This is a genomic window from Roseateles oligotrophus, assembly GCF_014204525.1.
Classification (GTDB): domain Bacteria; phylum Pseudomonadota; class Gammaproteobacteria; order Burkholderiales; family Burkholderiaceae_C; genus Paucibacter_A; species Paucibacter_A oligotrophus_A.
The window spans coordinates 151,997-209,667 of record NZ_JACHLP010000005.1 but is presented as its reverse complement, the minus strand read 5'-3'; the positions used below and the strand labels follow the sequence as shown (position 1 = coordinate 209,667).

Here is a 57,671-nt window from a genome sequence, read left to right as displayed (position 1 = left end):
GTGGTTGAGCCCGCCATCGGTCACCAGATAGACCTGGCCGCGCGAGAGCTTGCGGTCCACCACCCGGGTGACGTAGACCCCGGCCTCGCCGACCAGATAACGGCCCAGTTCGATGACCAGGGACGCATGCGGCAGCTCGCGCGCCGCGCGGTCGGCCAGCTGCAAAAGATTGGCCGCGATGGGAGCCAGATCCAGCAAGCCCTCGCCCGGGAAGTAAGGGATGCCGAAGCCGCCGCCCAGGTTCAGGAATTTGACCGGTGCCGGCGCATGGGCGGCCAGGCTCAGGGCCAGCTCGTAAGACTTTTGCTGGGCCTCGCAGATGGATTCGGCGCGCAGATTCTGCGAGCCGGCGAAGAGATGAAAGCCCTCGAAGGCCAGGCCCAGGCGGCCGATCTCGCGCAGCAGCTCAGGCACCGCCTCGGCGTCCACGCCAAACTGCTTGGGGCCGCCGCCCATACGCATGCCCGAGCCCTTGAGCTCGAAGTCCGGATTGACCCGCACGGCCACCCGCGCGGGCAGGCCCAGCCGGGCGCTGGCCGCGGCCAGCGGGGCCAGCTCGCGGGCCGATTCCACATTGATCAGCACGCCCGCGGCGACCGCCTGGGCCAGCTCGATATCGCGCTTGCCCGGCCCGGCAAAGCTCACTTCGGCCGGATCGGCACCGGCGTCCAGCGCCACCTTCAGCTCGCCGGCCGAGGCCACATCGATGCCGTCCACCAGGCCCGCCATCCAGGCCACCACGGCCGGCATGGGGTTGGCCTTCATCGCGTAATGCAGCTTGACGCTGGCCGGCAAGGCCGCGCGCAGCTGCGCCACCCTGGCCTTCAGCAGCTGACGGTCGTAGGCGTAAAACGGGGTCTGGCCGACCCGGGCCGCCAGGCGGGTCAGGGGCTGGCCGCCGATCAGCAGCTCGCCATCCTGCTGGGCGAACTGGCTCATCGGCACATGCTGGGGCGGACGCTTGAGGGCGGGCGGCGAGGGCAAATCGGACATGGCTGAATCGTTCAGAAAAAGGTTCAAAGCTGGGCCTGGCGTTCCAGCCAGGCGCTGGACAGCAGCTTGCGGTCGATCTTGCCGTTAGGGTTGCGCGGCAGCGGCCCGGCCTGGACCTCAAACCCGGCCGGCACCATATAGGCCGGCATGCGCTGGCGGCACTGGGCTTGCAGGGCCGCCAGATCAAGCTCATGAGCACCGGCCGGCGGCGTGGCGATGATCTGGATCGCCTGGCCCAGCGTGGCGTGCTCGACGCCAAAGGCCACGCATTCGCCGACCAGCTGGGTGGCGTAGAGAATCTCCTCGACCTCGGTCGGGCTGACGCGGTAGCCCGAGGTCTTCATCATCTCGTCGCGCCGGCCGATGAAGTACAAAAAGCCCTCGGCATCGCGGCGCACATTGTCGCCGGAGAACACCGCGTACTCGGGCAGCTGCAAGCCGCCCTCGCGGCCGGGCGCGCCGGCCGGCAAGAGCTTGTAGCGCTCGGCCGTTTTCTCGGCATCGTTCCAGTAGCCCAGGCCGACCAGGGCGCCGCGATGCACCAGCTCGCCGGGCTCATCGGGCTCGCAAGCGCTGCCATCCTCGCGCAACACCAGAATTTCGGCGTTAGGAATCGCCTTGCCGATGGAGTCGGGCCGGCGGTCCACCTCCTCGGGCGGCAGATAGGTGGAGCGGAAGGCCTCGGTGAGGCCGTACATCAGAAAAGGCTTGGCCGCCGGCACCCGCTGGCGCAACAGCCCCAAGGTCTCGCGCGGCATGCGGCCGCCGGTATTGGCGAAGTAGCGCAGCGTTTGCTGAATGGTGGCGGGCCATTCCAGCTGGCTGAGCTGGATGTAGAGCGGCGGCACGGCGGTCAGGCCGGTGACGCCCTCCTTCTCGATGGCGCGCAGAACGTCGCGCGGCAGCAGATAGTTCAGCAGCACCACCCGCGCGCCCACATGGAAGGCGGTCGTCAGCTGGCTGAAACCGGCGTCGAAAGACAGGGGCAAGGCCGCCAGCAAGACATCTTGCGCCGTGTTCTCCAGATAGCTGGCCACGCTCTTGGCGCCGGCCACCATATTGCGGTGGGACAGCACCACCCCCTTGGGCCGGCCGGTGCTGCCCGAGGTGTAGAGGATGGCCACCATATCGCTGTCGATCAGCCGGTGGCCGGGCCGGGCCGGCGTGGCGACAAAAGCATCCCAGCGCTGCAGACTCAGGGGCGCGGGCGGCGCAGCGGGCGCTTGATCGCCGGTGATCAGCAGATGGCGCAGGGCCGGGCTTTGCGGCAGGCTGTCCAGCAGCGCGCTGAGGCGCTCCGGCGAGGTCAGCAAGAGCTGCACATCGCAGTCGCGCAGGATGAAGCCGACCTGCTCGGGCTTGAGCAAGGGGTTGATGGGCACGAAGACGCAGCCCGCCGCTGGCGCGCCAAAGCTGGCGATGACGGTCTCGAAGCGCTTTTCCAGATAGATGCCGACCCGCGCGCCGCGCGGCAGGCCCAGAGCCATCAGGCCGGCCGCAAAGCCCTCGATGGCCGCCCCCAGTTGGCGATAACTCATGCCTTCAGCGCCATGAGTCAAGGCCAGGGCCTCGGGGCGCAAGCGCGCCTGGCGCAGAGGCAGCTCGTGCAGAAGGACGGAGTCGCTGGGGGTTTGCGTCAAGGTGGCTGGCATGCGTAAGAGTTTCTATCGGCTTGTTTCTTAGGATTTTGGGCGCGGAGGCGCTCGCGGCGAGCCCCATCGAAAAGCGCGAAAAAGTATCGCATAGGGCGCCAGCAAAGCCGCCGCTTTGCGGCCGGCGGCGGAGCCCTTGGCAACGGGGGCCATTTGAGCGTTAAAAAATCACCCCGGCAGGCCCCGGATCGGGGGGCTTGCCAGAGGAGAAATGAAAAATGTCGCATGTAAGATGCGGCGTCTCTCAACAAGCCCTATTCAGCCCATGTCCACGGGCCTCTTTGCATCCATGACTACCGAAAAGCACGTTCTGCGCATTCTTGAAGAAGTTCTCAGCCTGGGTGGACGCAGCGCGACTTTCGACCGTGACACCCAATTGCTGGGCGCCCTGCCCGAGTTGGATTCGATGGCCGTGGTCAGCCTGCTGACCGCTCTGGAAGAGCAGCTGGGCATCGTCGTGGCCGACGATGAGATCGAGGGCGCCACCTTCGCCACCGTGGGCTCGCTGAGCGATTTTGTTGCGGCCAAACTGGGCTAACAAACCACCCGCCCGGCATGCGCGAACCCCAGGTTTTCTTTCTCGACGCCAGCCAGGGCCAACGCTTCTGCATTTATCACCCGGCCGATCTGCGCGCCGGGCCCGAGCGTGGCCGGGTGCTGCACATCCATGCCTTCGCCGAAGAGATGAACAAGTCCCGCCGCATGGCGGCCCTGCAAGCGCGCCAACTGGCCGCGGCGGGCTTTGCCGTGCTGCAGATGGACTTGTTTGGCTGCGGCGACAGCGCCGGCGATTTTGGCGAGGCCGGCTGGCAGGATTGGCTGGCCGATCTGCGGCAGGCCAAGGCCTGGCTGGACAGCGAATGCGGCCCGGCCGCCCCGCTATGGCTGTGGGGTCAGCGTGCCGGCTGCCTGCTGGCCTGCGAGCTGGCGGCGCAGATCGACGGCAGCGATTGCAACTTCCTGTTCTGGCAGCCCCCCGCCAATGGCCGCCTGCTGCTGCAGCAATTCCTGCGCCTCAAGCTGGCGGGCAGCCTGCTGGAAGGCAATGCCGCCGCCGCCATGGAGGCTTTGAAGGCCCAGATGGCGGCCGGCGAGGTGGTGGAGATTGCGGGTTATGGCCTGTCGCCCGCCTTGGCCGCCGGCCTTGAAAAAACCGTGCTGACGCCGCCCGCGGGCGGCAGCGGCCGGGCCTTGTTCTTCGAGCTGGCCAGCCAGCAGGGCGAGGAAGTCTCGCCCGCCTTGGCGAGCAGCGCCCAGCGCTGGCAGGCCGCCGGCCTGCGGGTGCAGGCGCGCAGAATCCAGGGCCCTTCCTTCTGGCAGACCAGCGAGATCGAGGACGCGCCGGCCCTGCTGAGCGCCAGCCTGCAAGCCCTGCTGGAAGGCGCACCGGCATGAACCAGACCAGCAGCTACCGCGACCGAGCCCTGCTGATCCCTTGCCAGGGCGAGCGCATGCTGGCCCTGTTGAGCGAGCCGGCGCAAGCGCCTGCCGGCAAGACCGGTGTGCTGGTGATCGTGGGCGGCCCGCAGTACCGCGCGGGCAGCCACCGCCAGTTCACGCTGCTGGGTCGGGCCCTGGCCAGCGAAGGCGTGCCGACGCTGCGCCTGGACTACCGCGGCATGGGCGATGCCGAGGGCGATTTGCGCAATTTCGAGACGGTGGGCGAGGATGTGGGCGCGGCCATCGACGCCTTCGTCCAGGCCGCCGGGCTGGAGAGCGTGCTGCTGTGGGGGCTGTGCGACGGCGCCTCCGCCGCCCTGCTTTATTGCGAGGCCCAGCAAGACCCGCGGGTGCGCGGCCTCGTGCTGCTCAACCCCTGGGCGCGCTCCGACAACAGCCTGGCCAAGACCCAGCTCAAGCATTACTACTGGCAACGCCTGAGCCAGCCCGAGTTCTGGAAGAAACTGCTGGGCGGCGGCGTCGGCCGCAAGGCCATGCAGGATCTGCTGGCCAATGCCCGCGCGGCCCTCGGCCACAGCAAGCCCGGACAGGTGCCAGCAGCGCCCTCGACCGGGCAGCAGACAGACAGCCGCCCCTACCTGCAGCGCATGGCCAAGGCCTGGCGCGAGTTCGGCGGGGCGATCCAGCTGATCATCAGCGGCAATGACCTGACGGCCAAGGAATTCCTGGATCACGCCGCCGCCGACCCACATTGGCGTGGCCTGCTGAGCCAGGGCAAGGTACAAAGAGTGGACCTGGCCATGGCCGACCACACGTTTTCAAATCGGGCGGACAGCCTGGCGGTGCAGCAGCACACCCTGGCCTTTGCCCGTCAGACCCATCTTTAGCGCGAGGCAAGTGAATTGAAAAACATACGAACTTTGCCCTCGGCCCTGGCTTTGCTGCTGGGTCTGTGTGCTGCCCTGCCCGCTTTCGCGCAGCTAAGCCTCAGCATCTGCGGCCCGCTCAAAGGCAGCCATTACGGCCCTTACGACTATCGCCCCGACCACCAGAAGCAGTCCTCCGACCCCATGTCGCATGCGGAGAAGCGCGAGCTGGTCGAGCACGCCCACTTCACGCCGCGGGTCGAAAACCTGATCGGCGCGCAGTCGGGCGGCATGATAGGTTCGCCGGGGCCGGACCTGTCCTATACCTTGCGCGCCTTCCCCAACAACCACCGCGCCCTGGTCTCGGTCATCCGTTACGGCGAGAAGTTCAAGACCGAGACGCCGCCCGGTCTGCAATACCCGGTGGAATGCTATTTCGAGCGCGCCATCCGCTTTGCGCCGGACGATGTGATCGTGCGCATCATCTACTCGACCTATCTGACGAAGAAGAGCCGCAGCGCCGATGCCATCAAGCAGTTGCAGATTTCCAGTGATCTGGCGGGCGATCAGCCCTTCACCCATTTCAATATCGGCCTGGCCTACTTTGACCTGAAAGAGTTTGCCGCCGCCCTGCAAAGCGCCCACCGCGCCCAAGCCCTGGGCTTTGAGCGCCCCGATCTGCAGGAAAAACTCCGCGGCGTCGGCCAATGGCAGGAGCCCGCGCCGGTGGAGGCGGCGGCTTCGGCAGCATCCTCAGCTTCAGCGGCTTCAGCCCCGAGTCAGGACAAGCCTTGAGTCGTCCCGCCACCGCCTCCATTCCGCGCCTGCCGGTGCTGGACTGGCACACCTTCTCGGGCTCCAAGCATTCCAGCACGCCCTGCCTGCTGGACCTGCCGCAGGCGCAGCTGACCCATAGCGGCCGCGCCAGCATCCTGCTGGCCCTGGAGATGCTGGGCCTGGGCCGCGGCGACCGGGTGCTGGTGCCCACCTATCACTGCCCCACGATGATCGCGCCGGTGATCCAGCGCCAGGCGCAAGCCCTGTTCTACCCCTTGCGCGCCGACGGCTCCCCCGATCTGGACTGGATCGCGCGCCAGGACCTCGGCGGCGTGCGAGCCATCCTGGCGGCGCATTTCTTCGGCATCCCCCAGCATCTGGCGCCGCTGCGCGCCTGGTGCGACGAGCGCGGCATCCGCCTGATCGAAGACTGCGCCCACGCCTTGTTCGGCGTCTCGGACGGCCAGGCCGTGGGCAGCTGGGGCGACCTGGCCATCGCCAGCCTGACCAAGTTCCTGCCCGTGCCCGAGGGCGGCTGCCTGATCAATAACCGCCTGCTCGGCCAGGCCTTCCCCAGCCTCGCCAGCCCCGGCGCCAAAAGCCAGCTGAAGGCGGCTTTTGACATCGTCCACGTCGGCGTCAACCATGGCCGGCTGAAGGGCCTGAACCGTCCCTTCAGCGGCCTGCTCAGCCTGCTGCAGCGCTTCAAGCGTCGCGGTGAAGCGCTGGCCCCGGCGCAGGCGGCAGCGGACGATTACGCCGAGAGCTTTGACATCGATCTGGGCCAGTCCCACCGCGCCCTCACCGCCGCCAGCCGCTGCATGGCGCAGTACGCGCCGCGCGAGCGCATCGTCGAAGGCCGGCGCCAGCAATACCGGTTTTTTGCCCAGGCATTTGCCGGCAGCCAGGCCTTCAGGCCGCTGATGCCGCAGCTGCCCGAGCATTGCGCACCCTATGTCTTCCCGCTCTGGGTGGACGACCCCGACCCGGGTTATTTTGAGTTGCGCCGCCTGGGCCTGCCCGTCTCCCGCTGGGACAGGCTGTGGCCCGAGGTTGGCGAGATCGCCGGCGACCACGGCCAGCAATGGTCGCACCACATCCTGCAACTGGCCTGCCATCAAGACCTGAGCCAGCAGGAGTTGCAACGCATGCTGGCCCTGGTCCAGGACATTTATTCCCCCACCACAAAAACGACAAGCAAGGGCGAAGCATGAGTTGGTCCATTCACCCCATCAAGGCATTTGCGGAGCACAGCCAGGCCTGGGACGCGCTGGCCCGGGGCCGCGTCGGCGCGCCCTTTTTGCAAGCGGCTTTTCTGCAACCGGCGCTAACTGCTTTCGCCCGCGGCGACGAACTGCTCTGCCTCTACAGCAGCCAGGGCCAGCTGCGCATGGCGATGATTGTGGGCAGGCAGGCCAAGGGCATGTGGCAGACCTTCCAGCCCTCGCAGCTTCCGCTGGGCGCCTTCGTCAGCGATGGCAGGGTCGACATCGCCGAGGCCGCGGCCAGCCTTTGGTCACAGCTGCCCGGCCTGACCCTGGGCCTGGGCCTGACCCAGCTGGATCCCAATTTCGACGGCCGCCCGGCCGACTCCGGCCTGCTGCAGAGCAAGGACTACATCCAGACCGCCTGGGTCGATATCGCCGGCCCCTTCGATGCCTACTGGGAGGCGCGCGGCAAGAACCTCAAGCAGAACACCCGCAAGCAACGCAACAAGCTGCAAAGCGAGGACATAGCACCGCGGCTGGAATGCCTGCAGGCCGTCGCCGACATGGGCCCGGCCATCGCGCAATACGGCCGGCTGGAAAGCGCCGGCTGGAAGACCGCCGACGGCACGGCCATCCACCCCGACAACGAGCAGGGGCGCTTTTACCGCCAGATGCTGGAAAACTTCGCGGCCCAGGGCCGGGCGCGGGTCTATCAATACTGGTTTGGCGACAAGGTCGTGGCCATGGACCTGTGCATCGAGGACGACAGCGTCATCGTCATCCTCAAGACCACCTACGATGAGTCCTACAAGGCGGTGTCGCCCTCCACCCTGATGCGGCAGACCGAGTTCCAGCAATTGTTCGACGAACAGAAGTTCAAGCGCATCGAGTTCTACGGCAAGGTGATGGAATGGCACACCCGCTGGACCGACACGCAGCGCGGGCTCTACCACGCCAATCTCTTCCGCTTCGGTCTCATCCCCAAGCTCTTGGCGCTTAGGGCAAGGCTGAATAAGTCCCCGTGATGCGGCGCGCCTCGATTCGGGATGGCCAACAAGGCGCAAACCGCAGCCATAGCCCTAGCTATGGTGAGGATTTGCAACGCCGTTGGACGCCCGAAGCGAGGATGCGCAGCGCACGAGGGGCTTGTTCAGCCTTGCCTTGAGGCCCAACTCAACAAGAAAAGTTGATCCCAGTCCATGAACACAAGTCCAAAGATCGCCGTCATCATCCCCTTCTTCCAAAGGGAGTCGGGCATTCTCGAGCGCTCGCTGAACTCCATCCTGGCTCAGGGCTACCCCGCCGACGCGATCTACGTGCTGGTGGTCGATGACGGCTCGCCCATCCCGGCCGAGCAGGAACTGGCCAACAATCCCATCGCCCAGCAGCTGCGAGTGCGGGTCATCAAGCAGGCCAATGCCGGCCCCAACGAGGCCCGCAACACCGGCCTGGCCCATCTGGAGCCCGGCACCGATCTGGTCGCCTACTTGGACTCCGACGACGAATGGATTGGCCAGCATCTGCAGCGCGCCGTGCTGGCCCTGGGCGCGGGCGCAGGCAATGCCTACTTCGCCAATCTCTTCCATCTGGGCGACACCACCAACGAGTTCGACAAAGCCAAACGCGTCAATCACGCGGATCACCCACCGCTGAACGGCGACGCCAGCCTGCGCGTCTACCAGGGCGATATGGTCCACCAGATCGCCACGGCCAATATCATCTTCATGCCCTCGCTGGTGATCTCGGTCGCCGACCTGGGCCGGGCGCGCTTCCCGCAAGCCCACCGGCATGGCGGCGGCGACTACCTCTACTGGATGGACCTGATCAGCCACGGCGCCCGCTTCGTCTACTCCACCGAGGCCGAGGTCCGCTGCGGCCGCGGCATCAATATGTGGTACGGCAGCGGCTGGGGCACCGACGGCCTGGCCATGCGCATCGTGGACGAGGCGCGCTTCCGCCGCAAGGTGCTGCAGAACTACGCCCGCGCCGAGCGCACCAAGACCAGCCTGCGCGCCCGCCTGGCCGAGTTGCAGGCCAGCATGGTGCAGGACGTGCTGCACCGCCTGCGCGCCCGCAAGCCGGTGAACTGGCAGACGGTCAAGCTGTTCTTCCGCGAAAACCCGCCGGGCGGCGCCATGCTCGGCCACTTGTTCGGGGCCCTGAAGGCCAAGTTCGGCGGGGCTCGATGAGCGTCCGCAAGGCCTTGCTCTGGTCTTTTGCCGAGCGCTATTTCAGCCTCGGCATCACGGTGATCAGCACCATGGTGCTGGCCCGCCTGCTGACGCCGGCCGAGGTGGGCGTGTTCTCGGTCTGCGCGGCCTTTGCCGCCGTGGCCGGCATCCTGCGCGATTTCGGCGTCAGCGAATTCCTGATCCAGGAAAAAGAGCTGACGCAGGACAAGATCAAAGCCGCCTTCGGCATCGCCATCGTCGTGGCCTGGACCATAGGCCTGCTGGTGTTTTGCTCCCGCTACTTTGTGGCCGGCTATTTCGCCGAGCCCGGCGTGGCCAAGGTGCTGGCGGTGATGAGCCTGAACTTCTTCATCCTGCCCTTTGCCTCGCCGGCCTTCGCCCTGCTCAATCGCGAGATGGCCTTCCGCAAGATCTTCATCGTGCAGACGGTGGCCAACGCCATCCAGACCGTCTCGGCCATCACCCTGGCCCTGAACGGCTTCAGCTATATGAGCCTGGCCTGGGCGCCGGTGATCAGCATCGCCTGCCAGACCTTGCTGCTGGGCTATCTGCGGCCGCGCGACTCCTTTTTGTGGCCCAGTCTGAAGAATGCCCGCAGCGTGCTGGGCTTTGGCTCCATGTTCGTCAGCTCGCGTGTCATCGAGACCCTGACCAATAACACCCACGAGTTCTTCATCGCCAAGCAGTTCGGCTTTGCCTCGGTAGGCATCTTCAGCAAGGCCGCCGGCCTGATGGATTTGTTCCACAACAATGTGGCCTCGGCCATCATGCGGGTGGCCACCCCGGCCTTTGCCAAGGACCACCGCGCCGGCAATTCCCTGGTCGAGTCCTATGCCCGCGGCACGGCGGTGCTGACTTCGCTGTCCTGGCCATTCTTCGGCTTTGTGGCGATTGCCTCCGGCCCCATCATCCGCGTCCTGTTCGGTCCCAAATGGGATGCGGCCGCGGCGGTGGCGACGATTCTTGCCATCACCATCATGCCCAACGCGATGATGAATCTGGCCCCCAATCTGCTGGCGGCCACCGGCAATATCAAGCGCCGGCTCAAGATCACCCTGGTCTACGCGCCCATCCACATCGTGCTGATCGCCCTGGCCTCCACCATCAGCCTCAAGGCCATGGCGGCGGTGTTCGGGCTCAGCAATGCCATCATGGTCTTCCTCTATCTGCGCCAGGTCAGCATCATCCTGAACACCCGCATCCGCGACATCCTGCGCCCCTCGCTGGCCAGCCTGTGGGTGGCGCTGGCCTCGATCGCTCTGCAGGCCCTGGCTTTCGAAACCTGCCTGCTGCTGGAGCTGCCCGGCCTGATCAGCCTGATCGCCACCGGCCTGGCCGCGGTGCTGGGCTGGGTGCTCTGTGCCCGCCTGATCAATCATCCGGCCTATGCCGAAGTCAGCCGTCTGGTGCTGGATGCCTGGAACAAGAGACAAGCCCGCAAAAAAGCAATGCCATGAAGATAGGAATCGTCACCACCTGGTTTGAACGCGGCGCCGCCTACGTCTCGCGCCAGTACCGCGATGTGCTGGCCAAGGAACACGAGGTCTTCATCTACGCCCGCGGCGGCGAGTCCTATGCCCAGGGCGACCCGGTGTGGGACACGCCCGACGTCAGCTGGGGTCGCCAACTGCCATCCAAAGTGCCGACCGAGATGTGCTTGAAGGATTTCGAGCAGTGGATTCGCGTCCATCGGATCGAGCTCGTGATCTTCAACGAACAGTGGTGGTGGCCGGCCGTGGCCCATGCCAATGCCCTGGGCGTGATCAGCTGCGCCTATATCGACTACTACACCGAGACCACGCTGCCCTTCTTCGGCCTCTACGACCGGCTGATCTGCAATACCCAGCGCCATCTGAGCGCGTTTGACTGGCATCCCGGCGCCGTCTTCGTGCCCTGGGGCACGGACATCTCGGTCTTCAAGCCGCAAGCCCGGCCGGCCGCGCAGAACAAGCAGGAGATCGTCTTCTTCCACTCGGCCGGCATCAGCCCCGGCCGCAAGGGCACGGATCTGCTGCTGAGCGCTTTCGAGCAGGTCAAGGGCCCGGCCAAGCTCTTGATCCACATCCAGCGTGACCTGAAAAAAGCCTTGCCCGAGCAGGCCGCGCTGATCGACAAGCTGCGCGCCGAGGGCCGCTTGCTGACCGAGGAACGCACCGTCAGCGCCCCCGGCCTCTTCCATCTGGGCGATGTCTACGTCTACCCCACCCGGCTGGAGGGCATAGGCCTGACCATCATGGAGGCGGCGGCCTGCGGCCTGCCCGTCATCGTGAGCGATGCGCCACCCATGAACGAGTTCATCCAGCACGAGCAGAACGGCCGTCTGGTCCGGGTGGCGCGCCAGATCGCGCGAGCCGATGGCTATCTCTGGCCGCAGGCCATTGTGGACATCGCCAGTCTGCGCGAGGCCCTGCAGTGGTATGTCGACCACCCGGAGCAACTCGGCGCATGCAAGGCCCGCGCCCGCGCCCATGCCGAACAGCACTTCGACTGGCAAGGCGCCGGCGCGAGCCTGCTGCAAGCCCTGGCCACGGCCCGCAAGCGCCCGGCCGCCGACACCGCCGGGCTGCAAACCCGCATCGCCGAATACACCGAACAACAGCGCCTGCAACACCGCATCAGCCGCAATCTGTGGCTGCGCATGTGGCTGAGCTATCGCGCGCCGGGCCTGCTGGCGCTGCTGAAGAGCGCAAGGAATTTGTTGACGGGCAAACCGTCCAAGAAAGCAGTTGCACCATGAGCAAACTCAAAGTCCTGGCCATCTTCGGCACCCGCCCCGAGGCCATCAAGATGGCGCCGGTGGTGCTGGAACTGCAGCGCCGCACGGAGCAGTTCGAGGTGCAGACCTGCGTCACCGCCCAGCACCGCCAGATGCTGGACCAGGCCTTGCTGCATTTCAATCTGGGGCCCGATTTCGATCTGGACATCATGCAGGCCGGCCAGGACCTCTTCGACCTGACGGCCCGCTGCCTGCTGGGCTTGCGCACCGTGCTGCGCCAGGCCAGGCCCGATATCTGCCTGGTGCATGGCGACACGACGACCAGCTTCGCCGCCGCCCTGGCGGCTTTCTACGAGCAGATTCCGGTCGGCCATGTGGAGGCGGGCCTGCGCACGAACGAGCGCTACTCGCCCTTCCCCGAGGAACTCAATCGCAGCCTGAGCGGCCGCCTGGCCAGCCTGCACTTCGCCCCCACGGCCAGCAGCCGGGACAATCTGCTGCGTGAAGGCATTCCCGCGGCCGATATTTTTGTCACCGGCAACACGGTCATCGATGCTCTGCTGTGGACGGTGGCGCGTTTCCAGGACCAGCCCGAGGTGCGCGAACGCCTGCATCAGCAGGTGGTTCAAAACGGCTACACGGTGGGCGAGCGGCCTTTTGTGCTGATCACCGGCCACCGCCGCGAGAACTTTGGCGAGGGCTTCAAAAACGTCTGCCAGGCCTTGTTGCGGATCGCCCAAGAGCGCCCCGATATCGATCTGGTCTACCCCCTGCACCTCAACCCCAATGTCAAGCTGGTGGTGGAGGAGATGACAGCCGGCCAGGCCAATATCCACCTGATCCCGCCGCTGGAGTACGAGAGCTTTGCCTATCTGATGCTGCAGTCCACCCTGATCCTGACCGATAGCGGCGGCATCCAGGAAGAAGGCCCCAGCCTGGGCAAGCCGGTGCTGGTCATGCGCGATGTGACCGAAAGGCCCGAGGCCGTGCTCGCGGGCTCGGTGCGCCTGGTGGGCACCTCGGCCGAGAAAATCGTCGCCAATGTGCTGGAGCTGCTGAACCAGCCCCAGGCCTACCAGGCCATGAGCCAGGCCAAGAATCCCTACGGCGACGGCACGGCCGCCCGCCAGATTGCCGCGATCCTGAGCCGTTTCAAGCCCTGAGCGCACGGCCTCTGCCGAGGCCCAGCCGCTACACTTGAGCCCATTCCGAGCAGGCCCGGCCTGCCGACAAGAACTCAAGGACTTCGCGCTCATGCAGATCACCATCGCCCCCCAAATCACCGTCGCCAACGACAAACCCTTCGTCCTGTTCGGCGGCATCAATGTGCTGGAATCCAAGGAGCTGGCCCTGCGCGCCGCTGCCGAATATGTGCGCGTGACGCAGAAGTTAGGCATTCCCTATGTCTTCAAGGCCAGCTTCGACAAGGCCAACCGCTCCTCCATCCACTCCTACCGCGGCCCCGGCCTGGAAGAAGGGCTGAAGATCTTCGAGGCGGTCAAGACCGAGTTCGGCGTGCCCCTGATCACCGATGTGCACGAACCCTGGCAGGCCAAACCCGTGGCCGAGGTGGTGGATGTCTTGCAACTGCCCGCCTTTCTGGCCCGCCAGACCGATCTGGTCGTGGCCCTGGCCCAGACCGGCCGCGTCATCAATATCAAGAAGCCGCAGTTCCTCAGCCCCTCCCAGATGCAGAACATCGTCGAGAAGTTCAAGGAAGCCGGCAACGAGCAACTGATCCTCTGCGACCGCGGCAGCTGCTTCGGCTACGACAATCTGGTGGTGGACATGCTGGGCTTTGGCGTGATGAAAAAGAGCTGCCAGAACCTGCCGCTGATCTTCGACGTCACCCACGCCTTGCAGCAGCGCGACCCGGGCGGCGCCGCCTCCGGTGGCCGCCGCCAGCAGGTGGCCGAGCTGGCCCGCGCCGGCCTGGCCGTCGGCCTGGCCGGCCTGTTCCTGGAGGCTCACCCCGAGCCCGACCAGGCCAAATGCGACGGCCCCAGCGCCCTGCCCCTGGACCAGCTGGAGCCCTTCCTGAGCCAGCTCAAGGCCCTGGACGATCTGGTCAAGAGCTTGCCGGCGCTGGAGATTCGCTGAGTTCCTTGGTGACTCAGAACTGCCCAAGCCGGCAAACCGATGTATTCTTACCAAAGTCCGATCGATGACCGAGGGTAAGTTCATGAACAGTACTGCCACGCTGTCGAGCAAGTTCCAGATCTCCATCCCCAAAGCCGTGCGCGAGAAGCAGCGTTGGGAGGCTGGGCAGGAGTTCGTCTTCATCCCCAAGGGCCAGGGTGTGCTGGTGATGCCTGTGCCCGAACTGAGCCAACTGGCCGGCATCGCCAAGGGCGCGCGCAGCGAGGGCTATCGCGACCGCAAAGACCGCTACTGATGGCCGGCCCTTGCGTGGTCGATACCTCGGCCTGGATCGAATGGCTATGCGCCACCGCTCTGGGCCACAAGCTTGGCAAACAGTTCCCGGACAAAGACCTATGCATCGTGCCCACCATCGTGCAACTTGAGCTGTCGAAATGGCTGCTGCGCGAAGCGGGCGAGGATCAGGCCGACCAGATGATTGCCTACACGCAGAAATGCGTCGTCGTGCCGCTGGACACGAGCATCGCCCTGCTGGCGGCCGATCTGCACCGTGAGCACAAGCTGGCTACCGCAGATGCCATCGTCTATGCGACCGCCCGGCACATGGGAGCGAAACTGCTGACCTGTGATGCGCACTTCGAGGGCCTGCCGGACGTGGCCCTGTTTCCGAAGCCGGCCTAAACCAAGCCCTCCAACAAGCCCGCCAACGCCGCCGAGCGCCTGGCTCTGGACGCGGCGGCCACCACCTCGGCCGCGGGCAGCGAGGCCGTACCGACCCGCAGCCGGGCCAGCCAGGCCGGCACAGCCGCGGCGATGGCCGGCGCAGAGTCCAGGGGCAGGATGTCGCCCAGCCCGGCCGCCCGCAAGGTGGCGGCGGTATCACCGGCCGCGTCGGTCAAGGCCAGAATCGGCCGGCCGGCGCGCAGATACTCGTAGAGCTTGGCCGGCACCTGGGTATTGCAATTGGCCGCCTGCAGCAGCAGCAAGGCATCGGCCGACATCATCTCGGCCAAGGCCTCCTCATAGGGCAAGGGCGGGCAGAGTTCGATGAAATCGGCGGCGCCCGCCGCCTCGGCCATGCGGGCCAGCTCATCGTCATGGGCCGAGCCACGGAAGCGCAGGCGCAGCTGGGCCGGGCTCAGCTGGCCCGTGGCGGCGAGGCTGGCCAGCGCGGCAAACAAGGGCCGTGGATCGCGCTCCCAGGGGTAGACGATGCCGCTGTGCAGCAAGATCAGCGGGCCGCCCGGCGGCCTGGGGCCGAGTTTGCACTCGGCGGCCAGAAAACTCGCCTCGTCATAACCGTTTTCCAGCAAGGAAATATCGGCCGCCCGCAGCGGATACCGTTGCCGGTAATAAGCCAGGGCGCCCGGGGTGGTGAATGTGCAATGGCGGGCGCGATCAAAAACAATTTGCTCGACGCGCCGGTATGAGGCCCAGATTTTCGGATCGCGGGGATATTCATCGTGCGCCATCGGGTCGCGGAAATCCGCCACCCAGGGTAGGCCCGAGCAGCGCTGCAAATCGGCCGCGATCAAATGCGCGCTCGCAATCGGGAAGGTCGACCAGATCAGCGCCGGCCGGTACCGCCTGATCATCTGCAGGCCCAGGCGCAAGCCATCCAGGCGCCAGCTCAGCCAGCGGTCGGGCCGCGCCAGCCAGCCGGGGTAGCGGCCAAGGAGCGAGAGATCACGGGCCGTGTCCAGGGCAAAGGCACGCCCTACCACCAGCTCTGGGGGGATCTCGCCCAGCAAATCGCTGCTGGTGCTGGGATAGGCCCGGGGATGGGTGCTCAAGACCAGGGGCTGCCAGCCATGCGCCGGTAATTGTTGCGCGAAACGCAGGGTTCTCTGGATGCCGCTGCTCCCCGCCAAGGGGGGGAAATGGTAGGCAATCATGAGAACTCGACGATTCAATGGGGCTCCGCGCAAAATCCGTGGGCCATGATACTTGAGCCAAACCCCTGGTTCCGCCCCCCGTAAACAAAGGGTCGCCGCGCTTACTCTGGCCCAAATCCAGGCCGCGCCCATCGGGTATATTCGCTCGGCCTTCCAGATACTGCCGCGCCGGTATCAAAAACTCCTTCCGTTTCCAGATCAAGACCGCAAATGACCGCACTCTCCCGCACCTTGTTGACCGGCAGCCCTCGTTTTGGCGCAGCGCAGCTGGCACAGATGCAGGAAGCCCAGGGCAGCGAGAGCGCCTGGCGGCAGGCCTTCGAAGGCGGAGCCAACCCGGCCCAGGCCCTGGCCGGCATCCAAGGCAGCTTCGCCCTGGGCCTGGACCTGGCCGACGGCCGCAGTGTGCTGGCGGTGGACCGCTTCGCCATCGAAACCCTGTGCTACCGGGTGGTCGGCAATGAGCTGCGCTTTGCCAGCCGGGCGGATGAATTGGCCGAGGGCGCCGAGATCGACCCGCAGGCGATTTACGACTACCTCTACTTCCACGTCATCCCGGCGCCGCGCACCATCTTCAAGGATGTGTTCCGCCTGCCGGCCGGGCACTTCGCGGTTTTCTCGGAAGGCAAGCTCAGCGTCCAGCCCTTCTGGACGCCGGACTTCCAGCCCCTGGCCAAGCCCGACTTCGGCACGCTCAAGAGCGAGTTCCTGCAGGCCCTGGCCGACTCGGTGCAGTCCCAGCTGGACGGCAGCAAGCCGGCCTGCTTCCTGAGTGGCGGCACCGACAGCTCCACCATCGCCGGCATGCTGGCCCGCGTCAGCGGCCCAAGCGGACAAAGGCCCGCCAGCTACTCCATCGGCTTCGAGGCCGAGGGCTATGACGAGATGGCATACGCCCGCCTGGCGGCCAAGCATTTCCAGACCGAGCATCACGAATACTATGTGACGCCCCAGGACCTGGTACAAAGCATCCCCCTGGTGGCCGGCTTCTACGACCAGCCCTTTGGCAACTCCTCCGCCCTGCCCGCCTACTACTGCGCCAAGATGGCCAAGCAGGACGGGGTCACCAAGATTCTGGCGGGCGACGGCGGCGACGAGCTCTTCGGCGGCAATACCCGCTATGCCAAGCAAAAAGTCTTTGGCGTCTACGAGGACATCCCGGCCGGCCTGCGCGCGGCCCTGGTCGACCCCTTGCTGCTGAACGGCGTGGCCGAGGCCACCCCCTTGCTGCGCAAGGCCAGCAGCTATGTGCGCCAGGCCAAGGTGCCCATGCCCGACCGCCTGCAGACCTATAACCTGCTGGAGCGCCTGGGTGTGGCCGAGGTGCTGTCGCCCGCCTTCCTGGCCTCGGTCAATCAAGCCGGGCCGCAGGCCCAGCAGGCGCAGGTCTGGGCCGCGCCCAAGACCGCCCATCTGGTCGACCGCATGCTGGCCTTCGACTGGCGCTACACCCTGGCCGAGGCCGATCTGCCCAAGGTGCGCGGCACCACCCAGCTGGCCGGTCTGAGCGTGGGCTTCCCCATGCTGGACGAACGCATGCTGGCCATCGCCCTCAAGCTGCCGGGCGACTACAAGCTCAAAGGTCTGAAGCTGCGCTGGTTCTTCAAGGAAGCACTGCGCGGCTTCCTGCCGGACGAGATCATCACCAAGAAGAAACAGGGCTTCGGCCTGCCCTTCGGCGTCTGGGCCACCCGCCATGCGGAGCTGAAGGCCTTGGCCGCCGCCTCGCTGGAAAGCCTGGTCGCACGCGGCCTGGTCAATCAGCGTTTTGTGCGCCAGCTGCTGGACCAGCGCCTGGCCGAACACCCCGGCTATTACGGCGAGATGCTGTGGATCCTGATGATGCTGGCGCAGTGGCTGCAAAAACACGCGCCGGGCTACAAGGTCTAAACGATCAAATTGCGCATCAAGCGCAGGCCGAAAGCGCTCTTTGAGGCGTCCCAGGGCGTGAAGCGCTGCAGCTGCAGCGGGTCGGCGCCGGGGCCGGAGGCGCCCCAGGCGGTGGACACGGCGGTCTGGAAGCCCAGCTCGCGCACCATGGCCACATGCTCGGGCGCATAGTCCCGGCCGGGCTTGCCGTTAGGGTAGGCAAACAGCGTGCAGGGCTGGCCCAGCAAATCCTCCAGATAGCGCTTGCTGACTAGGATTTCCTCGCGTGCCAGCTCAGGCGCCGTCCTGGCCAGAATGGGATGCGAGACCGTGTGCGCGCCGATCTGCATGCCGGCCTCGGACAAGCGCCGCACGCCATCCGGGCCCATCATCAAGGGCTCGCTGAGCAGCGCGCCGCTGCGGGCCAGCAGGTCTTCCGTCGCGGCCAGGCGCTGCTCAACGGCCAAATATTTGATCTTGCCGATGATGGCCTCAATGGCCGCGCGGCGGGATGCCGCGTCACTCAGGCGGTAGCGGCCATGCTCGCCAAAATCCAGCTCGGCCAGGCGGCAGTGGCGCAGAGACTCGATCACCGTGTCATTCCACATGCGCCCGCCCTGCAAAAAGCCGGTGGCGATGAAGAAGGTGGCGGTCAGGCCGTGCTTTTGCAGAATCGGCAGGGCGATCTGCTGGTTGTCGGCATAGCCATCGTCGAAGCTGATGCAGCAGGCGCGCGCGGGCAGCCGGCCTTGGGCCAGCAAGTGCCCGGCCTGATCCAGGGGCAGGACCTGGAACCAGGCCTTCAGCCAGGCACAGATCTGGTCAAAGCGCTGGGCATGGACCTCGTCGGGAAAAATCTCGTCCGGCCGCGGCAGCACGCGGTGAAAAATCAGTATCGACAAACGCCCACGGGCCGCAGTGGCCGAGAGCAGCTTGAAACCCAGACGCATGAAATCCATTGGCGAGCAAAAGTAAAGAAGTGAAGAGCGTGGCCGAGTGTCAAGCCAGACGAGGCCTCTGCGGCGCGGACGGCAGCGGCTCCTTGACCTTGCCATCCATCAGCCGGCAGGCCAGCACCACCAGAATCATGATGTTGTAGGGCAGGTCGTAATAGGACAGGCTCAGGAAGGCACCGCCCACCAGATAGCCCACCAGGCTCACCTGGCACATGGCGCCCAGGTCGGAGAACCACTGGGTCTCGGGCTTTTTGCGCCCCTCCCGGTAGAGCCGGCCGGCCGAACGCCAGACGAAAAACCACAGCAGCAAAAAGATGAACAGGCCCACAAAGCCATGCTCGCCCAAGACCATGAAATAGATGCTGTGGGCCGCATGCACGTCCAGCGGGTCGGGGGCGTAGAGCGCGAACAAAGTCCCGGCGCTGACCATGAAGCCACCGCCAAAAAAATTGTGCGAGGCCAGGTTGAAGGCCATCCACCAGGCATTGATGCGCCCGCCGGCCGAGGTGTCCTGCTCATAGGTCTTGATGGTGGACATGCGCTCGGTCCAGCTGTCCGGCATGAAGATGACCAGGGCCGCCCCCAGCACCAGCAGCAGCAAGCCCATCTGCGCCTTGTTCTTGCCCCGCCACCACAGCACCAGCGTCATGGCGGCGATGGCCAGCAAGGCTCCGCGCGACTGGCTGCCCAGGGCCGAGGCGGCGCACAGCAGCATGGCCAGGCCGAGGCCGCGGCGCATCCACTTATTGCTGGCATTGAGCTGCAGAAAGCGGATCAAGGGGATGGTCATCACCAGGGCCAGGGCGACCTCGTTATTGCCCTCGATATAACTGCCCTCGGGCCCCCAGACCCGGTAGCTACCACCGGTGGCAAAGGTGAACAAACCGCCCTTGACGCCGTAAAAACCCAGCGAGCCCACCAGCACCCAGGTCAGGGCAAAGATGTGCTGGCGGGTGTAGAGCACGGCCAGGGCGACCAGGATCATGAAGTCGATCTTCATGACCCGCACCCAGAGGTCAAAGCTGCGGTCGAAGAAGAAGGAGAAAGGCAGGGTGATGCACATCCACAGCATGAACAGCATCAAGACCCCGGTCTCACGGCTGACGAAGTAGTGGATCTTGTCCTTGGTGGCGAAGATGCCGACCAGGGTCGAGCCGGCCATGGCGGCGGCCACCGGCAGGGAGTTCAGCACCCAGCTATAGGTGTGCGGATTCATGATGCTGACCCAGGTCCAGCCCATGATGCCTATCCAGGGATGGCGCAAGGCCTTGATCATCAGCCACAGCAGGACCCCGCCCAGAATCAGGTCACGCATCGCGCCCCCCGCCCTGCGTCCGGGCCCGGCTCAGCCGGCCGAACAGGTCCAGCTGGGCCTGGGTCGTCGCGGCCCAGCTGAAGCCTTCGGCGAAACGGCGCACCTCGGCGCGATCGGGCATGGCGGCCAGCAATTGCTCCAGCTCATGGGCAAAAGCCTGACCGCTGCGCTGCCCGACCAGGCGGCCGGCCACCGGCTCCGACACCACCTCGGGCGTGCCCCAGATATCGCTGGCGACCACCGGCGTGCCGCAGGCCATGGCCTCCAGCAAGACATTGGCCCAGCCCTCGCGGCTGGAGGCGAGGATGAAGATGTCGGCCGCGCTATACCAGCGGTAGAGCTCGGCATTCGGCTGGGCGCCGGGCATGCTCAAGTGCTGGGCCACACCCAGCTGCTCGGCCAGGGACTGCAGATTCTTGCGCTCCGGGCCCTCGCCCACGATCACCAGCCTGGCGTCGGGATAACGCGGCAGCAGCCGGGCCAGGGCCTCGATGGCCAGGTGATGGCCCTTGCGTTCAATCAGATAGCCCACCGACATCAGCAGGGGCGAGCCCTGCAAGCCCAGTTCCTCGCGAACCCGGGCCTGCGGCACGGGCCGGAAGCGCTGCAGGTCCACGCCGTTGCGCATCACATGCAGGCGCTCCGCGGGGATCTGCCAGCCGCGCAGCACATCGACCAGGGCCGAGCAAACGCCGATGGAGGCCTGCGCCCGGCGCGCCGCCCACTGCATCATCTTGCGCGGCAAGGTGTATTCCGGGATCAGGTTCAGGTCGGTGCCGCGGGCGGTGATCGTGAGCGGCTTGTTGAAATGCCGGGCCAGCATGGCGGCGGCCACGCCATCGGGGTAGTAGTAATGAGCGTCGATCACATCGAAATCAAAGCCCTCATCCAGCAATTGCTGCACGGCCGCCTTGGCGCCCAGATAAAGCCCCAGCGGCGCCAGGCTCATGCCTATCTTGGGCAGCAGGCCGTAGCGCGGATGCAAGACCTCGATGCCATTGCGATGCTCGCGCGCCGGGGTCTTGGCCATCAGGGCGTACTCGCCCCAGCGGCCATCGGTGGAGGGAAACCAGGGCACGGGGGCGACGACGCGGGATTCGATCTGGCCGCTGGCAATCAGCTCGCGCAAACGGGTTTCGACAAAGATGCCATGGCCCGGCCGCACGCTGCTGGGGTAGAGCGTGGAGAAGGTCAGGACACGCAGTTTTCGGGGCTCGGTCACGGCAGCGGGCTCACTTCTCTTTGTTCTTGTTTTGCAGGCTTTGGAACAGGCCCAGCACCCGGGCCGCATGCTGCACCCAGGTCAGTTGCTTGGCCTTGATCACACCGGCCGCGGCCGCGGCCACCCGCTCGCGCAGGGCGGCGTCCTCGCACAGCTGATCCAGGGCTTTCTCGATGCCCTGGGTGTCCAGCGGATCGTAGAGCACGGCATCCACGCCGGCGCTCAGGATCTCGTGGTGATTGGGCTGATCGGGCGCGACGATGGCCTTGCCCAGGGCCAGGTACTCGAACAAGCACAAGGGCGAGGCATAGGGCACCAGGGCGGTCTGCAAGCCGATGTCAAAGGCCATGGACAAGGCGGGCACCTGCTCGCGCGGCACGGCACCGGTGAAGCTCAGGCGCTCGGCCACGCCCAGCTGGCGGGCGCAGGCCTCGATCTCGGCGCGCGCCGGGCCGTCGCCTATCACCATCAGGTGCACGGGGTAACGCGGCGCCTGCTTGGCCACCCAGGCCATGATGCGGTCCAGCCTGTCCCACTCGCGCACAAAGCCGGTGAAACCCACCACCAGCTTGCCCTGCAGGCCCTGGCCGGCCTTGGCCTCGTCCACGCTGGGCAGATGCTGGTAATGCGCCAGATTGATGGCATTGGGAATGACCTGGATGCGGGCGGGGTCCAGGCCCTTGCCCACCATATAGTCGGCCAGCACCTGGGTCACGGGCAGCAGCAGATCGGCCTGCCGCCAGACATAGAGCTCGGCCCAGTCGGCCAGGCGCGGCCAGGACAGGCCGCCGTACTCGCGCCGCTCCACCGCCATCGGCGCATTAACCTCCAGAATCAGCGGCAGCTTGAAGCGCTTCTTGGCCCAGATGCCGGCCAGCAGATAGAGGTTGTAGCGTTCGTAAATGCCTTCCGGACTGTGCTGGCGGATGGCAGCACTCAGGCGGCGATAGGCAATCCAGGAATAAGCCAATTCGGCCAACTCGTAGAGCTGGCGCGGCAGCAAGGCCTTGAGCCGCCCCACCCAGCCGGGGCTGCCGCCACCGGCCTCGGCCGGGCTGTCGGAGCCGACCGAGGGCGCGCATTCGATGACCTCGGTGCCCAGGGCGCGCAGGCCCAGAATCATCTCGGTGATATGGGTGGACTGACCGTCTTTGGAGGCCGTGCGGTGGTGGTAGAGAATCTTCATCAAACGATCAAACCCCGACCAATTCGTTCCGAGCCGCGAGCTTGGGCAGGCCGCTGGCGGCGCTGCCGTCCATCACATTGCGCAGAAAGGCGTCATACATCAGCAAGCTCCACAAGGGCGTGCTGTGGTCGCGCGAGCCGCCCTCGTGCTGCTCCACCATCTGCGCAATCGTTGCTTGATCGAACATGCCGGACTCGACCAGCGGCCCGGCCAGCAAGGCCCCGCGCACCCGCTGGCGCAGCGGGCCGCGGAACCAGCGCGCCAGCGGCACGGCGAAGCCCATCTTGGGGCGATACATGATGTCGTTCGGCAGATAGGGCTCCATCGCCTTCTTCAGCAGGAATTTGCTCTCGCCATTGCGTATCTTCAGCGAGGAGGGCAAGGTGCCCAGCCACTCGACGATCTCGTGGTCCATCAAGGGCTCGCGCACCTCCAGCGAATGGGCCATGCTGGCACGGTCCACCTTGGTGTTGATATCGCCGACCAGATAGGTCTGGGTATCGATGTACTGGATCAGGGCCAGCGGGTCGTCGGTGCCGGCATGGGCGGCGTGGCGGCTGAAGACCTCGCGGGCCGTGTAGCCGCCCAACTCGGCCTTGAAGGACTTGCTGTAGAGCTTCGATCGGTCCGCATCGCGCAGCAGGGACATGCTGTGGAAATAAGCCTGCACCGAGTCGCGTGCCAGCGCTTCGAACGTGGTCTTGGCACGGAAGACGCGCGGCGCCCAGTCGGCCTTGGGATAGAGCTGGCCCAGGGTGCCGAAGAGCGGGCGGCGCAGGCCTAGCGGCAAGGCCGAGCGCATGCGCTCTTCCATCAGATGCAGCTTGTAGCGGCGGTAGCCGCCAAAGGTCTCGTCGCCGCCATCGCCCGACAAGGCCACGGTCACATGCTTGCGCGCCAGTTGGCAGACCCGGTAGGTGGGGATGGCCGAGCTGTCGGCATAGGGCTCGTCGTAAAGCCGGGCCAGGGTGTCGATGAGGTCGAAGTCGTCGCTCTGCACCGTCTCGACCCGGTGGTTGGTGTGATAGCGATCCGCCACCGTCTGCGCGAAGGCGGCCTCGTTGAAGGCCGGGTCCTCGAAGGCGATGGAGCAGGTGTTGACCGGGCCGCCGGACTGCTGGGCCATCATGGCCACGACGGCGCTGGAGTCCACGCCGCCGGAGAGGAAGGCACCCAGCGGCACCTCGGCAATCATGCGCAGGCGTATGGATTCCTGCAGGCGGCGCGTCAGCTCCTCGCAGGCCTCGGCCTCGCCGATCTTGGCGTCCAGCGAGAAGCGCACATCCCAGAAGCGGCGCGGCTCACCGACCGGCTCGCCGCGACGTATCAGCAAGCTATGGGCCGGTGGCAGCTTTTTGGCCTGTTTGAAGATGGTGCGTGGCTCGGCCACATAGCCCAGGGCGAAATACTCTTCCACCGCCAGCGGGTCGATGTCGCGGCGCAGGCCGCCATGGGCCACCAGGGACTTCAGCTCGGAGCCGAAGAGCAAAGTGCCATCGTCCAGCAAGGCGTAGTACAAGGGCTTGACGCCCAGGCGGTCGCGCGCCATGAACAGGGTCTGCTTGTTGCGGTCCCACAGCGCGAAGGCGAACATGCCGCGAAAGCGCTGCACGCAGTCCACGCCCCAGGACTCCCAAGCGTGCACGATGACCTCGGTGTCGCTCTTGGTCTTGAACTGGTGGCCCAGGGCCTGCAGCTCGGGGATCAGGCTCTGGTAGTTGTAGATCTCGCCGTTGAAGACCACCACCACCGACTCGTCCTCGTTGAACAAGGGCTGCTGGCCGGTGGCGATGTCGATGATGGACAGGCGGCGATGGCCGAACCCCAAGCCGGGCTCCAGATGCAGGCTGCCCTCGTCGGGGCCGCGGTGATGCTGCGAATCGTTCATGCGCTGCAAAACCGCCGCGCTCATATCGCGCTTGCCGCGGGTGTCAAAAAAGCCGGTGATGCCGCACATAGTCTGCTTCGCTATTGAAATAGGACTTACGCAAAATTGTCGCAGCAAGGCAGAGCGCCGCAGACAGTACACCTGGTACGGCAAGGTGCTCGAACGCCGCTGCGGCGGTTTTGCGTAAGGCCTGTGAAAAATTCAAACATCAAAAGTCTTTGCTCCGGCCACGCCCTGCTGCTGGCACAGCTGGTCGTAGACGCAGGCATAGGTCTTCATCATGGCCCGCATGCTGAACTGGGCCAGCACCCGCGCCCGGCCGGCCTGCCCCAGGGCCTGGGCCCGGGCCGGGTCCAGGGCCAGGGCTTGCAAGGCGGCCGCCATGCCCTGCGCTTGCGCGGGCGGCACCAGCAGGCCGGTCTGGCCTTCCAGCACCAGATCGGCACTGCCGCCGACCTGGGTCGCCACCACGGCCAAGCCACAGGCCATGGCTTCAAGAATCGTATTCGATATGCCCTCGGCCAGGGAGGGCAAGGCAAAGCAATGCAGGCCGCGCATCACGGCCGGCACATCGCTGCGCTCACCCGGCAGCCAGGCCAGCTCGGCCACGCCGGCCTCCGTCAGCAAGGCCTGGGCCTGGGCGCGCAAGGGCCCCTCGCCCACCATCACCAGGCGCAGGCGCTCGCGCAGCTCGGGTCTTTGCTGCAGCAGCTGCACAAAGGCGCGGGCCAGCATCAGCTGATCCTTCACCGGCGCCATGCGGCCCACAGTGCCGACCAGCCAATGCCGGGCCGGATCGAATGGACAGCCGGGGATGGGCTGGGGGCCGCCCTCGGCCGGCGCAAAGCGCTGCGTGTCCACGCCGTTATAGGCTTGGGTGATGCGGGCCGGCTCCACATGGACGGCGCGCTGCAGATAGTCCGCCAGATCGCGTGACAAGGCGATATAGCGCTGCACCAGCGGCCGGTAGAAGCGCCGCACCCGCTGATGGCTGAGATTGCTGCCGTCCAGATCCGTGACGTCGCGCCCATGCTCGCCGTGGATGCGCACCGGCACACCGGCGGCCCAGGCCGGCAGCTGCACCTCCAACGCGGCCAGATTGCGGCTGTGCACGATGGTGGGCCGCAGGCGGCGGAACAGGCGGAACAGTTGCGGGAACAGCCAGAAGCCATGGCCCGGCTTTTTGTGCAAGGAGATGAACTCCACATCCGGGCGTTGGATGCGTTGCCTGAAATCGGTCACCTCGGTGAGTGCCAGCACGGCATGGCGGTAGGCGTGGGCCGGCATATGGTTGATCAGATTGACCACGCCGTTCTCCAGCCCGCCGGTGTCGAAGCGGTACATCACATGCAGCACCAGGGGGCGGCTGTCCCTCACCGACCCGCTCATCGCGCCCCCTGGGCCAGGCCCGCGTCACGCTGGGCCCGCAGGCTCGCCTCGATCTGCGTCCAGTTGTCCCGCACAAAGCGCTGCAGCAGGGCGTCGTCCTGGCCGGCCTGCGCCTTGTTGGCGTACAGAATAATCACAGCAGCATCATCGCCCTGCCCCATCAGGCGGTAGAGGGCGCCGTAGAGCTTGGCCTGCCAGTCCTGACTCAGCACCCGGCCGTTGACCCAGTAAAGCTGCCAGACCCGCAGGCGCGATTGCAGATCGGCCTCGTTCGAACCATGGCCCAGGGCGCTACCGCGCAGCTCGGCCGTGCGCAGCGGCAGCGGGCCGGCATCGAGCGCCAGCTCCCTATGACCGCTGGACACCTGGGCCCAGTCAGGGTCCTTGGAGCGCACCAGCACATTGTTGGAGCTGATCAGCTTGCTCTCGAAGCCTTGGTGGCGGTAATAGCCCAGATAGAGGCCGACCTGCATGCCATCGGCCTGGGCGTAGCTGGCCTGCAATGCGGCCGCGGGCTGCTCGAAGGCGGGCTTGAATTGCGGCGCCGCGTCGGCGCGCTGCTGCCAGCCCGGGCCCACCAGATCCCTTGCGCTGAGCTGGGGGGGCTGGCTTGTGCTGCTGTGCGCCAGGCGGGCCACCAGCAGCTGCGGCAGGGCCAGCAGGCCGAGCAATAGCAAGGCGCTGGCCCAGGGCAGCCAGGCAGGCAGGGCTTGTGTCGGAGGGCGGCCGCTCGAAGCAGGCACTTCGGCCGATACAGCGGGCGCAGCATCGGACTCGGACCAGCGCGCGCCTATCATGAACATGGCGAACATCACGACGCCAAAAAAAGCCCAGCCATAGATCAGATGATCGGCCCCGGCCGCCAGCTTATTGCCCGAGAGATGGCCCAGCATGACGATCAGATAGGCCCGCATCCAGTTGGCGGCCAGGGGCAGGACGATGGCCACGCCGACAAAGATCCAGCGCCGCGCCAGCGAGCGGTAGTTCAGGTAGGCGAACAAGGTGCCCACCATCACCGAAGCCATCAGATAGCGGATACCGCTGCAGGCCTCCACCACCGACCAACTGCCCGTGGGGATGACGAACTGCAAGCCCTCGCGGAACACCGGCACCCCGCTCAGGCGCAGGGCGGCGACGGTGAAGTCCGCCGTCCACTCCATCAGCTGGGGCATGATGAATTCGCCGAAAGGCACGGCGAAGAACAGAAAGCCCAGCGGGAAAGCCAGGCTGCGCGCCACCGCCCAGCCCAGGGTCGCCGGCACGAGCAGGATCAGCATGGCGGTGAAGGCGAACTGGGTGGCCGCATTGACACTCGCCAACTCACCCAGCAGCCACAGCAAGCCGGCCAGGGCCAGGGGCAGCAGCGCACTCAAGGCCGGGCGCGGGTCGAGCCGGGCCAGGGCGGCGCGCTGGCGCCAGATCAGCCACAGCGAGAGCGGCGGCACGACAAAAGCATGGGCAAAGGTCTCGGAGCGATGCCAGATCTCCACCATGGCCAGGCCGGTGCCGCGGAACAGCAGCAGCACGCCCAGCAAAGCCAGGGCAAAACCCGGCAAGGCCTGGCGCCAGGCCGGCGACAAGCGCAGGGGCGCGGCTCGCAAGGCCGCGCTCATTGGTGCACCCTTCGGCCTGCGGCCTGTCCCGCCATGCGGGAGCGAGCTTGCTTGGGGCGGCCCTGCGCGGCGCTCATGCCGCCACCTGTTCTGGCTGGGGGAGCAAGGAGGCCAGATGGCGGTCAATGCCGGAGAGATGCGCCGCCCAGCTATAGCTGGCCAGCACGCGGGCACGGCCGGCCGCGCCGATGCGGGCGGCCTGGGCAGCGTCTTGCAGCAGGCCGTCCAGCTGACGCACATAATCCTCGGCCTCGACGGCCGCCAGCAGCTCCTGCCCTTCGGTGGCGGCAATGGCTTGGACACAGCTGCCCGCGGCCACCACCGGCCGGCCCATGGCCATGGCCTCCAGAATCTTGTTCTGAATGCCGCGCGCCAGGCGCAGCGGTGCCACCACGGCGGCGGCATGCTGCAGATAGGGGCGCACATCGGGCACGGTGCCGGTGACGCTGACCGCCTCGCCCGCCAGGGCCTGCACCGCGGCCGTGGGGCTGCGGCCGACGATATGGAAGTGCAGCGTCGGCCACTGCTCGCGCAGGCGCGGCAAGACCTGGTCGACAAACCAGATCACCGCATCGGCATTGGGCCAGTAGTCCATGGCGCCGGTGAAGACCAGCGGGATCTGGCCCGCCGCAAACGGGCTGACGCAGTCCGTACGCGGACTGAAGAACTCGGCGTCAACGCCGTTGCACAGGGGCTCGACGGCCGCCTGCAGGCCGGGCGTCAAGTCGCGGAAGAGCTGCACCTCCTTGTCGGTGACGAAGAAAGAGCAGGCGGCGCGCTCGGCGCTGCGGCGCTCGAAGGCCAGCAGCTCGCGCCCTTCCCGGCCGTAAAGCCAGGACAGGGGCCAGGCGTGGGCACGGCCGTAGTCGCGCCATTTGGCGGAATCCACATCGACGAAATCGACCAACATGGGCAGCTGACGCAAGCCCTCCACGCCCTCGACATACTGGGCCATGGGTGAGGAGAACACGATCACGGCGTCGATTTTCTGCGTGGCCACGAGCCGGGTGATCCAAGCCGCCAAGCCCGCGTCGCGGTAGAAAGGCAGGCTCAAGGCCTCGCCGCTCAACAAGCCGCGCAAGGACTTGAGCTTGGCCAGGCGCGGCTTCAGCGCGCTGGCATGAACCTCGGCGCAGAGGCCGCGCAGCTTGTCCAGGTATTGCCAGTCCTCCTCGTCGTCGACAAAAGTGCCGAGGAAGACGCGATGCTGGGCGGCCAGATGCTTGAGCAGATGGAAGGAACGCACCTTATCGCCCTTATTGGGCGGGTAAGGCAGGCGGTGCACGAGGTAGAGGATATTCGCCATGCGATTCAAGCCAGATTGCGCACGATGTGCGGACCCAGCCAGTTCACCAGCCCCAGAGGCAGGCGGCGCCAGGTCTTGATCAGCAACTGGTACTTGGCGTTGGAGGGGTTGTTCTGCGGCACGGCCTCGCGCTTGTACAGGCAGTACTCGTAGTGCAGGGGCGTGGGCTCGAAGCCCCAATTCTTCTTGAAGGAATAAGAGCCCGTGCCCTGCTTGGAGCGGCCGTAGTCGAACACCTTGAGCCCGCGCGCGCAGGCGCGGCGCATCAGCTCCCAGTATTTGAAATCATTGGCGGCCAGGTCGCGGGCCGACTCATCGTCGCCCGCGTAATAGGGCAGCACCTCGTCGCGGAAGTAAAAGCTCAGCACCGAACTCAGCGCCCTGCCCTGGGCATCGCTGACGGTCAGCACCTCGGCGTCGGCGCCGAACTCGTCCAGCAAGGCGGCGAAATAACGCTTGGGCATGGCGGGTGTGCCGTGGCGATGGACGTTGTCGGCGTAGAGCGCGAAGAAGCGGTCGACATGACTGTCCAACTGGCTTTGCAGACCGTTCTTGATGCCTTTGCGCACCATGGCTCTTTGCTTGCGCGGGATGGCCAGCATATTGGCCTCTTCCTCGGCCAGGATCTGCTTGCGGAAGGTGACGTAGAGGTCCTGCCGGGGCCAGTCGGCATGGCGGGGCTGCAGATTGCGGAACTCCAGATGCTCGACGTCCTGGCGGCGGGCGATGGCTTGCGCCTCCTGCTCCAGGGCCTGGGCGGCGGCCTCGTCGCTGGCGGCCACACCGCCGTAAACGGCAAAGGGCAAGGCCACCAGGGAATGGCCGAACAAACGGCTCCGCACCTCACCCAGGGGCAGCACGCCGACGATCTCGCCCGCACGCTCAGCGTAGAGGAAGAAGGCCTGGTGACGGAACACCTCTTCGACCATGCGCAGCCAGCCGGCGCGGTGGAAGAAGGTGGCTTGCGGGCAGGCCAGCACAAAAGCGTCCCAGCGCTGCGCCGTGACTCGGTCGCCCGCCTTCAGGCGGTGGATCTGCAGAGCAAGACTCATGCGACGCGGGCCTTTTGCTCGACGGCAGATGGGGCAAGAAAGATCTCGTCCATACGGCCCCAGGCGAAGTCGCTCAGCAGCTGGGCGATGCGGTCATGGGTGCGCGGAATATTGACGTAATGGCGGAAACGCGTCTTGGCGTCGATGCCCGCGATGCGCGGCTGCCCGGCATCGATCTCCCAGGGGTGGAAGTAGAAGACGGCGGACTGCTGGTCCTGGGTGTTGACCTGGCGGATCATCCAGCGCGACAAGGCATAGGGCAGCAGGCGGAAGTAGCCGCCGCCGCTGGAGGGCAGGTTTTTATTCATCACCCGCAGCGTCGTAACGGGCACTTCCAGCAGACCCTGGCGCACCGGGTAGGCGAAGCGCGGCGAGTCGGGCATGCCGTAATGGTCGTGCCGAATGGGGTAGACGCTGGAGCTGTAGCGGTAGCCCTGCTCCAGCAAGACATCAAAAGCCCAGAGATTGTTCTCGCCAATCGAAAAGCTCGGTGCGCGATAGCCCAGCACGGCCTGGCCGCCCAGGTCTTCCAGCAGCTTCTTGGCCCGGCCGATATCTTCGGCAAAGGCCGCTGGCGTCAGGTCGCTGACGCGCTCGTGGCCCCAGCCATGGCTGGCCAATTCATGGCCTTGCTCGACGATGGCGCGCAGCATCTGCGGGTAGCGCTGGGCGATCCAGCCCAGGGTGAAGAAGGTGGCCTTGCATTGCTTGGCGGCCAGCAGGGCCAGGATGCGCTCGATATTGCGCTCGACCCGGCATTCGCGGGCATCCCAGTCGCTGCGGGCGATATAGGGCGCAAAGGCCGAGACCTGGAAGTAATCTTCCACGTCTATGGTCATGGCATTGCGTATCACCTGGGGGCGGGTTGCCATCAGCATAGAACCCTCGTCTTCATAGCGCTTGAATTCCTTTTCTTGCGGCCCCAGAGCTTGTGCCTGAGGCCAGATGGCGGGGCGCCGCGATGCCACGACAGGCGCCCTGCCCGTTCAGCCGACCTTGACGGACTCCACCAGCTTTTGCAACAAGCTGAGCGTCTGCAGATTGAGCCGCTCCAGGCGGATCAGGCTGCTCTCGAAGCGTTGCAAGCGATCCTCCTGCGCGTCCTGCCCCAAACCCGCGAACTGCGCGCTCAGTCCCGCCACATCCGCCGCACTCAGGCGCAGACGGCTGCCGTCGATCCCGGCCGCCAGCGACGCATCCAAATCGGCCAGTTGGAGGCTGGCCCCGTCCTGAACCGCGGCCGGCCGGCCCGCATCGACTTCTTGCGCAATATCGAGCAGGGCCTCGTCCACATCGGCCAAAGCCAGATGGGTCTTGCCCGACATAAAACCCAGCAGCAGCAAGCGGTCGCACAGGGAATTGATGCGGCGCGGGATGCCGCCGCTGGCCTTGTAGATGGCCGGGAAGGCCTCGGCCTCGAAGCTGGGTTTGCCGGTGCTGCCGGCGCATTTCAGGCGGTGTTCGATATAGCGCTGGGTCTCGTCCTCGTCCAGCGGGCCGATATGGCAGGTGGCCGCCACGCGCTGGCGAAACTGCTCCATCTCGGGCTTTTGCAGAATGCCGCGAAACTCGGGCTGGCCGACCAGAAAGGTCTGCAGCAGAGACTGGTTGCCGAACTGGAAGTTCGACAGCATGCGCAACTCCTCCACCGCCTTGGCGCTGAGGTTCTGGGCCTCGTCGACGATCAGCAGGCAGCGCTTGCCCTGGCTGGCCTGGTTGACGAAGAAGGCTTCCAGACTCATCAGCAGCTCGGACTTGGGCAGGTCCTTGACCCGCACACCAAAGGCCGCGCCGACCAGGCGCAAGGTGTCCTCGGCATCCAACTGCGTGGTGACCAGATTGCCTATCACCACATTGCTGCGGTTGAGGCTGTCCAGCAGACCGCGCAAGAGCGTGGTCTTGCCGGCGCCGATCTCGCCGGTGATGACGATGAAGCCGTCGTTGCGCAGCACGCCATAGTCCAGATAGGCCTTGGCGCGGCGGTGCTGCTTGCTGCCGAAATAAAAATTCGGATCCGGGCTCAGCTGGAAAGGCTTGCTGCTCAGCCCATAAAAAGACTCGTACATGGGCTAGAACTGCTGAAGGATGTTGGCGAATACGGCGGACTCGCGGTAAGGGAAGCTGGTGCTGCTGAAGCGTGAATGCCTGGCCCCCAACTGCCCCGAGAGGCGTGGGCCCAAACGCCAGGTCCAGTTGGCCGTGGCCGAACGCAGCGTGCTGGCAAGGCCGGCTTGGTCGCTCATGCCGTCGGACTGGGTCAGCGTCAGGCTGACACCCGAGATGGGCGTCAGCTGGTGGGTCGCGGTCAGCGAGTAACTGCGCTGCACGACCTTGCTGGTCAGGCTCAGATCGCCGGTGCTGGGCATGCTATTGCCCAGGCGTTGGGTGGAGGTCTGTGTGACCGAGCCGGTCAGGCTGCTGCGCACGCCCTGGGTGGTGAAGGACAGGGTCTGGCTGCGGCTCAGGGTCGGGCCGCCGGTCAGAAAGCTGGCCGTGGCGATGGCATCCGGGCTCATGCCGCGGCTGCGCAAGATTTCACGCACCAGGGCGTCGCGCTTGACCGGATCGGGCTCGATGGAGCTGTACTGGGCCGACAGCAGGTCGTAGTTGGTGTTTTGGCCGCTGGGCGCGCTGCCGCCACCGGTGGAGGCCGTCTGGGTGTCGGAAATCCGCAGGCTGGACCGCGGCCAGCGATGGTCAAAGCTGATCAGATGGGAGTTGCCGTAAGCATGGTGCTGCCAGTCCAGGGCCAGATTGGTGATGGGCGAAGGCGACCAAGTTGCACTCAGGCCGTAGTTCTTGCTGTTCTGCATTTGGCCCGTCAGATAGTCGCTGCGCTCCAGACCGCCGTTGACGCCGAACAGCAGGTCCACATCGGGCCGGTACTTGAGGCCAAAAGTGGCGGTGGACAGCTTGCTGTCTGCCCCGGCCCGGTAATGCGATTGGAGGCTGGATGCGTTGGCCCACCAGCCCAGCTTGGCCATGCCCTCGCTGTCCAGGCGCAGGTTGGCGCTCAGGCTGCTGCTGTCGCCAACGATGGAGTCCTTGGTATTGCTCTCCGCCGCATTGCCACGCAATTCGAATCTGGCGAAGCCGCCCAGGCGCCCGCGCAGATAGGGCGAGAGATTGGCGGTGGCCACCTCGGTCCGATTGGGATTGCTCAGATTGCTGCCCGGCGTCTGCTGCGCAAAGGCCGAGGCCACCTGCTGGGAGATCGAGGCATTGCCGTCGACGTAGAACAGGTTCTCGATCAACTCGGCCACGCCGCGCGCCGCCATGGCCTGCTGGTTCCGGTTCTTCTCGACGCTCTTGGTGTAGAGCACGCCGCTGAGCGAGTAGTCCAGCGAACCTTTGAGGCGGCCGGTATTGCTGACGATACTGATGCCCGGCGTCACCATGGTGATCAGGGCGGCGTCACGCGCCGTCGAGCTCAGGGTGTTGTTGTCCGTCCAGGTCTGGCTGATATTGAGGCTGGGCGTGAAGCGAAAGCCCTGGCGGCCGGAGGCCTCGGCCTGATCCAGGCTTTGCGCCTGCAGCGAGGCCGAAGCCGCCGCCGTCAAAGCCAGGCACAGCAGATGGGGACGCATGGACTCAGCTTTTCGGCGCTTCATTCGCATATCCATAGCCGTAGCCATATCCATAACCATAGCCACCCATGGCGTTATTGCTGGACTGATTCAGCAGCATCATCTTCAGCGGGCAGGACTCGATGGCCGACAAGGCCTGCAGCACCGCGCTTTGCGGCGTCCGCTCCGCCTGCACCACCACGACGATCTGGCCCATATGCGAGGCCAGCACGCGCGATTCGGTGGTCAGCAGCAAGGGCGGCGAATCAAAAATGATGATGCGGTCGGGATAGCGGTTCGCCATATCGTCCAGCAGATGGCTCATCGCGTCGCTGGCCAGCAACTCGGTGGCACGGGGGTGCGGCGTGCCGCTGGGCAGGAGCGTCAGCTTGTCGATATTGGTACGCAGCATCACACTGGCCATGTCCACCGAATCCTCCAGCACATCCAGCAAGCCCGGGCCCTGCGGCAGGCCCAGCATGCGCAGCACCGAGGGGCGCGCCACATCGGCATCGACCAGCATGACGGTGTTGTCCATCTCGGCGGCAATGCTCAAGGCCAGATTCAAGGAGGTGAAGCTCTTGCCCTCGCCGGGCAGCGCGCTGGTCACCATGATCAGATTGGCGTGGTTGAGCGTGGCCGCGCCCTTGCCCATGGCATTCTTGATCAGGGGGCGCTTGATCACCCGGTACTGGTCGGCAATATGGGAGCGGCCGGCATTGGGCGTCAGAAAGCCTTGCGCGGCCAGCGCGCTGAAGTCCAGTTCCACCCGCTTGCTGGCCGGATGATGGGCAGGGCTTTGCGGCGGGCTCGGCGGCGCCTCCGCCTCGCGCTGCGGCGTGTTGCCGAAATGGGCCGGCGCCGGTGTCGGATGCGTGCCCGGGCTTGAGGCCGGCGCTTCCGAGGGATGCGCGCCCGCAAGCTCGGGCATGCTGGCACCGGCCTGGCGCAATTGCTCCAGGCGCTGGGTGGCTTGTTCGATCAGGCTACTCATATCAACCTACCTGCCTGTTTATCAAGATTGCCATAACGGCCAGACCGATCGCAAACAAGGCCACAAAACTCGCCGATGCCGCGGCGAAGCGCAAGATGTCCGCACGCTGGCGGCGGCGGTCGCCGTCGCTCACCAAGCGGGTGACAACGCCCAGAATGGGCAGGTCCACCTTGGCGCGCAGCTCGTTGACATCGTGAAACACCGGGCGCAACTGGCTGGCCGCGAAGGCCGCGAACAGGCCCAGCAAGATCGAAGCCGCCATCACGCCGGCCAGCAGCAGCAGCCGATTCGGCGCCACCGGCTTGGGCGAGACACGGGGCGGATCAATCAGGCGGAAGTCCGCCACGCCCGAGGCCACATCCAGCTCGCCGGAGATATTGGCGGACTCGCGGCGCGACACCAGGTCTTCGTAATTCTTCTTGTGGATGGCGTAATCGCGGTTGAGCTGGGCACCTTCGGCCTCCAGCTGGGGCGCTGTCTTGACCGCGGCCATGGCCTGGGCATAACGACTGGAATACTCGTCAACCCGGGCCTTCAGTCCGGCAACCTGAACCTCGGCATTGGCCAGCAAGCGCGCCATCTCCTGCGCGGCCATGCTGCCACCGCCGCCCACACCACCGACGGTGGGAGCGTTCATGGCCTGCTTGCGCAGCTCTTGCACTTCCTTGCGTTTTTGCGCTTCCAGATCCTTGATCAGCTTGCGGGTGCTGATGATGTCGGGATGCTGCTCGGTATAGCGCTGCAGCAGCGAGTCGAGATTGCGATTCTGGGCGTCCAGGCGGGCATCGATCTCGGGTGTCGACACCGCCGTGGCCGATTCCTGCAAAACGCTTTGCACCGTGCCAGTGCTGCCGCCGCGCGAGCGCTCGCCTTCCAGTTGCTGGCGGGCCGCGTCGCGGGCATTCACCGCCTCGCGGTACTCCAGGCGGGCGCGGTCCAGCTGCGTGCTCATCTCGCTCAGGCGGGCAGCGGAATCCTTGCCGTCACCCGACATGGTCTGGATATTGCGCAGGCGGAATTCCTTCAGCCGGGACTCGGCTTCCTCCAGCTTGGCCTCGTAGGTCTTGATCTGCTCGTTGATGAAGGTCGTGGCCGTCGCCGTGTCCTTGCGGCTGGAACCGACGCTGGAATCCAGAAAGATGGATACAAAAGCCTGCACCGCACGCTTGGCGCTGTCCTGATCGGTATCCCGGTAAGCCAAGGTGTAGAGGTTGTCGCGCGCCGTGCTCTGGATCGACAGGTTCTTGGTGACGGTGTCAATCGTCGCCTCCTGCTGCGCCTTGGACTGATTCTTCAGATCCAGGTCCGCCATGCGGACCAACTTCTCCACATTGGGTCGGCTGATCAAGGTACGGCTGAGCATCATCACCTGCTGCTCGACATTGGGCGTGACGGCCACACCCGACATCAGCGGCTTGAGGATGGACTGCGTATCCACATAGATACGCGCGCTGGCTTCATAGCGATCCGGCAGGACCAACACGACCACCGCACCAATGGCGCCGGCCACCCAGGCCACCGCAACGCCGGTCCAGCGATGCTTCCACATCGACTTGGCGATGGAGAGCAATTGAGCGATCAACAAATCCATTGAGACAGGTTCTCGAGTTCAGCGCGAGCCAGGCCGCAGCGTCTGGAAAATCGGAGCCCGAGCGCGGCACACGGCCACGCCCTGGGCGAAAGCAATCCGCGGGATCAGAAGAAGCTCTGCGGGATGATCAGAATGTCGCCCGGCCGCATCTCGACATTGGCCGACACGTCACCGCGCTTGATCAGGTCCTTGAGACGGACGGAGTACTGCTTGTTGCCATCTGATGAGCGAACAATGGTGGCGTCATTGCCTGCAGCAAAGTCGGTCAAACCACCCACCGCAATCATCACATCCAGCACGGTCATCTTCTGCTTGTAAGGCAGGGCCTGGGGCTTAGAGGCCTCGCCAACCACCCGAATTTGTTCGCTATATAGCCCGACAAAGCTGGTCACAATCACGGTCACAACCGGATCGCGCACATATTTGCTCAGCTGTTTTTCAATATCTCGGGCAATTTCGACAGAATTCTTACCCTGCGCCACCAACTCATCGATCAAGGGTGTCGAAATCTTCCCATCCGGCCGCACCGGCACGGCCATGGAAAGCTCGGGATTGCGCCAGGCGATAACGTTCAGGGTATCGCCCGGTCCCACGATATAGCTATAAGCGTCATTGGAGGCAATTGCCGGAGCGGGCTGCAAACGCCCTGAACTCGTCGAGCAAGCGGCCAAACCCAGCACCAGCACCGCAAACACGCAGGCAAAAACACCGCGCAATTGAAAGTTTGTTTTAGTTTCCAAGACAATTCCTCTCGTCAATAGGCAAGCCTGAGCCGCGATGCAGCCACCCGTCGCAGCGCCATTGAACCACAGGCGCAGGCGCGAAAAACGTCTCCGATACGCTAGGACAACAAGTCTTCCGTGATCCAGTGCCTAGATCGCCTTCAGCCCCCCCTGAACCCGGGGGCTAAGGGGAAAAGTCACGCAGCCCATATTGCCTGTTTTTTCAGCAACACAGGCGATGCAGAACCACGCTTACGATCACCATTTGCTGGCACCCAAAGTCATTCAAGCAAGGTTGTAGTGCCCCGGCGAAATGATATGGTCAGGATCGAGCACTTCCTTGAGTTGACGGATCGTTCGCCAATACTCGCTGTCGGCAGAAACAATTTTATCCATCATGTCTACACGCGCCCTGTAAACCTCCAACTTGCGGCTCCTGATCAATTCATGCAATGCATTTGCACAAGCTTTTGCATTGGCACAAGCTGACACATCGGAACGATCAAACAAGATATTCGTAACCGCCACCATTGAGTTCTCCGTCTCAATATTGATGGTTACAAAGAGTTGATGGCCAAAATCCTTGGCCCGAGCGCTCATTTCCTCGACCGTCTTTGCGACAAAATGACCGTCCATGGGCAGCGCAGGACTGATAAACAAGATGCCGCATCTTGTTTGATCCAGATCTTGCGCCGGGAGGTCCGGCCGACCAAACTTCCAGAGCAGGTTGTCAATCGCCACATCTGTCGGCACTCCCGAAGCCAAGCCGTGGAGGGGTCTAATGGCTGCGATAGCCGCAGCGTTGGCCCTCGCCCACCGGATGATCTTGAAGGCATTGAATAAGCCGTAGCCAAAATTGAGCTTGCCATCATCGATGTCCATCACACGTGCAATTCCGCGCAGGCGGGAGCGCACTTCGGTAAAAGCCGCGCGAACCTGAGCACGTGTCCCGGCAATGCCCCCAAGACTTGTCCACTGATCTGGAGCAACTATCTCCAGTACGCCCTCAGCCTCGCGAATCAGATCTGCCGGCCTCACCGAACAATGCGTCTCCAAATAATTGACGATGCCATGCATAAGACTGGCTCGCGTCCGGGCCCGATTGCCAATGTGGGTCACGGTGCCCATGATGCGTTCCCTCTTCAGGGCCGCCAGAATCTCAATGAATTGAGGCAAATCTCGCTCATTTCGAAGCGCAATAGAAACCGCAATTTGCCGTGCAGGCCTGGGAAGCAACTTAAAGCAAGCGCTGGTCACAATGCCAAAATTCGCCTGAAAGAACAGCCCGTCCAACATTGGACCTAGACCAAAAGGGTGGCAATGTGCCAACGGCGACTCCTCACCCAGCCGACGAAAACCGGTCCTCACAATTGCCCCGGCACCGGTGACCACCTCCAGACCAAACAAGTCCTCTCGCCGCGGGCCGAAATACCCAACCCCCCGATCGAGTGCGTTGCCAATCAAGCTTGTATCCCGGGCTGAACCCGTCACATTGAACATCAAGCCTGGATGATGGACTCGCAAAAACTCGGCCAGCTGGCCCTGGCTTACACCTGGCTCCACGACGGCTACAGGATTTTTCTGTGAAATTTCATTCGCATTGAGAATGCGACGCATGCCACTCAGATCGACAAGCTCGACGCCCTTGGGGATGTCCGCAGCAGTCCCGTAACCCCAATTTAGCCCGGTCGACAGGGGATGGAGAGGGATCTTTCTCGATCTCGCATCCCGGATCAATGCCTGGACTTCCTGCGTGGATACGGGCCTATGCACCACCCGAGACCGCAAGCCCCCAGACTGAACGTCGCTCGACACCATTTGCCACCCCCAAAATTTGCCCCGGCCTTGGTCGCAAAAATTCTTTTCCGAGGCAGGGATTACACCACCAATTGTTCGTTGATCGAGTGTCGAGTTTTTTTACATCGCCCCTTCCAACTCGGGCAGAAATTACAGCAAGCTATTGATTTAATTAAGATTTTTAGCCCTGGCATCCTTTCTGCTTAGATTCAGCTGCCTCTTTATCTCAACCGGGGATTGCACATGAAACTCAAACTGTCATCTGTTGCCGCTGTCGCTGCCCTTGCCGCAGCCTCATTCGGCACCCAAGCCAGCGTTATCGCCATGGCCGAACTCAGCGTCAGCACCTTGGCTGTTCGCAATGTTACCGATCCGAGCAACATCACCTTCCTGTCTAGCAGCGACATCACCATCACCGGCGGCTCCCGCGTCAGCAACAGCAAGGCTGTCCTGAATGGCGTGCAGGCCAATGGCGCAGACTCAGTTGCCAGCGCAACCGGCAGCGCCGACGCTGCGATGCAGTGTGTGGGCGCCTGCGGCAACGCTGCTCTGCTGGCTGCTTATGGTGGTGTTCTTTCCGAGAATCATTCCAGCCATATCAGCAGCCCCATCGTCCCTGGCGTGAACTACGCCCTGGGCGATAGCTCCATCTCCGGCAGTGCAATCTCTGGTGGCGCAGCAGGCTTCACGCGTGCCAATGGTCAAGTTGCCACGGCAACCAACTACTCGAACGCAAACGGCAATCTGCAAAACGAGATTTCTGCACAAGCCATCTTTACCGCAAATTCGACGATCACTGCTGACTTCTTCGGCGTCTATGACGCTTATGTCCGCACCTTTATCGATGCGGTACACTACGGTGGCTTTGGCAGCGCGTCTGCGACTGCTACCAATCAGTTCACGCTGAGCGTCTTCGACGAAACCGCCGGCGTGTTCCTGCAGTTTGCGGGTCAAGATGTGTGGCGTCCGGCACAGTGGAATCGCAACATTTCCACTAGCACGGCCAATAACGGCTCGGCCAAGGAATTCCATGACCAAGGCGTCTTGGACTCCCCCGACGTTATCCTGACAAGCGGCCATAGCTATCAGCTGACCATTGCCCAAAACAGCACCAGCAATCTGAATGCGATTCCGGAACCAGCCAGCTTGGCCTTGGTCGGCTTGGCACTGACCGCACTGGGCTTTGCTCGTCGTCAAAAGTCCATTCGCTAAGCGGAGCTCCCAAGAAACCAAAAGGCCCCGCATTGCGGGGCCTTTTTTATTGTGCGTCCTGCTTACAAAATCAAAAAAAACGCTCACCACAGTTTTGACCCAGATGGCTGGGATGAGCGCAGGGCAATTGCATGAAGGCCTCTCCAGTTATTTGCCCCCTTAAGGCCCCAGCACCGTTTCAAGGTACTCCGTGCTCCACGGCATTCTGCTGCTTGATGTTCATACAGGTCTTGGTGAACCTCTCCTGCTTGAACAGATTCAGGCTCATGTGCCGCAGGATGGCGAAACTCTCGGCCCCGGCGCCCGACACGACGACCTGAGCCTGCGGTGCCTCAAGGCTGCCGTCAAACAGCTTCTCGATGGCCTCCACCACCGCGAGCTGGCAGCCCACCTCGTCGATACTCAGGGTCGCGCCTTGCACTTGCAGCGCGTCGATTAACTCCGGGGATGGCGGCGATCTCGTTGCTCTTGGCCGCCGTTTTGAGCTGGCCTCTATGCTGCGATTACAGCATAGACTGCAGAAACTGAGTAACTAGCGCTCCGCGGTAATCAATCGACGTACAAATTCAATTGGTATTGCGTAGCTAATACCACTTGGGCTAGTCAGGGCAGATTCCCTTGACCCTTTGGTTAACACCATATTGATGACGCCAACCACCTTGCCGGAAACAACGTCAAACACAGGACCACCGCTATTGCCAGGGTAAGCCGTAGCATCCAACTGCAAAATATTAAAACTCCCCTCTCTAATCTTCCGAATTGACTTTTCACTGAGAACCTGTGCCCCCACTTGGGGCAAGGCAATCGGTGCAATCGAAGAAACGATGCCGCGGTGTGTAACAAATGAAAACCCTAACGCCCCGCCAATCGGAAAACCCATGAAGGCAATCGAAGTCCCCTCTTGTGCCTCGCCATCAAGTGCTAAAACTAGAGGAGGCAAAGCCGCCCCATCAACCCTCAACAGCGCCAAGTCCCGCTCTCGATCAAGCTGCAAAATGGCGACCTCTCTCAGTGCCCAACGTCCATCACCCGATGGCACCTGAACAACTAAACGCCGCGAAGCCCCAATATCAGCAACATCAGGCAACACATGAGCGTTGGTCACGATCAAATTGTTCGTAGCAGCGACAAATCCCGTTCCCCTGAATAAAAACCGTGGACTATCGGTCTCTCCATAAGTTCCCACCAGCAGAACAGATTTCTTCGCCCGCTGAATAAGCCCGGGCAAATCATGAAGAGCATTTTCCTGTTCCGCAAACACATTCAAGTCGGCCGCGACTGCATGGCACTGCCCCGCCAATCCAACAATCGTAGCGACTACCACGAGAACAATTGCCTTTTTCACGCAACCGCCAAATCTGAGTGAGTTTGCCCCATTTCCAAAGCCGTCACACAAGATCGCCAAATTGCGTCCGGCTCATCAATCTTGAACCCATAGAAGTGTCCATCTTTTGTGTCTTTTCGGCGCAACGCAGACGCCCGTACGATCGATGTTTCCGTCTCACCAAGAACAATACTTGCTTGCCCCCAAGTTTCCAACGGTAACTCCAGGCCGCACTCCGCCTGAAAGCCAGACAACGACATTTCGATGACGTTCAGGACAAAATCTCGATCTCTGCCATCGACCGGAATGCTGATATGCGCCGGGCAACGAATGGAATAGCGCTGATGCTTACGCAGGGGATGCGACTCCGAAGCCGTCCCGCCCAGCATCGGCAAGACGGGTCGATATTCAACTAAATCGTAAATTGACCAGAGCAAAGACTTCTTTCTATCGTCCAAACGGCTGAATACATTGCTTTTCACATTAAAAAAATGATCAAGCAAGGCAGGTGTCATGACCGGGTCATTAGTTGTGAAATAACGACGCTGCGGCAATTGAATGTTTGCCAACTGCATGCAAAAGAAATAGTGATGCAGGCTTTTGCGAATCGGCCGACCCTTGTAGCCGCCCTTGAAAACTTCAGCCGCAAACTTCAAATCCAGAGTAGCGCCAACAGCAGGCGCACCATTCGCGAAATCATATTTATCCACGACATTCTGCTGCAAACGCTCAAAGAACAACAAAGCCTCATACAGCTCTATTTTTTCTGGATTTACAGCAATAACAAGATGGCGAGTATCAAAGTACTCAGTGCAATACTGATGCATAAACTTCATCAGCGGAAACAGAATTGCCCCTCCCGTCTTTCTAAAGTCAGGATGCACCGCCAAAGCGGAAATTTCAGCGATATTTCCACCCTTTGCGCGCACCGCTTCAAGATTAAAAACCGACTGCAAAGGAAATCCAAAAACGCCCTCACGAATCATCGAAATAGTACCAACCACTTTGCCATCGTACTTCGCACACAAGGTCGTAGTTGTGGGCAGCGCATGATAGATAGTGACACGCATACCAGCAGGATCCGGCTGCATGAAGCCACTCGAGACATAGGCATCGTGCAACAAGCTGAAGCAGGCAGTCAACTCTTCTTCGGTATCAGCAATTTTTAGTTGCAAGCGTTTATCCGGGGTCGGATCGCATTCAACCATACGCCTGTAAAAAGAAAATTTAAACCCTATCGGCATGAGCGCAAACAGGCTTCGCAAAGCCAGATGAAACCTTTTCTTCAGGCTTGATCCGCGAATTTTTGTCATGCTCTACAACCCGATACTTGAACAAGAAGCCCACGGCCCCACGCCGGCAAAAAATCACGCTATCATGCGTGCCTTTTTACCCCTACTTTGCTAGAAGTACTCTAACCTCGTCTTGCGCAGGAAATGCGCTACCGAGATCAGCAAGCTTTTGCAACTCGACTTTCGCTTCCGGTTTTCGGCCTGCCGACAAGTAGAACTTGGCCAAGTGCAGGCGATGCAAATGTGCTGACGGCTCCAATTCAAGCGCCCGCTTCTGTACCTCAATCGCTTGGTCAAATTTGCCCTGAGTGGCGTAGATATCCGCGAGAGTATCCTGCAACGCAGCTTGTTTAGGCTGAAGTTGCACGGCCTTCTTTGCGTACTGTAAAGCTTCCGGATTTTTGGCTCGATTCAATAGCCAAGCTATATTATTCATCGCGGCCGCATTACTCGGCTGAATCGCCAAGACAGCCCGGTAAAATCCCTCCGCCGCTTCGTAATTCTTTTGCGATAAAGCAGTATCTCCCAAATAATATGTAAAAGCCATATCATTCGGAGATTTCTTGAGTAAGCCTGCCGCCAAAGCTTGAGCTTCAGCGTTCTTTTGACTCGCCAGCAAGGCATGATGCAACTTGATGGCTAGATCCGTAGAAGGCGTTTTGGTGTAGGCTGCACGATAGGCGGCTGTAGCAGCAGCCCAATTCTTTTGACTCTCTTCTAGCTCCCCTTCCAGCATCAACCCTAGGGAATCCTTTGCATGCTGCTTCTGGACAACGCGGACGGTCTGCCGCGCCGCATCAATCCGGCCAGCGGCCAGGTCCAATGAAATCGAAAGCCGCTGCGCTGGCAAAAACTGCTCATTGATAGCGAGGGCACGTCTGAGACTTTGTGCCGCTGCTGCCTGGTCTTTTTCCGCAATATAGAGTTCGGCCAATTTTGTATATGGCAAGGGCGAATTGGGCTGCAAGCTTGCCCATTTATTCAGGGTTGCGGCGGCTTGCGTTGACAAGCCATTCAGTTGCTCGACTTGGGCCAATATAGCCAGCATTTCGGCCTGATCCGGCAATGCGGCAACACCATCTTGTGCAGCAGATAGAGCTGGCTTCAACTCACCTCTATCCAACTGCTTTCGAATCAAACCAAGGCGAGGTTTTAGTTCATCTGGATTGTTTTTAATCAGCTGAGTCAAGGCCTCGATTATGTCTGCATCGCCGCTACCAGTTCTGGCCTTCAGTTCGATGACACTCAACTGCGCCGGAATGCTTTTAGGATCGGCTTGCAAAAATTCCTGAAATCGCTTGAGCGCCAACTCGGGTTTTTTATCAGCCAAGTCGATATTTGCCAGACTTGCGACCGCTGGGTAAAATTTAGGATCCCTTTTGAGCGCTCGTTCAAACGCTTCGACTGCGACTTGACGATTTCCTCGCCCCAATTCAACTCGGCCTCTTAAATTGTCAGCAGTAGGCAGAGTAGGCTGCTTCTTTTCAATCACATCAATTGCAGACAAAGACTTTTCCCACTGCTTGCGCCCAGCCAAAGCGCTCACCAAGGCCAAATCTGCAGTAATTTCTTTTTCAGAACCAGAGATTGTCCGCAACTCGTCGAAACCGCGTTCATCTCCCTTTGCGACTTGCGCCAATGCCAATGCCGTTCGACTGCGCGAATCCTTCGGATTCAATTTGACGGCCTTTTCAAAATATGACTCAGCTGCCTTACTCTCCCCACGCTGAAGTTCAGCCTCGGCGGCTAAAGAAAAGGCCGCCGGTATTTGGGATTTATCGTCCAGCAAAGGCTGCAATATTGCCAACGCCTTGGCCGATTCACTGCCGCGCAAATAAATTTGAGCCAGCATCAATCGACTCTGGCCTTGCATTGAGGCAGGCGCTGCTTTGAGAAATTTTGTTAAATAATTCTCGGCCTGCGCCCAGGAGTCTTTACGAAACTCCACTGCACCCGCCAACTGTAACGTTCGCAGGTTATCTGGAGCTACTTTCAGTAAAAACTGAGACTGTTCTTGTGCTGTTTTCAAATCACCGCCATCAAGCGCCATCAAACCAATAAAGAATTTGGTTTGCGGATGATTTGGCAAGGCCTTCTTCATCGCTTCCAACTGCTGCTTCGCTTCGGCATTATCTTTTTTGCTTAGCAGAGTCCAAATGATGGCAACATGGGAGAGTACGCTGGTGTCTGCTTGCTTCAGAGATTCACGGTAGGCTGCCAATGCTGCCTCTGTTGCACCACTGCTTTCCAATAGAAAATCGCCCTTTAGTTGCCATGCTTCGGCATTTTTTGGCACCTGCTCCAAAAGCTTGTCAATTGCAATCCTGACCTCCTCGAAATTCCGTTGATGCATCAGCATCTTTATATTAAGTATCTGTGCAGATATATTCTTAGCATCCGATTCAAATGCCGTGGCGAGGGTGGCTCTAGCCTCCTCAGACTTGCCCAACTGAGCAAATGCGTAAGCCACGCTTGCCCGCAACTCCGCGTTGGCTATTGGCGCCCCCAGTTTGGTATCGGAAAACTTGACAACCAACGGCTCCAACTTATTCTGGGCCAGCATAGCTTGCGCCAGCAGAGGAACAACATCGTCGGCCGGCCGCCCCTGCTCCAGGGCTTTGCTCAACTCGACCTCGGCGCCCACGAAATCCCCGCCGTCCAGCAGCAATTTACCGAGCAGAAAACGCGCCTCCGCATTGGACGGCGCCTTCTGGAGCACATTTTTCAACTGGATGACGGCGGCTTTGGAATCTTTTTCCGCAATATGCTGCTTGGCCGAACTCAGCAGCTTTTCGGGCGAATCACCCGAGCAGGCTGCGAACAGCAAGGGCAAGGCCAAAAGCAATGGTGTCAAAGCGCGATTCTTTGTTTTCATGCGCGTCATCCCTGTCTCTCAAGCGTTAAATCAAGCGATTTGTAATTTACTCATCAAGTCGTAGAGCGTCGGGCGACTTACGCCTAATAGCCCCGCCGCCTTGCCGATATTTCCGTTCGTTCTGGCCAATGCGGTCACCAAGGCCTCGCGCTCGGCGCGCTCCCGCACTGCGCGCAAATTCAAACTGTCCGAAGGCTCGCCCTCCGCCCCGAGTTCAACAGGTAGATCCAGGTCATCAAGACCAACCCGATCACCGTCCGCCATGATGGAAGCACGTTTGATGACGTTTTGCAGTTCTCGCACATTACCCGGCCAGTTGTACGCCTCAATCACACGCACCGCGTCTTCGGAAAAGCTCATGCCGACGCGCCGACGTTCCGCGGCAAAGCGCCGCAAAAAGACATTGGCGAGCAGCACCGCGTCGCCAACCCGATCTCGCAGCGGAGGAATATCGACCACGATTTCAGCCAGGCGATAGTACAGGTCCTCGCGAAAACGGCCTTCGGCAATCTGAGCCTTCAGGTTTTGGTGGGTCGCTCCGAGGACCCGCACATCGATGGCAATTTCCTGACGTCCGCCCACGCGCTCGATGGTGCGCTCTTGCAAGAAACGCAACAGCTTGGCTTGCAAGGACATGGGCAAATCGCCAATTTCGTCCAACATCAAGGTGCCGCCGTTGGCAGTTTCAATCTTGCCAACCGTGGTTTTGGACGCTCCGGTGAAAGCGCCTTTTTCGTAGCCGAACAATTCACTCTCAAGCAAATTCTCCGGGATGGCTGCGCAGTTGATGGCGACAAAGCGCCCCTTGCGCTTGGAGGCGTCATGCAAGCCTTGCGCAAGCAGTTCTTTGCCCGTGCCGCTTTCGCCCAGCAGCAAGACCGTGGCGTCGCTGCCGGCGACCTTCTCAATCGTGCGGCTGACCCGCAGCATGCCCGCATCACGTGTGACCAAGCCACTCAGCACGTCGGCGTGCTGCAGGCTTTGCAGACGCCGGTTCTCTTGCTGCAACTCATACAGGCGATAGGCGCGCTCAACACTCAAGCTCAGGACTTCGGGTTCAACGGGTTTGGCCAGAAAGTCATACGCGCCCATTCGAATCGCACGCAAGGCGTTCTCCTGATCGTTCTGGCCTGTCAGGACAATGACCTTGACCATGGGATCCAACTCCAGCAGTTTCTCCAGGCATTTGAAGCCCTCGGAAACGGAATCACGGTCGGGCGGCAGGCCCAAATCCATGGTGACAACGGCTGGATTGCTGCGCCGGAACTGCAGTACCGCGGAAGCCACATCGTCAGCCAACACCGAATCAAATCGATCCAACGACCATTTGAGTTGCTTTTGCAGAGCCAAATCATCTTCGACGATTAGCAGCGGTTGCTGGGGTCGTTCTGAGCTCATTGGGCGAGGGGTTCAATCATGCTGGAGGTGGACGAGGCATGGAACAGCGGCAACAGAATCGTCACCAAGGTACCTTGCCCCAACTTGCTTTCAACTTCGATCTTCCCACCCAGTTCCTGTAGATATTGATAGCTTTCGTACGCCCCGATACCCATGCCGGTTTCCTTGGTTGTCTGAAAGGGTTTGAAGAGCTTGTTCTGAACAAATTCCTCACTCATGCCACAACCGTCGTCCCGCACCCGCACACGGGCCTGGCTGCCGGTCTTGTCCAGAGCGATTCTCACTTCTCCGCTCACCGGCGTGGCATCCAATGCGTTTTGCACCACATGGCCCAGCACACGCTCGATCCGTTCATCATGCCCGCGAGTGCTGACTCCTGAGCTCAGCTGCAAATCGAGCTTACGCCCTTTGGCGGCGACCGACTGCGCCAGACGTTTGAGAATTTGCTCCAGATCCACGCCACTGACCACGCCATGGGGCTTGTCACCCTCACGCAACTGCAGCATCAGCTGGCGCATCTTCTCCAGCGAGTTCTCCACCGTGTCCAACATATCTTGTTGGAACTCAGGGTTGTCACGCAAGCGCTTGGCGTTTTTCATCATCAAGGACAACTGGGTCACGATATTCTTCAAATCATGAACCACAAAGGCCGACATGCGGTTGAAGGCGTCGAACTTCTTGGCTTCGAGCAAGGCTTCGGCCGCCTGCATCTGGGCCAGATAGCTGGAGGCCTGGCGGCTGGCCGTCTTCAGCAGATCGCGCACTTCCCAGTTCACCTCAACATTGGCGCGGGCCCGGCCGAGCAGCACAAAACCAATCAGGTCCTGCCCAACCAGCAAGGGGATCAGCAGCCAATACTTGGCGTCCGCCATCAACCAGTTCGGCGTCGCCAGCGCTTCGTACTCGGGCAGACTCTTGCGCGCCTGGTCCAGATCCACGATCCAGGCCCGCTCACGCAAAAACTCACAGAACGGTGAATGCGCGGATTCACTCGCGGTCTGAGGCGGCAAATTCCACCGGGCCGTTTGAACAATGGCACCCGCCGGTCCGCGCTGCAGCCACAAAGCGCCCGCAGGGCTTTCAACCAGGTTGGCGAGGGCTTTGACCACCGTCTCACCCACCTCCTGAGGTGCCCCGCTGGAAGAAAGCGTCGCGGTAAACCGCAACCACTCCTCCCGGTAGTCGTAGCGGTAATTGAAGAAATTCTTGGCGATATAAACCTTGAGTTGCGAGCGCAAGGAGCCTGACAACACCAGCAAGGCCAGGCCCAGCAAGGCACAGGAGACCAGCGCCAGCTGCAGCGCCCTGCCCCATTCCCCGCCCGTGTAGCGCACGTAGTAACCCACGGCCGAGACCAGCAGCAGATATGCCCCCACCAGCAGCAAACTGGCGGAATGAAACACCGCCGCCCGCGAAACATGCAGCTTGTCCAACCAATCCACATGCCGACGCGAAGCGACGAAGAGCAAAGGGACGGCCGAGGCATGCACCGCTGCTCGTACGCTCAAGGCGTCACCATCAAATTCTCCGAATAAAACTGCCTGAGAAAAAACGAAGATATCAAATACAAAGATGGTCCCCAAGCCCAGGCATGCCGGTTTGGCGTTCCAACGCGCGTCTTCGGTGGCATTGCGCAGCAACTGCTCCACCAGCAAAAGACCGACGACCGCCAAGGCCAGCGCCGCAAAAGCGGCAGGCCGGACCAGTTCACTCGACCATGAACGGTCCAGGCCGCGCCCGATGATGAGCAGCAAGGCCAGGCTCAGGCACAGCAGGAGTAGCGGCAAGAACTGGAAGGATTTGGCGCGCTCGGGCCGCGTACCCGCAGGTTGCAGCAGCAAGAGCAGAAATAGAAACCAGAGGGAATAGCGAGCCCAGTCGGCCAGAGGAATCGCCCATTGATCCAGCCAAAATGGCGAACGGGACTGTTGCCCGGCCAAGCTCAGACCAGCCCAGACGGCGCTGCAGATCAGCGCGGCAATGAAGACGAAGGAGACGGGGTTGGCGGCCGCACTTTTCTTCCACCAAATGCAGGAGCCAAAACTCAGCGCGAAACCTGCATAGGCGATCACCGCCAGCAAATCACCGATCAGTCCGAGGTCAAGCAATCCATTGAGCATGCGAGATTGAATCATGCAAGCCAGATCGCAGAATTGGCGCAAACGCCAATTCGGATCCGGGATTAACGGGCGCCTTTGCCCGTCAGAACAACAGCAACCGTCTCAAGCATGATCAAGAGGTCAAGAAACAAGGTGTGGTTCTTGACGTAGTACAGGTCGTACTGCAGCTTCTCCACCGAATCTTCGACGGTGGAACCGTACTCGTAACGAACCTGGGCCCAGCCGGTAACACCGGGCTTGACGCTCTGGCGGACCGCAAAATAAGGAATCTTGCTGACCAGCTCATCCACAAAATACTGACGTTCGGGGCGTGGGCCCACCATGCTCATATCGCCCTGCAGCACATTGATCAGCTGCGGCAACTCATCAATCCGCACCTTGCGGATGAAACGGCCGACACGGGTGACGCGGTCGTCATTGACCGTCGCCCAGCGGGGCTTGCCATCCTTTTCGGCATCGGTACGCATGCTGCGGAACTTGATGACATTGAAAGGCTTGCCATTCAAGCCCACACGCTCCTGGCGGTAGAACACCGGACCAGCGGATTCCAGCTTGATCAACACGGCCGTGACCAACATGATGGGCAAGGCCGCGACGAAGATCGCTGCCGCACAGATCACGTCGAAGACGCGTTTGATGGAGCTGCGCACCACCCCTTGATTGAAGCCGTCGCCGAAAATCAGCCAACCCGCGTTCACATGGCTGATCTTGATTTGAGCCAGGGTCTTTTCGAAATGGGTGGCGATATCCACCACCCGAATCCCGTAAATCTTGCAATCCAGCAATTGGCGCAAGGGCATGCTGCCGCCACGGCGCTCTGACAAAGCCACCACAATCTCATTGACCTGCAACTGACGTGCGGTTTCGGTGAGGCTGCCGCGCATTTCCAGAATCTCGTTGCTGGGAATGCAAGAGCTTTCCTCGTTAGGGCCCGGCAGATAGCCGACGATCTGGGCATGCGGATCCGAAGCCTTGAGGGTCTGGCCGACAGAGCGAGCGGCTTGGCCGGATCCGAAAATCAGGATGCGGGTACGCAGACGCGATTGCGCTCCGGAGTGCGCCGCGTAGACCCGATGCACCATCACGGCCGCCACAGCAGCCATGGCCACCAAAGTCACCAAGTCACGATGACTGGAATTGGCGGGCAAGAAGCTGAAGATGGCATAGGCCAGGGGCAGGCCGAACATCAGGCCCAGCAAGGCTCGCGCACAGGACTCGGTGACCGAGCGGTTATGCACATGCTGGTACAAGCCGCTGGCGGAATTGATGACGAACATGCAGCCAGCCAAGGACAGGCCGTGCGATGCCACAAAAGGAATGGCGGAGGATGCCGCATCCCCCTGGCTCAGCACAACAGCGACCACCGCGAACAGAATCAAACCCAAGTCGAAAAAGACCTGTAGCAGGGTCTGCCTATGCAGGTAATGACTGAATATCCGGACCATGACTTTCCCCTGTACATCAAGACCAATTGCATTCGATCGCGTGATCAATGAACTCCAAAGCTGCAGTGTTCTGCAACAAGGTTGTCACGTTTGCGTGGCTGACGACTCCACACGGATCGAACTAGAACCTAGCTAAAGTCTTTCGCTGAGACTTGCTTGACTCGCGGGGCGATGATGCCTGCACAAGCCGCCCTTGAAAGCCCCCCGTTTGAAGGGGGCCTCAAGGTATAAATTCTCAGTTTTTTGACAATCCCTGAACGTCGGCGCAACAAGGCACTTCCGTGGCCCAGAGTAGAGCGCAGGATTGTTGCGGTTTCCCTCTGAAACCCCTGTGTGAGCGTGCGTTTTACACAGGCTTGTGCGTCTTGCAAAACCGTGTCGGATTCAGGCACCCAAAAAATCCCGAATCCAGACAGGAATAAGCCGGATCAAAACGAGTTTCGACCCGGTCGATCAAATGATGAATTGCGGCGGCGAATCAGGTATCGCCTTGCAACAAGGCCAATAAACCTGCTTCATCAAGCACCGCCAGGCCCAGTTCCTCGGCCTTCGCAAGCTTGCTGCCGGCTTCTGCGCCGGCCACAAGGAAATGAGTCTTCTTGGACACCGAGCCGCTGACCTTGCCACCGGCCGCCTCGATCATTTCCTTGGCCTGCTCGCGCGAAAGAGTGGGCAGGCTGCCGGTCAACACCAAGGTCTTGCCCAGCAAAACCTGCGGTCCGCGTGCGGCTGCGGCGCCCTCACCCTCCTCCCAGCTCAGGCCGGCGGCGCGCAACTGCTCCACAACTTCGCGGTTATGGGCCTGGGCGAAAAAAGTATGAATGCTGCGCGCCACGATGGGGCCCACATCCTTGACCTCCAGCAGTTGCTCGGTGCTGGCGTCCATCAGCGCATCCAGGCCGCCAAAGTGGCGAGCCAGATCCTTGGCCGTGGTCTCGCCCACCTGGCGTATGCCCAGCCCGAACAAAAAGCGCGCCAACGTGGTGTGCTTGCTCTTCTCCAGCGCCTCCACAATATTCTGGGCACTCTTGTCGGCCATGCGATCCAGGGCCGCCAGCTTGGCCACACCCAGTTTGTAGAGCCCGGGCAGGCTGCTCACGATGCCGACATCCACCAGTTGATCCACCAATTTATCGCCCAGGCCTTCGATATCCAGGGCGCGCCGGCCGGCAAAATGCAGAATCGCCTGCTTGCGCTGGGCCGGGCAGAACAGACCGCCGGTGCAGCGCCATTCCACCGAGACCCGGGCCTCGTTCTCCTCGCGGGCGATCTCGCTCTGGCAGACCGGGCATTGGCCGCCCAGGCGTTTGTAAAGATCGAAGGGCTCGCCCACATCGGCCGGGCGGCGTTCCAGCACCACACCCACCACCTCGGGGATCACATCACCGGCCCGGCGCACGATCACCGTGTCGCCGATGCGCACATCCTTGCGCCGTGTTTCTTCCTCGTTATGCAGGGTGGCGTTGCTGACCGTGGTGCCGCCCACAAACACCGGGGCCAGCTTAGCCACCGGCGTCAGCTTGCCGGTGCGGCCGACCTGGATGTCAATGTCCAGCAACAGTGTCAGCTGTTCCTGGGCCGGGTATTTGTGCGCCACGGCCCAGCGCGGCTCGCGGCTGACGAAGCCCAGGCGTTGTTGCAAGGCGCGCTCGTTGACCTTGTAGACCACGCCGTCGATATCAAACGGCAGGGCGTCCCGCTTGGCCCCCATGCGTTGATGAAAGTCCACCAGACCCGCAGCACCCTGTACGAGCGCACGATCCGCGCACACCGGCAGGCCCATGGTGGCCAGGGCATCCAGCAGGCCGCTATGGGTAGCGGGCACCTCCCAGCCCTGCACCTCGCCCAAGCCGTAAGCAAAAAAGCTCAAGGGACGCTGGGCAGCGATGCCGGGGTCGAGCTGGCGCACCGCGCCGGCCGCCGCATTGCGCGGGTTCACAAAGGTTTTTTCACCCGCCTGCCTTTGGCGTTCGTTCAGGCGTTCAAAATCATCGCGCCGCATATAGACCTCGCCGCGCACCTCCAGCACCGGCGCATTCACGCCGGCCAGTCGCAGGGGGATCTGGCCAATGGTGCGGATGTTCTGCGTCACGTCCTCGCCGGATTCACCGTCGCCTCGCGTGGCCGCGCACACCAGCACGCCCGCCTCGTAGCGCAGATTGATGGCCAGGCCGTCGAACTTCAGCTCGGCCGCATAGTCCAGGGCGGCCGCCTCGGGAGCTAACTCCAATTCACGGCGCACACGGGCATCGAAATTTTCGGCCCCGCTGGCCTCGGTATCGGTCTCGGTGCGTATGCTCAGCATGGGCACGGCATGGCGCACCGAGGCAAAACCGTCCAGCACCTTGCCGATCACGCGCTGGGTGGGCGAGTCCGGCGTCAGCAGCTCGGGATGAGCGGCCTCCAGGGCCTGCAGCTCCTGGAACAGCCGGTCGTACTCGGCATCGGGCAGCGTGGGTGCGTCCAGCACATAGTACAGATGCGCATGGTGGTTCAGGGTCTGGCGCAGGGCTTGGGCGCGCTCGGCCGGAGCGGATGGAATGGAAACTGGCATAGGCCCGTATTGTGGCCGAGACCCAGCCCCTCAAAGCTGCAGACCCCACACCAGTTTGAGCTGGGCCCCCTGCTGCGACGTGACCCCACCCGGCCCACCCGACTCGCGGGCAAACATAGCCTGGCCGCCCTGCAGATGGTCGAAGCTGAACAGCAGCTCGCGGCCGGGCTGGATGCGCCAGCGCAGGCGCGCGCTCAGGCCTAACTGCTCGGACACGCTGTCCCACTGCACCAGCAAGCTGTTCGCCCAGGCCATGCTGGGCGCATGGTCCAGGCGCAGGCTGGCGGTGTAGGCGCGGCCGGCCGCCGCGGGCATCTGCAGACGCTTGGCGCCCACCCTGCCCTGCCAGGCCCAAGTGGTGCTGGGTTGCCAGAACAGGTGCAGATCCATATCCTGGCGCCGGCCATCGAAATACGGGCCCACCCGCAACTCCGCCCCGCCGCCCCAGACGCGGGCCCGCGAGCTTTCCGCCATCAGCTTCAGATATTGGTAGTCGTGCTGACCGGGCCGCAGAGCCACGCCGGGCAGGGGTTCGTAGCTGTGAGCCAGGCGGTCGCGCACCAGAAACCACTCCAGCATCAACATATCGCCGGAGGCCGGACTCCAGCGCAGCTCGGGGTTCCAGCTCACGGTGGCCTCGCTGCCGTCCAGCTTGCGGCGCAGATTCCAGTCCACGCCGGGCACCCAATCATCACCCGCCGCGTTGCGGTGCCACCAGGCCAGCGCGCCCTCGCTATGCCAGACCCCCGCCTCCGCCAGATAACCCAGGGCCGGCTCGAAATGCTCGCTCACCCGCTGCACGCTGATCTCGCCACCCAGGCCCAGATTGGGATAGGCCAGGCTGCCGCCCGTGGCCTCGCCCGCGCCCAGCCCGGCGTTGCTGGAGCGCTGCTGCCAGAGGTTGAACTCCAGGGTTTTGTCGCCCGCCAGCGCGGTGTCGCGGAAACGGTAGTCCAGCCCGCTCAGCGCGCTGCCCGCCTTGCCCGCCGGATGGCCTTGCGTGGCGATCAGGCCGATGCGGTGCAGCGGGCCCAGCGCCCGCGCCACGCGCATCACCCCGACACGCGGCCCGGCGCCCTGCGACTCGCCCGCATCCACCTCGGCCGCCAACACGCCAAAGTCCAGCCCCACCACCGTGCCGCTGAACTTGAGCCCGGCACGCAGGCTGCGCGCCCGCCCCTCGGCGTCCAGGCCCACCCGGCGCGAGTAATAAGGCATGGGCGACATGTCCTGCAGGCCGCCGAAGCTGAAGAAGCCGGCATCCTGCAAAAAGAACTCGCGCTTCTCCTCGCGCAGCAGCTCGAACCGGTCCAGCGTCAGCTCACGCTCATCGGCCTCGGCCTCGCCGAAATCGAGGTTCAGGGCCAGAGTGCTGCGCAGGCCGCTATCGGCCTGGTGGAAGAGTTCAAGACCCGGCTCCAGGCGCTGCCTTACCTGGCCTTCGGGCCTGGCCGAGGCCGCCGTCCAGCGCAGCGAGGGCTTGAGGCGCAGGCCCAGGCCCTCGGCCTGCGCCTGCGCCTGCCCGTCCAGCGCGGGCAGTTGCAGCAGCAAGGTATCGCCCAGCGAGCTCAGCTCCTTGCCGCCCTGCCAGCCGGCCAGGCGCTGGCGCTCCAGGCCACCCTGGCTCCAACGCTGGGCATTGAAGCGCCACTGTGCAGAGGTGGCGGCGGGAGAGTGCCCCAGAGTGGCCAGAGGAATGAGGAAACGCGCCGTCCAGCCCTCGGAGCCAGGCTCGACACTGGCCTGCCAGAGGCCATCCCAATCGCGACGCATCTGCACCCCGTCCACGATCAGCGCGTCGAACTGCGTACCGGCGGAGTTGAGCACAAAGACATGGCCGTTGCGGGCCCGCCCCTCCACATCGATCACCAGGGCGATATGGTCATCCTGCAGCAAGGCCTCGACATCGCGCCGCATCTGCCGAGCCACCGGCGGCTCGTCCGGCGCGTGCCAGGCGCGGAACTCGGCCAGCAAGACCTGACCCTGCAAGGCCAGGCGCAGCTCGCTGCGGCGCACTGGCGCCGCCGCGCCCCCCTCCAGGCGGAAGTCCTTCAGCAACAAGGCCTCGCGCGCAAACGCCTCGTGCGGCCAGCCGGCGGCCTCCGCCGCGGCCGCCTGCAAGCGCGGCAGCAACAAGGCCTGGGCCGGCTGCGCCATGGCCAACAAGAAAACGACTGCTAACAGAAACTTCATTGGAAGGTCCGGTTCAAGCTCAGGCTCAGGCTGCGTGGCTTGCCCGGATTGAGCACGGCCACGCCACCCGGGCCGCTGTCGATGTAGCGGGTGTCACCGAGATTGTCCAGATTGAGTTGCAGGCGCCAGTCGGCCCAATCGGCCGCCAGGCTGGCGTCCCAGCGCAGATAACCTGGTGCCTTGACGGTGTTCTCCAGGTCAGCCTGGCGCTGGCCGCTGGCGAACAAGCCGCTGCCCAACATCCAGTTGCGCAGGCCCAGGGCCTGGCTGCCCGGGCGCCAGCTCAGCCAAAGGGAGCCACTGTCGCGCGGCGTGAAGGGCAGCAGCAGGCCGGGCTTGTAGTCGGTGGAATCCGCCACCCGCGCATGCAGGCGGGCATAGCTGGCGATCAGCTGCAAGCCGCGCAGCGGTTCGGCCGCCAGGTCCAGCTCCAAGCCTGTGCTGCGCTCCATGCCGATCTGGATCGACTGGCGCTCGTCATTGGGATCCTTGGTGACCACATTGCGCTTGCGCAGATCGAACACCGAGCCCGAGGCGGTGAGGCGCCCGTCCGCCCGCTCCCATTTGAAGCCCAACTCGCGCTGCTCGCCGATCAGCGGCTTGAACTTCTTGTTCTGGCTTGCCGACTGATAGGCGCCGGCCGGGGCAAAGGAACGCGAGGCACTCAGATAGGCCGACCAATCGCTGCTCAGCTTCCACAGCAGGCCCAGGCGCGGCGAATTGGCGGCATCATGGGTGACTGTGCTGACCGGCTTGTCCTGCCCCGACTGGTAAAAATAGTCCTGCTGATAGCGGTCGTGGCGCAGGCCCAGCAGCAGGCGCAAAGGCTCGCTCAACTCGGCCTCCAGCTGCACAAAACCGGCGCTGATATCGTCCTGCGTGCGACTGTGGCTGATGTCCAGGCCCTGCGGCAGCACCGGCCGCCCGCTCAGCACCGGCGCGAAGATGGCGATGGACGGATAAGCCCCCCAGTAAGAGGGGTCGGTCTGCGCATTGACGCGCGAACGCTCCAACCCGAACAGCAAGGTGTGCTGGCGGCCAAAGGCTTCGACCTTGCCCGTCAGCTCGGCCTGCAGGCTGCGTTGGCGTTTGCGCTCCGGTGAAATGCCCTGGTAGCGCGTCAGGCGTGGCGTGCCCGGTGCCAGGCCTGCGTCCATGGCGTTGCCGGCCTCGGCCGGGCCGACATTGCTGCCATAAACCTCGCTATACCCGTCCGCATAACGGAAGCGCGACTGCGTGGCGCCCAGGCGCAAGGTCCAGTCTTGGGCCAGTTTGCGCTCCAGGCTCAGACTGGCCCGGTCCTGTTGGCTGCGCTGCTGATTGCCCAGCTCCCCGTAGTAGCGATCATGTGGCACCTCGGCCGGCCGGCCCTGCCAACTGGGAATGCCGTAGTCCGCCAGCACGTTCTGACGCTGCCACTCGAAATAGGCCTTGATGCGGGTCTTGTCGTCCGGCAGCCAGAGCAGTTGCGGCGCCACGGCCTGGGCCTTGCTATAGACATGCTGGCGGAAGCTCTTGTTGTCTTCCAACTCCACATCAACGCGATAGCGAAAGCGCGCGGCCTCATCCAGCGCACCGCCCGCCATCAGGTCCAGGTCATAAGTCTGGTAGGAACCCAGCTTGAGCTTGAGCTGCTGCTGGCGCTCACGGCCCGGCTCCATGCTGACGATATTGGCCAGGCCGCCCGGTTCGGCACGGCCATACAGCACCGAGGCCGGGCCCTTGAGCACCTCAACGCTCTGCACATTGCTCATCATCAATCGGCCGCGGGCGTTGTAGCGGAAGCCATCGCGCAGATAGCCCGTGCCCTCGTCCAGATCAAAGCCGCGCACCCGGAAAGTGCCACCGTTCTGCCCCCAGTAGCTACTTTGCCGGCTGACGCCGGAGACATTGCGGGCGGCCTCAAACAGGTCGCCGGCCGCCTGGTCCTCCAGCACCGAGCGCGGCACCACGGCGATGGCCTGAGGCGTGTCCAGCAAGGCGGTGTCGGTCTTGGTGGCGCTGCGCGCCTGGTCGACCTGAAAGCTGCGGACCGAGGTGGCCGTGCCCGTCACCATCACCCGTTCCAGATTGTTGCTGCCGGCATTGGCAGCGCTGGCCGACACCTGGACCGTGGCCAGCAGGGGCAGGCCGGCCGCGCAGGCGCTCAGCGCGCTCAGATTGATGGAACGCAGCAACTGGCGGCGCTTGGTTTCTTGCATGGGTTCGTCCCTTGGCGGCCATGGTGGCCGGATGCGATTGCTTCGCGAAATGACCTGGCGCAGACGCCGGGTTCAGGACGACTGGGGATGCTGGGTGTGGAGTGGGGTCTCAAGTCGCCGAGTCGGCGAAAGTCCGATCAAGTAATCGGTTATTGAGACGCATTTGCATTCTAGCAAGATGCTGCACCGCAATATGGCCCACCGCAGGACCCAGGCAGTATTCACAAATTCGCTGTGACCGCCGAACCCACGCGGGTGATCATCACCTGGTCGACACGGTGGCTGTCCACGTCCACCACCTCGAAGCGCCAACCCTCCCACAACACCTGATCGGTGCGCCTGGGGATGCGGCGCAACATCACCATCAGGAAGCCGGCCAGGGTGTCGTACTGACCGGCATGCGGCCAGGCCTCCAGCTCCAGCGCCCGCTGCACATCGGGGATGGGCGTGATGCCGTCGGCCAGGAAGGAGCCATCCTCACGCCGCACGATCTGCTCCTCGTCGTGCGAGGCCACCAGGCTGCCCATCACCGTGCTCATCACATCGTTGAGGGTGATGATGCCCACCACCAGGCTGTACTCGTTGACGATGACGGCAAAGTCCTCGTGCGCCTGGCGGAACTGGCCCAGCACCTCGGACAGGGTCAGCCGGTCCGGCACGATCAAGACCTTCTTCAGCAGGCCGGCCGACTGGCTGCTGCGCAGATTGATGGTCTCCTCACGCAAGACGCGCTGGAACAGATCGGTGGAGTCCACATAACCGACCACCTGATCGATCTCACCATCGCAGAC

45 protein-coding genes (2 of these 45 running past the window's edge) are annotated in these 57,671 nt (G+C 63.0%); 15 read left to right on the top strand and 30 right to left on the bottom strand.

Translation table 11 applies throughout. The features are described from left to right. Both HNP55_RS13425 and HNP55_RS13420 read right to left on the bottom strand, forming a co-directional pair. A protein-coding gene (locus tag HNP55_RS13425; RefSeq protein WP_221439578.1) for a pyridoxal-dependent decarboxylase, exosortase A system-associated crosses the window boundary here: on the bottom strand, positions 1–993 show its 5' portion. The gene continues 273 nt to the left of window position 1, outside the view; only the first 993 of its 1,266 coding nucleotides appear in the window; it begins with the start codon at positions 991–993; the stop codon falls past the left edge of the window. A 23-nt stretch (positions 994–1,016) separates the two neighbouring features. Continuing rightward, positions 1,017–2,645, bottom strand: coding sequence for an acyl-CoA ligase (AMP-forming), exosortase A system-associated (locus HNP55_RS13420; RefSeq protein ID WP_184300121.1), 1,629 nt, complete (start codon positions 2,643–2,645; stop codon positions 1,017–1,019). 289 nt (positions 2,646–2,934) lie between these two features. Here HNP55_RS13420 and HNP55_RS13415 point away from each other — a divergent pair, with 289 nt between their 5' ends. From HNP55_RS13415 to HNP55_RS13355, 13 genes are all read left to right on the top strand, one after another. Beyond that, positions 2,935–3,183 carry an acyl carrier protein gene (locus tag HNP55_RS13415; protein WP_184300720.1) on the top strand — a complete coding sequence of 83 codons (249 nt, stop codon included), beginning with the start codon at positions 2,935–2,937 and terminating at the stop codon, positions 3,181–3,183. Between the two features lie 17 nt (positions 3,184–3,200). After that, entirely contained in the window at positions 3,201–4,040 is an 840-nt protein-coding gene (locus HNP55_RS13410) for a hydrolase 2, exosortase A system-associated (RefSeq protein WP_184300117.1), read from the top strand. Then, entirely contained in the window at positions 4,037–4,933 is an 897-nt protein-coding gene (locus HNP55_RS13405) for a hydrolase 1, exosortase A system-associated (protein WP_184300114.1), read from the top strand. Before HNP55_RS13410 ends, HNP55_RS13405 begins: the two co-directional genes overlap by 4 nt. A 15-nt stretch (positions 4,934–4,948) precedes the next feature. Continuing rightward, a complete protein-coding gene (locus HNP55_RS13400) occupies positions 4,949–5,707 on the top strand; it encodes a hypothetical protein (protein WP_184300112.1) in 759 nt (252 codons plus the stop codon). Beyond that, positions 5,704–6,903 (top strand): DegT/DnrJ/EryC1/StrS family aminotransferase, encoded by a 1,200-nt coding sequence (locus tag HNP55_RS13395; protein ID WP_184300108.1) that lies wholly within the window; start codon positions 5,704–5,706, stop codon positions 6,901–6,903. Before HNP55_RS13400 ends, HNP55_RS13395 begins: the two co-directional genes overlap by 4 nt. Beyond that, positions 6,900–7,922, top strand: a complete 1,023-nt coding sequence (locus HNP55_RS13390; RefSeq protein WP_184300105.1) for a GNAT family N-acetyltransferase — start codon at positions 6,900–6,902, stop codon at positions 7,920–7,922. The genes HNP55_RS13395 and HNP55_RS13390 overlap by 4 nt, the downstream gene beginning before the upstream one ends. A 174-nt stretch (positions 7,923–8,096) precedes the next feature. Further along, positions 8,097–9,086: a glycosyltransferase family 2 protein gene (locus HNP55_RS13385; protein ID WP_184300102.1), complete on the top strand. Its 990-nt coding sequence runs from the start codon at positions 8,097–8,099 to the stop codon at positions 9,084–9,086. After that, the gene (locus HNP55_RS13380; protein ID WP_184300098.1) at positions 9,083–10,546 is read left to right on the top strand and encodes a lipopolysaccharide biosynthesis protein; all 1,464 of its coding nucleotides are present in this window, start codon (positions 9,083–9,085) and stop codon (positions 10,544–10,546) included. Before HNP55_RS13385 ends, HNP55_RS13380 begins: the two co-directional genes overlap by 4 nt. After that, positions 10,543–11,826, top strand: coding sequence for a glycosyltransferase family 4 protein (locus HNP55_RS13375; RefSeq protein ID WP_184300095.1), 1,284 nt, complete (start codon positions 10,543–10,545; stop codon positions 11,824–11,826). Before HNP55_RS13380 ends, HNP55_RS13375 begins: the two co-directional genes overlap by 4 nt. Then, entirely contained in the window at positions 11,823–12,968 is a 1,146-nt protein-coding gene (gene wecB / locus HNP55_RS13370) for a non-hydrolyzing UDP-N-acetylglucosamine 2-epimerase (RefSeq protein WP_184300092.1), read from the top strand. Before HNP55_RS13375 ends, wecB begins: the two co-directional genes overlap by 4 nt. A 91-nt stretch (positions 12,969–13,059) precedes the next feature. Beyond that, positions 13,060–13,905 (top strand): 3-deoxy-8-phosphooctulonate synthase, encoded by an 846-nt coding sequence (gene kdsA / locus HNP55_RS13365; protein ID WP_184300089.1) that lies wholly within the window; start codon positions 13,060–13,062, stop codon positions 13,903–13,905. 82 nt (positions 13,906–13,987) lie between these two features. Then, positions 13,988–14,200, top strand: coding sequence for an AbrB/MazE/SpoVT family DNA-binding domain-containing protein (locus HNP55_RS13360; RefSeq protein WP_184300085.1), 213 nt, complete (start codon positions 13,988–13,990; stop codon positions 14,198–14,200). Continuing rightward, a complete protein-coding gene (locus tag HNP55_RS13355; RefSeq protein WP_246448398.1) occupies positions 14,200–14,586 on the top strand; it encodes a type II toxin-antitoxin system VapC family toxin in 387 nt (128 codons plus the stop codon). Before HNP55_RS13360 ends, HNP55_RS13355 begins: the two co-directional genes overlap by 1 nt. Here the strand turns inward: HNP55_RS13355 and HNP55_RS13350 are convergent. Next, a complete protein-coding gene (locus tag HNP55_RS13350; protein ID WP_184300083.1) occupies positions 14,583–15,800 on the bottom strand; it encodes a glycosyltransferase in 1,218 nt (405 codons plus the stop codon). The genes HNP55_RS13355 and HNP55_RS13350 overlap by 4 nt on opposite strands. Positions 15,801–16,010: 210 nt before the next feature. Here HNP55_RS13350 and HNP55_RS13345 point away from each other — a divergent pair, with 210 nt between their 5' ends. Next, positions 16,011–17,690 (top strand): asparagine synthetase B family protein, encoded by a 1,680-nt coding sequence (locus HNP55_RS13345; RefSeq protein ID WP_184300080.1) that lies wholly within the window; start codon positions 16,011–16,013, stop codon positions 17,688–17,690. On the opposite strand, the gene HNP55_RS13340 is transcribed toward HNP55_RS13345, so the two are convergent. From HNP55_RS13340 to HNP55_RS13265, 16 genes are all read right to left on the bottom strand, one after another. After that, on the bottom strand, positions 17,687–18,628 hold the full coding sequence (locus HNP55_RS13340) for a polysaccharide deacetylase family protein (RefSeq protein ID WP_246448397.1): 942 nt from the start codon (positions 18,626–18,628) through the stop codon (positions 17,687–17,689). The two genes, HNP55_RS13345 and HNP55_RS13340, sit on opposite strands and share 4 nt — an antisense overlap. Before the next feature lie 40 nt (positions 18,629–18,668). Next, a complete protein-coding gene (locus HNP55_RS13335) occupies positions 18,669–19,940 on the bottom strand; it encodes a putative O-glycosylation ligase, exosortase A system-associated (RefSeq protein ID WP_184300075.1) in 1,272 nt (423 codons plus the stop codon). Next, on the bottom strand, positions 19,933–21,162 hold the full coding sequence (locus HNP55_RS13330; RefSeq protein ID WP_348648703.1) for a glycosyltransferase family 4 protein: 1,230 nt from the start codon (positions 21,160–21,162) through the stop codon (positions 19,933–19,935). Before HNP55_RS13330 ends, HNP55_RS13335 begins: the two co-directional genes overlap by 8 nt. A 10-nt stretch (positions 21,163–21,172) precedes the next feature. After that, entirely contained in the window at positions 21,173–22,348 is a 1,176-nt protein-coding gene (locus tag HNP55_RS13325) for a glycosyltransferase (RefSeq protein ID WP_184300072.1), read from the bottom strand. 7 nt (positions 22,349–22,355) lie between these two features. Then, positions 22,356–24,305, bottom strand: coding sequence for an XrtA/PEP-CTERM system amidotransferase (locus HNP55_RS13320; RefSeq protein WP_184300069.1), 1,950 nt, complete (start codon positions 24,303–24,305; stop codon positions 22,356–22,358). Between the two features lie 132 nt (positions 24,306–24,437). Next, positions 24,438–25,613 (bottom strand): TIGR03088 family PEP-CTERM/XrtA system glycosyltransferase, encoded by a 1,176-nt coding sequence (locus HNP55_RS13315; protein ID WP_184300066.1) that lies wholly within the window; start codon positions 25,611–25,613, stop codon positions 24,438–24,440. Positions 25,614–25,621: 8 nt separating this feature from the next. Next, the gene (gene xrtA / locus HNP55_RS13310) at positions 25,622–27,238 is read right to left on the bottom strand and encodes an exosortase A (RefSeq protein WP_184300063.1); all 1,617 of its coding nucleotides are present in this window, start codon (positions 27,236–27,238) and stop codon (positions 25,622–25,624) included. Positions 27,239–27,311: 73 nt separating this feature from the next. Then, entirely contained in the window at positions 27,312–28,544 is a 1,233-nt protein-coding gene (locus tag HNP55_RS13305) for a TIGR03087 family PEP-CTERM/XrtA system glycosyltransferase (RefSeq protein ID WP_184300060.1), read from the bottom strand. Positions 28,545–28,549: 5 nt separating this feature from the next. Next, on the bottom strand, positions 28,550–29,596 hold the full coding sequence (locus HNP55_RS13300; protein WP_184300057.1) for a FemAB family XrtA/PEP-CTERM system-associated protein: 1,047 nt from the start codon (positions 29,594–29,596) through the stop codon (positions 28,550–28,552). After that, positions 29,593–30,474, bottom strand: coding sequence for an XrtA system polysaccharide deacetylase (locus tag HNP55_RS13295; RefSeq protein WP_184300055.1), 882 nt, complete (start codon positions 30,472–30,474; stop codon positions 29,593–29,595). The genes HNP55_RS13300 and HNP55_RS13295 overlap by 4 nt, the downstream gene beginning before the upstream one ends. A gap of 108 nt (positions 30,475–30,582) precedes the next feature. Then, positions 30,583–31,662, bottom strand: coding sequence for an XrtA/PEP-CTERM system-associated ATPase (locus HNP55_RS13290; protein ID WP_184300053.1), 1,080 nt, complete (start codon positions 31,660–31,662; stop codon positions 30,583–30,585). A 3-nt stretch (positions 31,663–31,665) separates the two neighbouring features. Beyond that, entirely contained in the window at positions 31,666–33,183 is a 1,518-nt protein-coding gene (locus HNP55_RS13285) for a TIGR03016 family PEP-CTERM system-associated outer membrane protein (RefSeq protein ID WP_184300051.1), read from the bottom strand. A 4-nt stretch (positions 33,184–33,187) separates the two neighbouring features. Next, positions 33,188–34,156: an XrtA-associated tyrosine autokinase gene (locus HNP55_RS13280; RefSeq protein ID WP_184300049.1), complete on the bottom strand. Its 969-nt coding sequence runs from the start codon at positions 34,154–34,156 to the stop codon at positions 33,188–33,190. Between the two features lies 1 nt (position 34,157). Next, positions 34,158–35,747, bottom strand: coding sequence for an XrtA system polysaccharide chain length determinant (locus HNP55_RS13275; RefSeq protein ID WP_184300047.1), 1,590 nt, complete (start codon positions 35,745–35,747; stop codon positions 34,158–34,160). Positions 35,748–35,851: 104 nt separating this feature from the next. Next, a complete protein-coding gene (locus HNP55_RS13270; RefSeq protein ID WP_348648709.1) occupies positions 35,852–36,442 on the bottom strand; it encodes an XrtA/PEP-CTERM system exopolysaccharide export protein in 591 nt (196 codons plus the stop codon). Between the two features lie 312 nt (positions 36,443–36,754). Further along, positions 36,755–38,287 (bottom strand): FAD-binding oxidoreductase, encoded by a 1,533-nt coding sequence (locus HNP55_RS13265; protein WP_246448396.1) that lies wholly within the window; start codon positions 38,285–38,287, stop codon positions 36,755–36,757. Between the two features lie 222 nt (positions 38,288–38,509). Here HNP55_RS13265 and HNP55_RS13260 point away from each other — a divergent pair, with 222 nt between their 5' ends. Continuing rightward, complete coding sequence (locus HNP55_RS13260; protein ID WP_184300043.1) at positions 38,510–39,478, top strand: PEP-CTERM sorting domain-containing protein; 969 nt, start codon at positions 38,510–38,512, stop codon at positions 39,476–39,478. Positions 39,479–39,656: 178 nt separating this feature from the next. Here HNP55_RS13260 and HNP55_RS13255 read toward each other — a convergent pair whose 3' ends face one another. From HNP55_RS13255 to HNP55_RS13205, 11 genes are all read right to left on the bottom strand, one after another. Continuing rightward, positions 39,657–39,899, bottom strand: coding sequence for a hypothetical protein (locus tag HNP55_RS13255; protein WP_184300041.1), 243 nt, complete (start codon positions 39,897–39,899; stop codon positions 39,657–39,659). Positions 39,900–40,010: 111 nt separating this feature from the next. Continuing rightward, positions 40,011–40,823, bottom strand: coding sequence for a serine protease (locus HNP55_RS13250; protein WP_348648702.1), 813 nt, complete (start codon positions 40,821–40,823; stop codon positions 40,011–40,013). Further along, a complete protein-coding gene (locus HNP55_RS13245) occupies positions 40,820–42,115 on the bottom strand; it encodes a GNAT family N-acetyltransferase (RefSeq protein ID WP_184300039.1) in 1,296 nt (431 codons plus the stop codon). The genes HNP55_RS13250 and HNP55_RS13245 overlap by 4 nt, the downstream gene beginning before the upstream one ends. Positions 42,116–42,197: 82 nt before the next feature. Next, positions 42,198–44,969 (bottom strand): XrtA/PEP-CTERM system TPR-repeat protein PrsT, encoded by a 2,772-nt coding sequence (prsT, locus tag HNP55_RS13240; RefSeq protein ID WP_184300037.1) that lies wholly within the window; start codon positions 44,967–44,969, stop codon positions 42,198–42,200. 30 nt (positions 44,970–44,999) lie between these two features. After that, positions 45,000–46,367 carry a PEP-CTERM-box response regulator transcription factor gene (gene prsR, locus HNP55_RS13235; protein ID WP_184300035.1) on the bottom strand — a complete coding sequence of 456 codons (1,368 nt, stop codon included), beginning with the start codon at positions 46,365–46,367 and terminating at the stop codon, positions 45,000–45,002. Next, complete coding sequence (prsK, locus tag HNP55_RS13230) at positions 46,364–48,502, bottom strand: XrtA/PEP-CTERM system histidine kinase PrsK (protein WP_246448395.1); 2,139 nt, start codon at positions 48,500–48,502, stop codon at positions 46,364–46,366. The genes prsR and prsK overlap by 4 nt, the downstream gene beginning before the upstream one ends. Positions 48,503–48,549: 47 nt before the next feature. Then, the gene (locus HNP55_RS13225; RefSeq protein ID WP_184300033.1) at positions 48,550–49,932 is read right to left on the bottom strand and encodes a TIGR03013 family XrtA/PEP-CTERM system glycosyltransferase; all 1,383 of its coding nucleotides are present in this window, start codon (positions 49,930–49,932) and stop codon (positions 48,550–48,552) included. Between the two features lie 478 nt (positions 49,933–50,410). Next, positions 50,411–52,486 (bottom strand): NAD-dependent DNA ligase LigA, encoded by a 2,076-nt coding sequence (ligA, locus tag HNP55_RS13220; RefSeq protein WP_184300030.1) that lies wholly within the window; start codon positions 52,484–52,486, stop codon positions 50,411–50,413. 30 nt (positions 52,487–52,516) lie between these two features. Further along, positions 52,517–54,679, bottom strand: a complete 2,163-nt coding sequence (locus tag HNP55_RS13215; protein WP_221439576.1) for a hypothetical protein — start codon at positions 54,677–54,679, stop codon at positions 52,517–52,519. Further along, a complete protein-coding gene (locus HNP55_RS13210; protein ID WP_184300028.1) occupies positions 54,676–56,880 on the bottom strand; it encodes a TonB-dependent siderophore receptor in 2,205 nt (734 codons plus the stop codon). Before HNP55_RS13210 ends, HNP55_RS13215 begins: the two co-directional genes overlap by 4 nt. Positions 56,881–57,101: 221 nt before the next feature. Beyond that, positions 57,102–57,671, bottom strand: partial view of a hemolysin family protein gene (locus HNP55_RS13205; RefSeq protein ID WP_184300026.1) — the final stretch only. It continues 741 nt past the right edge of the window; 570 of the gene's 1,311 nt are visible here — the last part of the coding sequence; its start codon lies beyond the right edge, outside the window; its stop codon occupies positions 57,102–57,104.

Excerpts from the sequence above, each read along its gene's own strand:
- HNP55_RS13285 (WP_184300051.1), bottom strand. The coding sequence starts at position 33,183 with ATGCGTCCCCATCTGCTGTGCCTGGCTTTGACGGCGGCGGCTTCGGCC.
- wecB (WP_184300092.1), top strand. The coding sequence starts at position 11,823 with ATGAGCAAACTCAAAGTCCTGGCCATCTTCGGCACCCGCCCCGAGGCC.
- HNP55_RS13245 (WP_184300039.1), bottom strand. The coding sequence starts at position 42,115 with ATGACAAAAATTCGCGGATCAAGCCTGAAGAAAAGGTTTCATCTGGCT.
- HNP55_RS13340 (WP_246448397.1), bottom strand. The coding sequence starts at position 18,628 with ATGGATTTCATGCGTCTGGGTTTCAAGCTGCTCTCGGCCACTGCGGCC.
- HNP55_RS13335 (WP_184300075.1), bottom strand. The coding sequence starts at position 19,940 with ATGCGTGACCTGATTCTGGGCGGGGTCCTGCTGTGGCTGATGATCAAG.
- HNP55_RS13215 (WP_221439576.1), bottom strand. The coding sequence starts at position 54,679 with ATGAAGTTTCTGTTAGCAGTCGTTTTCTTGTTGGCCATGGCGCAGCCG.
- HNP55_RS13275 (WP_184300047.1), bottom strand. The coding sequence starts at position 35,747 with ATGGATTTGTTGATCGCTCAATTGCTCTCCATCGCCAAGTCGATGTGG.
- prsK (WP_246448395.1), bottom strand. The coding sequence starts at position 48,502 with ATGATTCAATCTCGCATGCTCAATGGATTGCTTGACCTCGGACTGATC.
- HNP55_RS13375 (WP_184300095.1), top strand. The coding sequence starts at position 10,543 with ATGAAGATAGGAATCGTCACCACCTGGTTTGAACGCGGCGCCGCCTAC.
- HNP55_RS13290 (WP_184300053.1), bottom strand. The coding sequence starts at position 31,662 with ATGTACGAGTCTTTTTATGGGCTGAGCAGCAAGCCTTTCCAGCTGAGC.
- HNP55_RS13415 (WP_184300720.1), top strand. The coding sequence starts at position 2,935 with ATGACTACCGAAAAGCACGTTCTGCGCATTCTTGAAGAAGTTCTCAGC.
- HNP55_RS13390 (WP_184300105.1), top strand. The coding sequence starts at position 6,900 with ATGAGTTGGTCCATTCACCCCATCAAGGCATTTGCGGAGCACAGCCAG.
- HNP55_RS13325 (WP_184300072.1), bottom strand. The coding sequence starts at position 22,348 with ATGAAGATTCTCTACCACCACCGCACGGCCTCCAAAGACGGTCAGTCC.
- HNP55_RS13385 (WP_184300102.1), top strand. The coding sequence starts at position 8,097 with ATGAACACAAGTCCAAAGATCGCCGTCATCATCCCCTTCTTCCAAAGG.
- HNP55_RS13355 (WP_246448398.1), top strand. The coding sequence starts at position 14,200 with ATGGCCGGCCCTTGCGTGGTCGATACCTCGGCCTGGATCGAATGGCTA.
- HNP55_RS13225 (WP_184300033.1), bottom strand. The coding sequence starts at position 49,932 with ATGGTCCGGATATTCAGTCATTACCTGCATAGGCAGACCCTGCTACAG.
- HNP55_RS13265 (WP_246448396.1), bottom strand. The coding sequence starts at position 38,287 with ATGGTGTCGAGCGACGTTCAGTCTGGGGGCTTGCGGTCTCGGGTGGTG.
- HNP55_RS13350 (WP_184300083.1), bottom strand. The coding sequence starts at position 15,800 with ATGATTGCCTACCATTTCCCCCCCTTGGCGGGGAGCAGCGGCATCCAG.
- HNP55_RS13380 (WP_184300098.1), top strand. The coding sequence starts at position 9,083 with ATGAGCGTCCGCAAGGCCTTGCTCTGGTCTTTTGCCGAGCGCTATTTC.
- prsR (WP_184300035.1), bottom strand. The coding sequence starts at position 46,367 with ATGAGCTCAGAACGACCCCAGCAACCGCTGCTAATCGTCGAAGATGAT.
- HNP55_RS13420 (WP_184300121.1), bottom strand. The coding sequence starts at position 2,645 with ATGCCAGCCACCTTGACGCAAACCCCCAGCGACTCCGTCCTTCTGCAC.
- HNP55_RS13320 (WP_184300069.1), bottom strand. The coding sequence starts at position 24,305 with ATGTGCGGCATCACCGGCTTTTTTGACACCCGCGGCAAGCGCGATATG.
- HNP55_RS13300 (WP_184300057.1), bottom strand. The coding sequence starts at position 29,596 with ATGAGTCTTGCTCTGCAGATCCACCGCCTGAAGGCGGGCGACCGAGTC.
- HNP55_RS13260 (WP_184300043.1), top strand. The coding sequence starts at position 38,510 with ATGAAACTCAAACTGTCATCTGTTGCCGCTGTCGCTGCCCTTGCCGCA.
- HNP55_RS13305 (WP_184300060.1), bottom strand. The coding sequence starts at position 28,544 with ATGGCGAATATCCTCTACCTCGTGCACCGCCTGCCTTACCCGCCCAAT.
- kdsA (WP_184300089.1), top strand. The coding sequence starts at position 13,060 with ATGCAGATCACCATCGCCCCCCAAATCACCGTCGCCAACGACAAACCC.
- HNP55_RS13295 (WP_184300055.1), bottom strand. The coding sequence starts at position 30,474 with ATGCTGATGGCAACCCGCCCCCAGGTGATACGCAATGCCATGACCATA.
- ligA (WP_184300030.1), bottom strand. The coding sequence starts at position 52,486 with ATGCCAGTTTCCATTCCATCCGCTCCGGCCGAGCGCGCCCAAGCCCTG.
- prsT (WP_184300037.1), bottom strand. The coding sequence starts at position 44,969 with ATGAAAACAAAGAATCGCGCTTTGACACCATTGCTTTTGGCCTTGCCC.
- HNP55_RS13360 (WP_184300085.1), top strand. The coding sequence starts at position 13,988 with ATGAACAGTACTGCCACGCTGTCGAGCAAGTTCCAGATCTCCATCCCC.
- xrtA (WP_184300063.1), bottom strand. The coding sequence starts at position 27,238 with ATGAGCGCGGCCTTGCGAGCCGCGCCCCTGCGCTTGTCGCCGGCCTGG.
- HNP55_RS13210 (WP_184300028.1), bottom strand. The coding sequence starts at position 56,880 with ATGCAAGAAACCAAGCGCCGCCAGTTGCTGCGTTCCATCAATCTGAGC.
- HNP55_RS13405 (WP_184300114.1), top strand. The coding sequence starts at position 4,037 with ATGAACCAGACCAGCAGCTACCGCGACCGAGCCCTGCTGATCCCTTGC.
- HNP55_RS13280 (WP_184300049.1), bottom strand. The coding sequence starts at position 34,156 with ATGAGTAGCCTGATCGAACAAGCCACCCAGCGCCTGGAGCAATTGCGC.
- HNP55_RS13345 (WP_184300080.1), top strand. The coding sequence starts at position 16,011 with ATGACCGCACTCTCCCGCACCTTGTTGACCGGCAGCCCTCGTTTTGGC.
- HNP55_RS13410 (WP_184300117.1), top strand. The coding sequence starts at position 3,201 with ATGCGCGAACCCCAGGTTTTCTTTCTCGACGCCAGCCAGGGCCAACGC.